At 44.6% G+C, this 57,671-nt stretch carries 58 protein-coding genes and 1 pseudogene (1 of these 59 running past the window's edge); 16 read left to right on the top strand and 43 right to left on the bottom strand.

Features of this window, described 5'->3' with window-relative positions; all coding sequences use genetic code 11:
• The 3 genes in view from G519_RS0104805 to G519_RS0104795 are tightly spaced (at most 51 nt apart) and all read right to left on the bottom strand, a layout consistent with a single transcriptional unit that may run on beyond the window.
• Window positions 1-1,380: the 5' portion of an NAD-dependent malic enzyme gene (locus G519_RS0104805; protein WP_029193720.1), read on the bottom strand. 42 nt of this gene lie to the left of the window's left edge; the window shows 1,380 of its 1,422 coding nt (coding positions 1-1,380); its start codon is at window positions 1,378-1,380; its stop codon lies beyond the left edge, outside the window.
• 51 nt (window positions 1,381-1,431) lie between these two features.
• Window positions 1,432-2,856: an aspartate ammonia-lyase gene (aspA, locus tag G519_RS0104800; protein WP_029193719.1), complete on the bottom strand. Its 1,425-nt coding sequence runs from the start codon at window positions 2,854-2,856 to the stop codon at window positions 1,432-1,434.
• A gap of 24 nt (window positions 2,857-2,880) precedes the next feature.
• Window positions 2,881-4,146 carry a cation:dicarboxylate symporter family transporter gene (locus G519_RS0104795; RefSeq protein ID WP_029193718.1) on the bottom strand — a complete coding sequence of 422 codons (1,266 nt, stop codon included), beginning with the start codon at window positions 4,144-4,146 and terminating at the stop codon, window positions 2,881-2,883.
• Between the two features lie 265 nt (window positions 4,147-4,411).
• Between G519_RS0104795 and G519_RS0104790 the strand changes: the two genes are divergently transcribed.
• Window positions 4,412-5,683, top strand: coding sequence for a sensor histidine kinase (locus G519_RS0104790; protein ID WP_029193717.1), 1,272 nt, complete (start codon window positions 4,412-4,414; stop codon window positions 5,681-5,683).
• Window positions 5,684-5,687: 4 nt separating this feature from the next.
• Window positions 5,688-6,617, top strand: coding sequence for a response regulator (locus G519_RS0104785; protein WP_029193716.1), 930 nt, complete (start codon window positions 5,688-5,690; stop codon window positions 6,615-6,617).
• 394 nt (window positions 6,618-7,011) lie between these two features.
• Here the strand turns inward: G519_RS0104785 and G519_RS0104780 are convergent, their stop codons facing one another.
• The 3 genes from G519_RS0104780 to G519_RS0104770 form a co-directional block, all read right to left on the bottom strand.
• Window positions 7,012-7,962, bottom strand: coding sequence for an aldo/keto reductase (locus G519_RS0104780; RefSeq protein WP_036632054.1), 951 nt, complete (start codon window positions 7,960-7,962; stop codon window positions 7,012-7,014).
• Between the two features lie 38 nt (window positions 7,963-8,000).
• Entirely contained in the window at window positions 8,001-8,318 is a 318-nt protein-coding gene (locus G519_RS0104775; RefSeq protein ID WP_029193714.1) for an NIPSNAP family protein, read from the bottom strand.
• A gap of 288 nt (window positions 8,319-8,606) precedes the next feature.
• Entirely contained in the window at window positions 8,607-9,824 is a 1,218-nt protein-coding gene (locus G519_RS0104770; protein WP_084160023.1) for an MFS transporter, read from the bottom strand.
• Between G519_RS0104770 and G519_RS51560 the strand changes: the two genes are divergently transcribed.
• Window positions 9,765-9,971, top strand: a complete 207-nt coding sequence (locus tag G519_RS51560; RefSeq protein WP_127528314.1) for a hypothetical protein — start codon at window positions 9,765-9,767, stop codon at window positions 9,969-9,971. The two genes, G519_RS0104770 and G519_RS51560, sit on opposite strands and share 60 nt — an antisense overlap.
• An 11-nt stretch (window positions 9,972-9,982) precedes the next feature.
• On the opposite strand, the gene G519_RS0104755 is transcribed toward G519_RS51560, so the two are convergent.
• The 8 genes from G519_RS0104755 to rpmF all read right to left on the bottom strand — a co-directional run bounded on the left by G519_RS0104755 (window position 9,983) and on the right by rpmF (window position 18,054).
• Complete coding sequence (locus G519_RS0104755) at window positions 9,983-10,492, bottom strand: DUF1572 family protein (RefSeq protein WP_029193712.1); 510 nt, start codon at window positions 10,490-10,492, stop codon at window positions 9,983-9,985.
• A 401-nt stretch (window positions 10,493-10,893) separates the two neighbouring features.
• Window positions 10,894-11,802: an SDR family oxidoreductase gene (locus tag G519_RS0104750; protein WP_029193711.1), complete on the bottom strand. Its 909-nt coding sequence runs from the start codon at window positions 11,800-11,802 to the stop codon at window positions 10,894-10,896.
• 1,543 nt (window positions 11,803-13,345) lie between these two features.
• Window positions 13,346-14,563, bottom strand: coding sequence for a M24 family metallopeptidase (locus G519_RS0104740; RefSeq protein ID WP_029193710.1), 1,218 nt, complete (start codon window positions 14,561-14,563; stop codon window positions 13,346-13,348).
• A gap of 42 nt (window positions 14,564-14,605) precedes the next feature.
• Entirely contained in the window at window positions 14,606-15,358 is a 753-nt protein-coding gene (locus tag G519_RS0104735) for an amino acid ABC transporter ATP-binding protein (RefSeq protein ID WP_029193709.1), read from the bottom strand.
• Between the two features lie 14 nt (window positions 15,359-15,372).
• Entirely contained in the window at window positions 15,373-16,017 is a 645-nt protein-coding gene (locus G519_RS0104730) for an amino acid ABC transporter permease (protein WP_029193708.1), read from the bottom strand.
• A 93-nt stretch (window positions 16,018-16,110) separates the two neighbouring features.
• Window positions 16,111-16,980, bottom strand: a complete 870-nt coding sequence (locus G519_RS0104725; RefSeq protein ID WP_029193707.1) for a transporter substrate-binding domain-containing protein — start codon at window positions 16,978-16,980, stop codon at window positions 16,111-16,113.
• 31 nt (window positions 16,981-17,011) lie between these two features.
• Window positions 17,012-17,593, bottom strand: coding sequence for a TetR/AcrR family transcriptional regulator (locus tag G519_RS0104720; RefSeq protein WP_084160033.1), 582 nt, complete (start codon window positions 17,591-17,593; stop codon window positions 17,012-17,014).
• A 284-nt stretch (window positions 17,594-17,877) separates the two neighbouring features.
• A complete protein-coding gene (gene rpmF / locus G519_RS0104715) occupies window positions 17,878-18,054 on the bottom strand; it encodes a 50S ribosomal protein L32 (protein ID WP_029193705.1) in 177 nt (58 codons plus the stop codon).
• A gap of 585 nt (window positions 18,055-18,639) precedes the next feature.
• On the opposite strand from rpmF, the gene G519_RS41715 reads away from it, so the two are divergent.
• Complete coding sequence (locus tag G519_RS41715; RefSeq protein ID WP_036632053.1) at window positions 18,640-18,867, top strand: hypothetical protein; 228 nt, start codon at window positions 18,640-18,642, stop codon at window positions 18,865-18,867.
• A gap of 481 nt (window positions 18,868-19,348) precedes the next feature.
• Entirely contained in the window at window positions 19,349-19,510 is a 162-nt protein-coding gene (locus G519_RS49925) for a hypothetical protein (RefSeq protein WP_154669536.1), read from the top strand.
• A 492-nt stretch (window positions 19,511-20,002) separates the two neighbouring features.
• On the opposite strand, the gene G519_RS53460 is transcribed toward G519_RS49925, so the two are convergent.
• The 4 genes from G519_RS53460 to G519_RS0104690 form a co-directional block, all read right to left on the bottom strand.
• A complete protein-coding gene (locus G519_RS53460) occupies window positions 20,003-20,077 on the bottom strand; it encodes a YjcZ family sporulation protein (RefSeq protein ID WP_409371987.1) in 75 nt (24 codons plus the stop codon).
• A gap of 8 nt (window positions 20,078-20,085) precedes the next feature.
• On the bottom strand, window positions 20,086-20,346 hold the full coding sequence (locus tag G519_RS0104700) for a hypothetical protein (protein WP_154669535.1): 261 nt from the start codon (window positions 20,344-20,346) through the stop codon (window positions 20,086-20,088).
• Window positions 20,347-20,488: 142 nt separating this feature from the next.
• The gene (locus tag G519_RS0104695) at window positions 20,489-21,586 is read right to left on the bottom strand and encodes a mandelate racemase/muconate lactonizing enzyme family protein (RefSeq protein ID WP_029193703.1); all 1,098 of its coding nucleotides are present in this window, start codon (window positions 21,584-21,586) and stop codon (window positions 20,489-20,491) included.
• A gap of 35 nt (window positions 21,587-21,621) precedes the next feature.
• Entirely contained in the window at window positions 21,622-22,389 is a 768-nt protein-coding gene (locus tag G519_RS0104690; protein WP_244280010.1) for an SDR family NAD(P)-dependent oxidoreductase, read from the bottom strand.
• A gap of 229 nt (window positions 22,390-22,618) precedes the next feature.
• Here G519_RS0104690 and G519_RS0104685 point away from each other — a divergent pair, with 229 nt between their 5' ends.
• The gene (locus tag G519_RS0104685; protein WP_029193701.1) at window positions 22,619-23,500 is read left to right on the top strand and encodes an AraC family transcriptional regulator; all 882 of its coding nucleotides are present in this window, start codon (window positions 22,619-22,621) and stop codon (window positions 23,498-23,500) included.
• 24 nt (window positions 23,501-23,524) lie between these two features.
• A complete protein-coding gene (locus tag G519_RS0104680) occupies window positions 23,525-24,298 on the top strand; it encodes a helix-turn-helix domain-containing protein (RefSeq protein WP_244280009.1) in 774 nt (257 codons plus the stop codon).
• A gap of 89 nt (window positions 24,299-24,387) precedes the next feature.
• Here G519_RS0104680 and G519_RS0104675 read toward each other — a convergent pair whose 3' ends face one another.
• The 3 genes from G519_RS0104675 to G519_RS0104665 are packed head-to-tail and all read right to left on the bottom strand — an operon-like array spanning window position 24,388 to window position 27,183.
• Window positions 24,388-25,473: an ABC transporter substrate-binding protein gene (locus G519_RS0104675; RefSeq protein ID WP_029193699.1), complete on the bottom strand. Its 1,086-nt coding sequence runs from the start codon at window positions 25,471-25,473 to the stop codon at window positions 24,388-24,390.
• A 32-nt stretch (window positions 25,474-25,505) separates the two neighbouring features.
• Window positions 25,506-26,360: an ABC transporter permease gene (locus G519_RS0104670; protein ID WP_029193698.1), complete on the bottom strand. Its 855-nt coding sequence runs from the start codon at window positions 26,358-26,360 to the stop codon at window positions 25,506-25,508.
• Window positions 26,335-27,183, bottom strand: a complete 849-nt coding sequence (locus G519_RS0104665) for an ABC transporter ATP-binding protein (protein WP_084160022.1) — start codon at window positions 27,181-27,183, stop codon at window positions 26,335-26,337. The genes G519_RS0104670 and G519_RS0104665 overlap by 26 nt, the downstream gene beginning before the upstream one ends.
• Window positions 27,184-27,341: 158 nt before the next feature.
• Between G519_RS0104665 and G519_RS0104660 the strand changes: the two genes are divergently transcribed.
• Both G519_RS0104660 and G519_RS0104655 read left to right on the top strand, forming a co-directional pair.
• Window positions 27,342-28,952, top strand: coding sequence for an ATP-binding protein (locus G519_RS0104660; protein ID WP_051253064.1), 1,611 nt, complete (start codon window positions 27,342-27,344; stop codon window positions 28,950-28,952).
• On the top strand, window positions 28,945-29,628 hold the full coding sequence (locus tag G519_RS0104655; RefSeq protein ID WP_029193695.1) for a response regulator: 684 nt from the start codon (window positions 28,945-28,947) through the stop codon (window positions 29,626-29,628). Before G519_RS0104660 ends, G519_RS0104655 begins: the two co-directional genes overlap by 8 nt.
• Before the next feature lie 28 nt (window positions 29,629-29,656).
• On the opposite strand, the gene G519_RS0104650 is transcribed toward G519_RS0104655, so the two are convergent.
• The 3 genes from G519_RS0104650 to G519_RS0104640 all read right to left on the bottom strand — a co-directional run bounded on the left by G519_RS0104650 (window position 29,657) and on the right by G519_RS0104640 (window position 32,470).
• Window positions 29,657-30,514, bottom strand: a complete 858-nt coding sequence (locus tag G519_RS0104650) for a D-Ala-D-Ala carboxypeptidase VanY (protein WP_029193694.1) — start codon at window positions 30,512-30,514, stop codon at window positions 29,657-29,659.
• Window positions 30,515-30,784: 270 nt separating this feature from the next.
• A complete protein-coding gene (locus G519_RS0104645) occupies window positions 30,785-31,651 on the bottom strand; it encodes an NAD-dependent epimerase/dehydratase family protein (RefSeq protein ID WP_029193693.1) in 867 nt (288 codons plus the stop codon).
• 57 nt (window positions 31,652-31,708) lie between these two features.
• Entirely contained in the window at window positions 31,709-32,470 is a 762-nt protein-coding gene (locus tag G519_RS0104640; RefSeq protein ID WP_029193692.1) for an SDR family NAD(P)-dependent oxidoreductase, read from the bottom strand.
• 464 nt (window positions 32,471-32,934) lie between these two features.
• On the opposite strand from G519_RS0104640, the gene G519_RS0104635 reads away from it, so the two are divergent.
• The 4 genes from G519_RS0104635 to G519_RS0104620 are packed head-to-tail and all read left to right on the top strand — an operon-like array spanning window position 32,935 to window position 34,777.
• Window positions 32,935-33,207 carry an ArsR/SmtB family transcription factor gene (locus G519_RS0104635; RefSeq protein WP_051253081.1) on the top strand — a complete coding sequence of 91 codons (273 nt, stop codon included), beginning with the start codon at window positions 32,935-32,937 and terminating at the stop codon, window positions 33,205-33,207.
• 13 nt (window positions 33,208-33,220) lie between these two features.
• Entirely contained in the window at window positions 33,221-33,862 is a 642-nt protein-coding gene (locus tag G519_RS0104630) for an aquaporin (protein WP_036632049.1), read from the top strand.
• A 14-nt stretch (window positions 33,863-33,876) separates the two neighbouring features.
• Window positions 33,877-34,299 carry an arsenate reductase (thioredoxin) gene (arsC, locus tag G519_RS0104625; protein ID WP_029193689.1) on the top strand — a complete coding sequence of 141 codons (423 nt, stop codon included), beginning with the start codon at window positions 33,877-33,879 and terminating at the stop codon, window positions 34,297-34,299.
• A gap of 1 nt (window position 34,300) precedes the next feature.
• The gene (locus tag G519_RS0104620; RefSeq protein ID WP_029193688.1) at window positions 34,301-34,777 is read left to right on the top strand and encodes an ArsI/CadI family heavy metal resistance metalloenzyme; all 477 of its coding nucleotides are present in this window, start codon (window positions 34,301-34,303) and stop codon (window positions 34,775-34,777) included.
• Between the two features lie 232 nt (window positions 34,778-35,009).
• Here G519_RS0104620 and G519_RS41705 read toward each other — a convergent pair whose 3' ends face one another.
• The 10 genes from G519_RS41705 to G519_RS0104570 form a co-directional block, all read right to left on the bottom strand.
• The gene (locus tag G519_RS41705) at window positions 35,010-37,007 is read right to left on the bottom strand and encodes a YjhG/YagF family D-xylonate dehydratase (RefSeq protein ID WP_036632047.1); all 1,998 of its coding nucleotides are present in this window, start codon (window positions 37,005-37,007) and stop codon (window positions 35,010-35,012) included.
• Between the two features lie 25 nt (window positions 37,008-37,032).
• Window positions 37,033-37,818 carry an SDR family NAD(P)-dependent oxidoreductase gene (locus G519_RS0104610; protein ID WP_029193687.1) on the bottom strand — a complete coding sequence of 262 codons (786 nt, stop codon included), beginning with the start codon at window positions 37,816-37,818 and terminating at the stop codon, window positions 37,033-37,035.
• Window positions 37,819-37,844: 26 nt separating this feature from the next.
• Complete coding sequence (locus G519_RS0104605) at window positions 37,845-38,816, bottom strand: sugar phosphate isomerase/epimerase family protein (RefSeq protein ID WP_029193686.1); 972 nt, start codon at window positions 38,814-38,816, stop codon at window positions 37,845-37,847.
• A 24-nt stretch (window positions 38,817-38,840) separates the two neighbouring features.
• A complete protein-coding gene (locus tag G519_RS0104600; protein WP_036632045.1) occupies window positions 38,841-39,602 on the bottom strand; it encodes an SDR family NAD(P)-dependent oxidoreductase in 762 nt (253 codons plus the stop codon).
• A gap of 306 nt (window positions 39,603-39,908) precedes the next feature.
• The gene (locus tag G519_RS0104595; protein ID WP_029193684.1) at window positions 39,909-41,546 is read right to left on the bottom strand and encodes a response regulator; all 1,638 of its coding nucleotides are present in this window, start codon (window positions 41,544-41,546) and stop codon (window positions 39,909-39,911) included.
• 6 nt (window positions 41,547-41,552) lie between these two features.
• The gene (locus tag G519_RS47230) at window positions 41,553-43,346 is read right to left on the bottom strand and encodes a sensor histidine kinase (RefSeq protein ID WP_051253063.1); all 1,794 of its coding nucleotides are present in this window, start codon (window positions 43,344-43,346) and stop codon (window positions 41,553-41,555) included.
• Between the two features lie 45 nt (window positions 43,347-43,391).
• The gene (locus G519_RS0104585; RefSeq protein WP_029193683.1) at window positions 43,392-44,678 is read right to left on the bottom strand and encodes an ABC transporter substrate-binding protein; all 1,287 of its coding nucleotides are present in this window, start codon (window positions 44,676-44,678) and stop codon (window positions 43,392-43,394) included.
• A 135-nt stretch (window positions 44,679-44,813) separates the two neighbouring features.
• Window positions 44,814-45,656 (bottom strand): carbohydrate ABC transporter permease, encoded by an 843-nt coding sequence (locus G519_RS0104580; protein WP_029193682.1) that lies wholly within the window; start codon window positions 45,654-45,656, stop codon window positions 44,814-44,816.
• Window positions 45,657-45,674: 18 nt separating this feature from the next.
• Window positions 45,675-46,556 (bottom strand): carbohydrate ABC transporter permease, encoded by an 882-nt coding sequence (locus G519_RS0104575; RefSeq protein WP_051253062.1) that lies wholly within the window; start codon window positions 46,554-46,556, stop codon window positions 45,675-45,677.
• Between the two features lie 53 nt (window positions 46,557-46,609).
• The gene (locus tag G519_RS0104570) at window positions 46,610-47,974 is read right to left on the bottom strand and encodes an ABC transporter substrate-binding protein (protein ID WP_029193680.1); all 1,365 of its coding nucleotides are present in this window, start codon (window positions 47,972-47,974) and stop codon (window positions 46,610-46,612) included.
• A gap of 170 nt (window positions 47,975-48,144) precedes the next feature.
• Here G519_RS0104570 and G519_RS0104565 point away from each other — a divergent pair, with 170 nt between their 5' ends.
• Window positions 48,145-48,654 (top strand): tetratricopeptide repeat protein, encoded by a 510-nt coding sequence (locus tag G519_RS0104565; RefSeq protein WP_029193679.1) that lies wholly within the window; start codon window positions 48,145-48,147, stop codon window positions 48,652-48,654.
• An 81-nt stretch (window positions 48,655-48,735) separates the two neighbouring features.
• Here G519_RS0104565 and G519_RS47225 read toward each other — a convergent pair whose 3' ends face one another.
• The 6 genes from G519_RS47225 to G519_RS0104535 all read right to left on the bottom strand — a co-directional run bounded on the left by G519_RS47225 (window position 48,736) and on the right by G519_RS0104535 (window position 54,713).
• A complete protein-coding gene (locus tag G519_RS47225; RefSeq protein ID WP_244280018.1) occupies window positions 48,736-49,086 on the bottom strand; it encodes a hypothetical protein in 351 nt (116 codons plus the stop codon).
• Window positions 49,087-49,137: 51 nt separating this feature from the next.
• Window positions 49,138-49,689: a GNAT family N-acetyltransferase gene (locus G519_RS0104555; RefSeq protein ID WP_029193678.1), complete on the bottom strand. Its 552-nt coding sequence runs from the start codon at window positions 49,687-49,689 to the stop codon at window positions 49,138-49,140.
• Between the two features lie 87 nt (window positions 49,690-49,776).
• Complete coding sequence (locus G519_RS0104550) at window positions 49,777-50,358, bottom strand: hypothetical protein (RefSeq protein WP_029193677.1); 582 nt, start codon at window positions 50,356-50,358, stop codon at window positions 49,777-49,779.
• A gap of 74 nt (window positions 50,359-50,432) precedes the next feature.
• Window positions 50,433-51,077 (bottom strand): hypothetical protein, encoded by a 645-nt coding sequence (locus tag G519_RS0104545; RefSeq protein WP_029193676.1) that lies wholly within the window; start codon window positions 51,075-51,077, stop codon window positions 50,433-50,435.
• Between the two features lie 122 nt (window positions 51,078-51,199).
• Window positions 51,200-51,370 (bottom strand): VanZ family protein, encoded by a 171-nt coding sequence (locus G519_RS53455; protein WP_409371986.1) that lies wholly within the window; start codon window positions 51,368-51,370, stop codon window positions 51,200-51,202.
• A gap of 25 nt (window positions 51,371-51,395) precedes the next feature.
• Entirely contained in the window at window positions 51,396-54,713 is a 3,318-nt protein-coding gene (locus G519_RS0104535) for an S-layer homology domain-containing protein (RefSeq protein WP_029193675.1), read from the bottom strand.
• Window positions 54,714-54,776: 63 nt separating this feature from the next.
• On the opposite strand from G519_RS0104535, the gene G519_RS0104530 reads away from it, so the two are divergent.
• On the top strand, window positions 54,777-55,274 hold the full coding sequence (locus G519_RS0104530) for a DinB family protein (protein ID WP_029193674.1): 498 nt from the start codon (window positions 54,777-54,779) through the stop codon (window positions 55,272-55,274).
• Window positions 55,275-55,386: 112 nt separating this feature from the next.
• Window positions 55,387-55,815, top strand: coding sequence for an SRPBCC family protein (locus G519_RS0104525; protein ID WP_029193673.1), 429 nt, complete (start codon window positions 55,387-55,389; stop codon window positions 55,813-55,815).
• A 134-nt stretch (window positions 55,816-55,949) separates the two neighbouring features.
• On the opposite strand, the pseudogene G519_RS0104520 reads toward G519_RS0104525, so the two are convergent.
• From G519_RS0104520 to G519_RS41690, 3 genes and pseudogenes are all read right to left on the bottom strand, one after another.
• Window positions 55,950-56,522 (bottom strand): annotated as a pseudogene (locus G519_RS0104520) (NAD-dependent epimerase/dehydratase family protein); the annotation flags it as partial.
• 57 nt (window positions 56,523-56,579) lie between these two features.
• The gene (locus tag G519_RS0104515; protein ID WP_084160019.1) at window positions 56,580-57,119 is read right to left on the bottom strand and encodes a nucleotidyltransferase domain-containing protein; all 540 of its coding nucleotides are present in this window, start codon (window positions 57,117-57,119) and stop codon (window positions 56,580-56,582) included.
• A 360-nt stretch (window positions 57,120-57,479) separates the two neighbouring features.
• The coding region (locus tag G519_RS41690; protein ID WP_036632043.1) for an ATP-binding protein at window positions 57,480-57,671 on the bottom strand (192 nt) is incomplete at its 5' end.

The raw sequence follows: 57,671 nt of genomic DNA, 5'->3' as shown, positions 1-57,671 counted from the left end.
GTAAGCCGCTTCAATAACTGCCTCTCTTACCTTTTCAACCACTTTCTGGTTAAATACACTAGGAATAATATAGGTTTCGTTCAATTCTTCATCCGTTACGACTGATGCAATCGCTTGTGCAGCCGCAAGCTTCATAGCTTCATTGATTTCGCTTGCCCTACAATCCAGTGCACCACGGAAAATGCCGGGGAAGCAAAGCACGTTGTTGATTTGATTTGGTTTATCAGACCTTCCAGTAGCCATGACCCTAACGTAAGGCTTGGCCTGCTCCGGATCGATCTCTGGAATCGGGTTGGCCATCGCAAAGACGATCGGATCTTTCGCCATGGACTGGACATCCTCCACCTTTAAAATATTCGGAGCCGAAACGCCGATAAAAACATCCGCATTCTTGATAACTTCGGACAAGCTGCCGACTTCCAAGTTCGGATTCGTCATCTTAGCAAACTCCGTCCAATGAGGGTTGTCGTAATGAGCATCCCGATGAATGGCGCCATAGCGGTCCACCCCGATCAAATTATGCACACCGGCGGCGAGCAGCATTTTAGAGCAAGCGATGCCCGCTGCGCCGATACCGTTCACAACAACCTTAATATCCGACATTTGCTTGCCGGTTATTTTGAGCGCATTCAACAAGCCGGCCAGAAGGACGACAGCCGTTCCGTGTTGGTCATCGTGAAACACCGGTATATCTAATTCCTTCTTCAAACGCTCCTCAATTTCGAAGCAGCGCGGTGATGAAATGTCCTCCAAATTAATGCCTCCGAATGCGGGAGCCATTGCTTTTACGATGCTTACAATTTCATCAGGGTCTTTCGTATCCAAGCAAATAGGAAATGCGTCCACACCTGCGAATTCTTTGAACAGCATGGCCTTGCCTTCCATCACCGGCATGGCCGCCATCGGTCCGATGTCGCCAAGCCCAAGGACAGCCGTTCCGTCCGACACCACCGCGATCATATTCCTTTTGATCGTTAATGAATAAGCCTTACTCGGCTGTTCCGCAATAGCTGTGCAGACTTTGGCGACACCTGGGGTGTATACCCGTGACAAATCGTCACGGTTTTTTACCGGAATTTTGGAGGCAATCTCGATTTTCCCTCCCAAGTGCACGAGGAAAGTACGGTCCGACACGTGAATCACCTTGACACCGCTTAGCTTCTGAAGCGATTCATCGATCTGTTGGCTATGAGCTTGATCTAATACATTGACGGTTATATCGCGGACAGTGTGGGTACGGCCAGAGGAGATAACATCAATTCCCACAATATCGCCGTTTGTCCCTTCAATGACTCCGGCGATATCGCCGAACGAGGTTAGTTCTTTATCGATTTGAAGCCGAAATATCATATAAGTACTGGCACTGCTTGACACTGACATTTTTTTGCACACACTCCCTATAATTTTGTGAAACGGATTCCGCAGTTCCTCTTAGTTCTTGTTCAATAACTCCGCTCCTGCGATACCCGGATTCGTCATTTCATAAGGATCGAGGATAATCTCGAGCTCCTCTTCCGTTAAGACATTATATAGAAGGCACAGCTCCCGAACCGGACGACCCGTCAGAATCGCTTCACGTGCGATCCTAGCTACGACTTCATAGCCCAGATGCGGGTTGAGCGCGGTAATGACCCCAACACTTTTCTCCACATACTCCTTGCAGCGCTCTACATTCGCTTCGATTTCTTCCAAACAATGCACACGGAAAACCTTGAAAACTTGATTCATCATGCTGAGCGATTGAAGTAAATTGAACACGAGCACAGGCTCCATCACGTTAAGCTCGAGCTGCCCCGCTTCAGAGGCAAGGCAAATCGTATGGTCATTTCCGATAACCTGGAAAGCTACCTGATTGACGACCTCAGCCATAACCGGATTTACCTTGCCCGGCATGATCGACGAGCCGGGTTGCCGTGCAGGCAGGTTCAGCTCTCCAAGCCCAGCACGCGGTCCGGATGCGAGCAATCGTAAGTCGTTGGCAATCTTCGACATGTTGATCATGCAAACTTTCAATGCAGCAGACACCTCGGTATAGGCATCTGTATTCTGAGTTGCGTCCACCAGGTGATCCGCATTGGTAAGCGGCAGCCCGCTAAGCTCAGCGAGCAATTCAACGACCCGCTTAATATAGCGGGGATCGGCATTCAAACCGGTTCCAACAGCAGTTGCCCCCATGTTGACTTCGTACAAATGGTCGCGGGTCTGCTTGATTCGCTTGATATCGCGTTCCAGTACCCGGCTGTAAGCCTCAAATTCCTGCCCGAGGCGGATCGGCACGCCATCCTGAAGATGAGTCCGCCCCATTTTGATAACCCCGTCGAATTGCACGGCTTTTTTGCGAAACGCGGCGAGCATCTCATCCATCGTCACGAGCAGCTTTTCAATTAATGAAAGTGTTGCAATATGAATCGCCGTCGGAAAAGCATCGTTGGTAGACTGGGCCATATTCACATGCGAGTTCGGACTTACTTTAAAATAATCGCCCTTGATTCCCCCGAGAATCTCGATTGCCCGGTTGGCGATGACCTCATTGGTATTCATATTGATGGACGTACCTGCTCCGCCTTGTATCGGATCGACGATAAATTGATCATGCCATTTACCATCCATTATTTCTTGTGCTGCTTGCACAACGGCATGCCCAATCTGCGGATTCAACTGCCTGATCTCCATGTTCGCTGCTGCAGCCGCGTGTTTCACAGTCGCCATCGCACGTATCAATTCTTCGTGAATGCGGTAGCCAGTAATCGGGAAATTTTCTACTGCGCGCATGGTTTGAATGCCGTAATAGGCGTCAGAAGGCACTTCCTTTGAACCTAGAAAATCTTTTTCCATCCTTTGTTGAGCTGTTGTCATGGTTATTTCCCCCTCGAAATTTTCTTACGCAGCCTTCTTGACCGACTCTAAATATTGCTTTCCTTTGCTTTTATCGTACTGACCTTCCCATTTGGCCATGACCACTGCAGCCATAGAATTACCAATTACGTTAACTACTGTACGTGCCATATCCAGAATACGGTCAATACCTGCGATAAAAGCAAGACCTTCGAGCGGAATCCCTACAGATCCAAGGGTAGCAAGCAGGACGACGAACGAAGCGCCTGGTACACCAGCAATTCCCTTTGAAGTGAGCATTAAGACAAGCATCAACATGATTTGAGAGCTAATCGACATATGGATCCCATACATTTGTGCGATAAATAATGCAGCTATCGCTTGATATAACGTGGAGCCATCCAAATTAAACGAATATCCTATTGGAACGACGAAGGATGTAATCGCCTTCGGTACGCCGAACTTCTCCATTTTTTCCATCATTTTTGGAAGTGCTGTTTCGGAGCTTGCTGTAGAGTAAGCTAGAATGAGTTCATCTTTTAAAATGCGGATAATTGCCCATAGGCTGGTACCGCAAAGCTTAGCAATCAAACCAAGCACGATAACTACAAATAGGAACATGCCGACATATACAGCAATCACTAATTTCCCCAAAGGAAGCAAAGAGCCGACACCGAATTTGGATACGGTTACACCAATCAAGCCGAAGACACCGATCGGCGCAAATTTCATAATTTGGTTCGTCACCCAAAACATCGATTCGGCAACGCCCTGGAAAAAAGATAAAACCGGCTTTCCTTTATCGCCAATCGCGGCAACGCCAAGGCCAAACAATACGGAGAAGAAAATGATGGCCAGCATGTCACCGGCTGCTAATGATTGGAAGATGTTATTCGGAACGATATTGACGAATGTATCGGCGAAGCTGTGACTGGTCACAGTTTTCGTCGCTTCGACATATTTCGTTATATCCGATTTAGCTAGTCCAGCCATATCGACTCCAGCTCCGGGATGAAAGACATTCGCAATGATCAAGCCGAAAATAATAGCAATCGTCGTTACGATTTCAAAATAAAGAAGCGTTTTACCTCCAAGTCTTCCAAGCTTTTTAATATCTCCAACTCCCGCTACTCCGACAATCAGCGAGGAAACGACAATGGGAACGACGATCATTTTAATCAGACGAATGAAAATGTCTCCTGCCGGTTTTAAATAACTTTCGATGGTTGGATTACCATAAAAAATAGCCCCGACAATAATCCCTAATAGTAGTCCAAATAAGATTTGAAAAGCCAAACCAAATTTTTTCATCATAATTCCCCTTTTCATAAAAATGTAAAGCGCTTTCTTTAGTGTGAAACTTAAAACGCCTTGAATGTGTTTATTGTACGGGGAATCTACAGCAATCTAGATGAATCTACATGTTGATCAAAAATTCTTTGGTCCATCCTCGTCGAATGGTTCATCTCGTTTTTTGGAATAATGAAGAATATGGCATATCTATGTCCATGGAGGAATCATACAAATGATGTCGAAAAACTGTTAAGCTGTTTAGAAAGGAGGCTGGAAAACCGCATTGAAAGAAAAATGGCTCCTTTTAATACTGATGGTCATTTCGGTTCCTATCGCGGGTGAATTGAATTTTTACCCGTTTCATACTGATTTTCGGGTAAGCTTGGGCACCCCTGCCTTTTTTCTTTTCCTACTCTGGATCCGTTCCCCTTCACCGCTTATTTCTGGGTTACTTGTCGGCAGCTCTGTAGCGATCTTTCGCATGGGACTTGAGATGGTACTCGAACCGCAATGGAACTGGGGAGCTGCTTTTCAGCATCACTATCCGGTATTCTTCTACTATTTGACCTATGCGATTGCCTTCGCGGCATTTCGAATGAACCGTCGTCATGACCGACCGCTACTGGTCGGAGCGCTAGGTGTGGCGTGTGAAATCGCTGCGACGTTGGCAGAGCTTTTGCTGCGTTATTCGGCATTAGAGCAAACGACCACTTTCGCAACCTGGAATCAGATTGTTCTCATTGCTTTTTTTCGAAGTTTTTTCGTGCTTGGTTTTTTCAATTTGGTCAAGTTGAGACAGTCGAAAGCGGCTGAAGAGCAGAAGCGTAAAGAAAACGAGAAGATGCTCCTGCTTATTTCTGGGCTTTACGAGGAAACCATTCAATTGAAGAAAACGCTGCACAACGCGGAAAATATCGCCCGTGACAGCTACGAGCTGTATCAATCGTTAAATGATGCTCAGCATGTTTTTCAGGAAGAATTGGCACAAAAAGCTCTCCGAATCGCCGGGCAGGTTCATGAGATCAAAAAGGACAATCAACGGATATATGCCGGTATATCCGGCTTAATATCGCACGATAGCGAATTTATGCCGATGGAAGAATTGGCCGATATCGTCCTGCGCTCCAATCAGAAGTATGCCCAATCACTTAGCAAGAAAATCGATTTCACGCTGCAAACCGAGGGTATCTTTCCTTTGTGTCATGTGTACACAACATTGTCTTTGCTCAATAACTTGGTTGCCAATGCTGTTGAAGCACTTGAGGAATTGGGCATTATTCGAATAGGGATTATACGTAAAATGGACGTTATCGTTTTCAGTGTTATTGATAATGGTCCGGGCATTAAGCCAAAATATCGGGAGAAAATCTTTATGCCCGGCTTTACGACCAAATTCGACCAAGCTGGCAATCCCTCGACGGGTATTGGTTTGGTTTATGTGAAGCAGGAAACAGAGCGACTGCTCGGAACCGTCCAAGTTCAAGCCAATAGCGAAGGCGCAGGCACTATTTTCACCATCACATTGCCGATTAGCCAAATAGGAAAGGGAGAGTAGCGCCATGCGTTTTTTTATTATCGATGACGATCCGGCTATCCGTTCCATGCTGGAACAAATTATCGAGGATGAGGATTTAGGAAGTGTGGTAGGCGAAGCTCCTGACGGGGCGGATGTTGATCTCACTTTGCTCGAACTCAAGCAAGTAGATATTGTGCTAATCGATTTACTAATGCCAGTTCGCGACGGCATAGAGACTGTTCGGAAGCTATCCGGAAGCTTCGAAGGGAAAATCATTATGATTTCTCAAATAGAGTCAAAGGAAATGATCGTCAAAGCTTATGCCTGCGGAATTGAATATTATATCACCAAGCCCATAAATCGTTTGGAAGTTATCGCTGTTATTCGCAAGGTTTCAGAATTGCTGCGCATGCACCAATCCCTTCGAAATATCCAAAAATCTCTCAGTGCTGTCGGCTTTAGCGGCGCATTAACGGAGAAAGAGCAGCCTTCCCATGAAAAAAATATCATCACTTGTGGAAATTATATGTTATCGGACCTTGGACTTATTGGAGAAGCCGGCAGCAAAGACTTACTAGAGATGCTCGATTATTTGTACCGTTATGAGGCGGATCATCCACAGGAACAGGGCTTTCCGCAGCTTCATGACATATACCATCATATCGCTTTTAAAAAATTAGGCCCCTCCGCTTCCGCTCTTGACTTAAAAAAAGAGATCAAAGCGGCTGAACAACGGGTGCGGCGAGCCATAAACCAAGCGCTAACCCACTTGGCATCCCTAGGATTAATTGATTATTCGAATCCCAAGTTCGAGCAGTACTCTACAAAGTTTTTTGACCTGAGCGATATTCGTAAAAAAATGAAAGAACTGGAGAATGAGGATTCTTCAGCTTTCGGCTTGATCCGGCAAAACACAAAGAAGTTTATTCAGGTGCTTTATTTAGAATCAAGAAAGTTAATGCAAAGTATGTAACACACTAGACGTAAATGTTTCAAACATTCGCTTGATTATCCGCATCTTGTTGCACGTTATACAACATTATGCAAGCTAATCCACGTTTTCCACGGAATTGTTGTACACCGTACAACTCTTCCCCAATTCAATTCACTAATTCGCATTATCAACGCACTTGAATCCCAGGCACGCGTTGTACGAATGGCCGGCGGCAGTCAACGTGAACGTACCTGCGAGCAGATTGCTTGAATAAATCATAGGATGAACTGTTGTATAATCAACAGCATTGAATATTATTGCCTTCAAAGGAGAATATTATATATACTTTAGAGACAAGTTAGTAAAAGCCTAAAGAAACCGGAACCCCTTATTTCCTTGGAGTTCCGGTCTTTTTATAGAAAAAAGTATCTAGCTATTCAACAGCTATTTTTCGTATTTCCGCAAGTGTAGCCTCATCCAACTTCAGACCGATGGCCGGCAGCACGCTTAAGATATGACTCGGCTTGCGAACGCCTACAAGCGCGCTGGTCAACGCAGGATGAGCGAGGTCATACGCGATGGCAAGTTGAGGCATGGTAATGCCGTATCGGCTCGCGATAACCTTCAGCTTCTCGACGCGGTCCACATTTTTCCTCAAACCCTCTCCGGTATGTGCAGCGTTGCGGGAGCGCCAATCGTCATCTGAAAATTTGGTATCATACGTATAATTTCCTGACAGGAGACCTGAGGTTAACGGGCTATAGGCGACGACACCGATTCCTTGTTCCAGACAGAATGGCAAGATCTCTTTCTCAACAGCAGGCCTCAGAATGGAATACGGCGGCTGAAGAGAATCAACATGTCTTACAGAAAGCGACGCTTCCAATAACGAAACATTGTAATTGCTTACGCCTACATAACGTACTTTGCCATCTTGCACGAGCTTATCCATGGCGCGCATAGTCTCTTCCGCAGGAGCATTCGCATCCGTATCCGGCCAGTGCATTTGATACAAATCAATATAATCGGTACCAAGACGACGCAGCGATTCTTCCGCTTCGCGAAGGATGGAATCGTAGGTTCCGTTCTTGGAAATGTGTTTGTTTTCGTCCCAAACCAGACCGCACTTGGTCGCCAACACTACTTTATCGCGATCACCCTTCAACACTTTCCCGATAACTTCCTCTGAATGGCCCAGACCATAGACGGCCGCAGTATCAAAAAAATTGATCCCGTTGTACAAAGCAACGCGCACGCTTTCGGCTGACAGCTCATCGTCTTGGTTGCCCCATGCGCTGGCCCAGCCTCCTCCTCCGATCGCCCAAGAGCCGAAACCAATAACTGAAATTTCAGGGCCATTCTTGCCAAGTTTACGATATTCCATGCGTATAACTCCTCCTGCTTCCACACCAATTTTTCTATCTATAGATTAAAATATTCCGCGCGTTTCATAAATATTTGCTCGATTCGTTCAACAATTTTTCCATCCAGCTCGGATCTTTGTTTCACTTCGTTCCATTCCTTGTCCTGCGAGAAAATTTCCCACTGTCTTGTCCGTTCTTCCATGCTTTCATATTTCATCGTGTAATACAGCTTGGGTTCTGCCTCCAAGTCCTCCCAGAAATCACACACCTGCATGCCGAGTCTGGCAAAAATACCAAGTGTATGAGCGGAAAAACGCTCTCGAATCGCATCGATTCTTCCAGGAAGTATCGTATAAATTCTCAATTCATAAATCATTCGTCATTCACCTCCGACATCTACCATTTTCAATTATAGTTAATCATCCCTAACATGAGAAGAAGTGAATAATTTTAAACTTAGTTACTTTAAGTTAACTGTAGGGCAAATAAGGACAATCCAACTGATACTCTAAGTTGAAATATCCTTATTTGAACTAGCTTTCTATCATCGGTTGCAAAGAGTACGAAAAGTTATATTGGGATTCATAATAAAATAAGCCGATAGCTCACATAAGAGTGAATTATTTCCCGAAAAATAATCTACCATAAATATACAATTCATGCGTCAAGACTGTCCTTGCAGTCTCCGATCCAGCATGCCCTGCACAAACCATGTATAAACGACGTACCCCGCCAGTATGGCAATTCCCGTAAGAATGAAGGGCAGCGAATAATGATTTCCAGCCAAAATATAGCCTGCCCAGTAAGAGGCGAACGTGTTGCCGATGCTGCGCGATACCGTCCGCATGACCGCGAACAAGTTGCGGTCTTCTTCAGCGACAGCCGACATGCATTCGCTGTCCATCAAGTTGTTTAACATCGTGAGGCCTGTCCCGCGAATGAGCAGCAGTATCGCAAATACGGAAGCTGGCATGGCGAGCGCCATCAACGCCACGACAAACATGTTATACAGAAATAGGAATACAAACGTCTTGCGGCTGCCCCATCGCTCTACAACGTACGGCATAACGATCGAGCCGATAAAGAAGAAAAATCCAGACAGCGCGAGCAAACCGGAGATATTACCGTCATCCATCTGAAATCGGAATTTGAGAATGACATTCAGGAACGGGCTAAGCATCCCGAACGTAAAGCCGGAGTTGAAAATAAGCAGCGAAAGCAGCAGCAGAAAATACATCACATGCCCTCTCTTCGGCCGTTCCGAAGATTTCGCTGGTTGAACCCCGCTGACCTCTGTTTGCGGAGCGTTACTCCCCCTTGCATGAGTAGACGGAAGCAGCAATCCACGTAATATGCCTGAGAGCGCTAAGCATCCGCCGGCAACGAAGAATGCAAACTGGTACAACGTAGTTTGCCCGGGCAGCCAGTCCGGCAGATAGCCGCCGAGCCATGTGCCGAAGCCAGTGAATAATGTAAATACGGCGAAAAGCAACGAATACGCACTCGTCTCTTCTTTCTTGCTGCGACAATATTGGAAGATTAACTGAATCTCAGAGTTCACGATCGCTGTAATGCCGAGCGACCAGATGAGCTGCGCAGCGGTAATCGTGCCAATGCTGGTTCCAAAACCGAAGAGCACGAGCGACATGAACGCTAGGAGCATGCCGGTTACGAGCATCGTTTTGCGTCCAACGCTCTTCACGATGAAACCTGCCAGCAAGCTGGCCAGGCCAATAGTAAGCGCCCCCAGCGACGTTATTCTACCGATGTCACTTTTGGAGAAGCCGAGTCCAAGAGATGTAAATTCAGGATGAGGCCGAAGATGCCTACTCCAATGCCAAACAAGCTTTCGGTCGCGATGAACCGCTTCACGCCGGGAGATAAATCACGAACTAAATTTACGGTATACGTCCACATGGATGCACCTTTCCTCTTGCTGTATATGTGCTTTATCTTACATGGCGGCGGCATCCGGTTCAATCTATTTCTCTTGAACGAGCCAGAAAGTAAAATTATTCCATATATTTAAACGTACTGATTTTAGTCGTATTGCCATACTAGTTGCCCTTTCCTCAATTTTGCTGCATAAATTATTTGTCCTGTATGATAATGTACCTCTCTCACCATCGCTATCATTAGGTTTAGAGCAGTTGTCTCATTATTTACTTGGCTATATGTAAGTGGTGGCAAATTGAGAAATGGTTGAGACAACAACAAGTCAGGATTTAATTTGAGGTGTTCAAGATATTGAATGAGTATGTTAAACGCTTCCTTAATCATATTCAAAGCTTGTTCTTTTGACAGTTCAAGTCCTCTTTCAAATTCTTTATCTCTATCTCTTGTGTCAGGAATATTGTAAAAGATGGTTTCGATCCGTGAATGAACTGCACCTCTAATATGAGCAACCAGATTCGCAATACTATTACTTTCTGGGGTTGGCGACCAAGTAATATCTTCATCTGACAGTTGTTCAATCGCTTGAAGAGTCCATTTCTTTTCAGACCTAAACTTAACTAACATGCTCTCAATTACTTCAAAGGCGATATCCATTAGAACACCTCTATTTTACTAGAATAATGTACATTTACTTAACTCTTGTTCCTATTAGCTGAGTAGTCTTTCCAAATAATAACATAATATATTGATTTCGGCAGCTAGGGAAAACTGCTCCTTTTGTAATAAATTGTGAAATGGTCTGCGCTGTCCATCTTCCCTTAGCGCCACCTATCCGAAAAAGCGGTCAACATGCATTAGAACACTCACTCCTTCAGTTCCCACGGCTATCAGGACAGTAAATAGATAATAAAAAAGAAACAAAGAAGGATACCCCCCTTTTCTAAGTACGTAATGAACCCTTGTCCACATGAAGAAGCAAAAGGAGCTGCAGCTGCAGCCCCTTCATCTTTTATATGCACTTATTCAACAAACCTAGTGTTTTGTTTTGCTTAAAATCAGGAGTAACGGATCAAACCTCCATTTACATGCATCACTTGACCTGTGACATACATGGATTCATTTGCTGCAAGGTATACGAACGCTGGTGCCACCTCGAAAGGTTGTGCTGCACGTCCGAACGGACTGTCAGTGCCTAGAGTAGCTACATGTTCCTTGGAGTAGGTACTAACATTGAGCGGCGTCCATGACGGACCAGGAGCGACCGCATTGACCCGAATACATTTGTCAGCCAAAGACAGAGCCATACTGCGAGTAAAACTGACTATTGCACCTTTAGTTGCAGAGTAATCTATGACGTCCTTGTCACCTTCGTAGGCGACCCTTGAAGTTGTATTGATGATGGCGCTGCCTTTTTCCAAATAAGGTAGAGCCGCTTTAGTCAAATAAAACAAGGGGAATATATTGGTTCGAAAAGTGTTTTCAAGTTGTTCATGGGAAATGTCCATGATACTGCTTGTAAAAGGTTGAACCGCAGCATTATTGATTAAGATGTCCAGTCTATTATAATGACTAAGCGTTTCAGCTATTATATCTGGCGAACTGGCTGGATCGCGAAGATCTCGTGCCAGAAGCAGACAGCGAGTGCCGAATTGCTCAACATACTTTTTGGTTTCTTCCGCATCAATATGTTCATTTAAATATACAATAGCCAGGTCGGCTCCTTCTTTAGCATAAGCGGCTGCAATTGCACGTCCAAAGCCGCTATCACCTCCAGTAATGATCGCAACCTTCCCTTTCAGCTTGCCGCTACCGACATACCCAGGGTAATCAAAAATGGGACGCGGCACCATGAGGTACTCCAGACCAGGGACTTGATCTTGATGCTGTGGCGGAAATGCTATAGGCTCCTGTACAAACTTGGTTTGATAACCAAGGAAGGGGTACACAGGATAGGAGGATTGCATAGTTTACCACCTCCGAAAATATGCATTTGTTTGTGCGAATAAGCCACATCTAAATCTATTCATGAGGTTTTTGAAATATGTTTATTTACAATCCATTTCTGGCCTTGTTCATGTCATCTATGTATAACATTCAGAAAACTATTAGTTAACGCAAATCCTATGTTCAGTTAATACGTTTATATTAATGCTATCGAAAGACACAACAACAATTCTTTTAAAAGAGGTGTGATCATTATGATAAGGATTTTAATAATAGCCGCAATGGGATTAAGTCTAGCTTCTTTAGTAGGATGCTCATTCCAAATTAACGGGAGGAATTCCTGTTAGATTTCGCTCCGTATCGAAACAAAAAAGAGGCTGCTCGCTAGGTTTTAACCTTTTGAGTCAGCCTACTTTTTTCAATTATCATTTTCGTCAAAGCTAAAATAATATTGCTAGTTATATACTGCACTGTTACCCTTGACGGCTTCAATTTCTTATTTGTTACTGATCGACCTCACAATATCCAAATTTATACATCGGTAAAAAAGAATGGTCATACTTAAAGTAAATAAATAAATTGGGAATGAGTAAAACAATGAATATCCATTCTTGTATGTGATCATTTTAAATACAACAGAAATCAGTTCAACTCCTATAGCTATTACAGCCCAAACGACTACATAAATTACGACTTTTTTTCGCTTTAATCCCAAACACTTCATAAAAATAAATAAAGAAATAGGAAAATGGAGCATAAAGAAAGTATGAAACAAAGTCAAACACGTCGTAGTGCGGTGAATCGTTTACATCATAAAAGTCAAACACCCCTCCTCCAAGCGTAAAATCCCAAAACTTCGCCACAGAGAATCCCCACAAAAAGAGCAGAAAGGTAACTTCTGCTTTTAGTTTACTTGGCAGAAAGTACGAGAAAGTATATGTACAAATTATACCAATGGTAATAAACCACTCATTCCTATCAAAATGTTCGTATGGTGACAGATTCATTGAGAACCCCATACTTGTTCTCGTCCAAAAGTATGGCGATTCCAAGCAAGCGACAAGTGTGCAATAACCAATAAAATAAGGTAACAAATAGCCGAGTAGCTTAAATACCAATTGACATATGTAATGATTTTATAATGAACGAGTAACGATTCAAGCAAAAGGAGCAATATTACATGTCCCGAACATACAAATGCTTTACTAAAAGGTGATCGGCAAGAAAGGAGCAAACTAAGAAAAAATAATACTTCAAAGGGAACTATAAGACTACGATATAATAAAAATGTCAAATATTCAGGTATCTTTTGAAATATTACGATCAACTTCATCTCTTCCGCCATGATCCACGTAGCATCAATGATGGAACGGTTGGATGGAGCAACAACACTATAGAGATAAGAATAGTTTCTAAAAAATAATCATTCCATGTTGAATATAAAAAAAGAGCAGACAGCCATACCGTCTGCTCTTTTTTGAGTTTTTAACTAACCATACAAGTCATTTATCTTTTTAAAACCATCCAAATCAAGAAAAACAAAGCTCCTCCGGTTCTTATAGGTTAAAGCGAAATAAGATCCGTAGTTAGCCGATTAAGCCGCTCACAGCCATTATCTGTGACAAGGACCATATCCTCAATCATGATCGAGCCTAAACCATGGCCATAGTATGGCGTCTCCAAACAAATCACCATGCCTGGACGAAACACTGTTTCCTCGGATGGACTAATGAAAGGCGCTTCTTCTGCGGCGAGGCTTAGACCTGCGCTGTGGCCAAGATGGCCGCGGTTGTAATTGGTAAGTCCTGAGGAGCGAATCTGATTCATGCCCTCCTCAAAGGCCGTCTTCATCGTCATCCCTGGCTCAATGATCTGCAGAAGACGGTCGTGTCCTACCCTTAGTGCGTCGTAAATTCGCTTCACCATATCCGAAGGAGGACCCAGCACGAAGGTGCGGGCGATGTCGGAGCCATATCCGGCCACTTCTACACCCACGTCAAATTTAATCAAATCCCCCAGCTCACTTGGACGTGTGTCAAATACATGTGCAGGAGCAAAATTGGCTCCTACGGAAACCATATGAAACCGTGCGGTCGAACCACCCGGATATCTCATCAAGGCCTTGCGGAAGGTTTCAACGATCTCCGTGGCGGAGATGCCTACCTCAATTTCACGTATCGTGGAAATGATGCCCTCCTCCGCATAATAGCAAGCCTTGCGCAGCTGTTCGATCTCCCACGGGGTTTTTATCGCACGCAGCTTGGTAAATATCGAGCTCGCTTCCACCAACTCGGATATTCCGGGGCAGGCTTTCCTTAACGCCAAGACTGACGGGTAGCGCATCGAGCTTAGCTCGACAGCGACTTTCCCATTGGAAGCTCCATACTCTGCGAGCACCTGACCCAGCACGCCGAACATTTCCTCCGCTTGGGGGGAGACCGGCCGCTTTCCTTGGAATTTGGAACCGATCAGACCCATCGGGTCATCAACATCCACCCAGGTGGGATATGTTCGTACTTCATACTCTGGAAGATGGTTCGCGACACCGGCTGCTTCAAAATCATTCATGATCAAGACCGTCTTACGCGCAGGATCCCGAAACAGGATAACGAGGGCAACTTCACTCATGCGCAGAGTATACATGAATGCACTTTGGTAACCGGAAAGGTAATAAAAGTTTTCACAGCTGGAGGAAACTAGAGCTTCGATTTGTTCGTTCTCCATGATCAATCTGGCTCGCTCTGAAATGGTTTCTAAATGATCTTGATCAATGTGGACCATGGGTCTCAACTCCTTCGGATTAGGCAGTCCTATCTCCGTATGCTAAACAGGCTCCTGAGCCATCTGCCGCAAAAATTTGCGCGCCCGCTCGGTTTGCGGCTGGACAAAAAATTGCTCCGGGGCACCTTCCTCCTGAATGACGCCTTCACTCATAAAGATAACCCGATTTGCGACCTCTTGCGCAAATTTCATTTCATGCGTGACCACAATCATCGTCATTCCCTCGTTAGCCAGCTGCCTCATCACCGACAAAACTTCGCCGGTTAATTCCGGATCAAGTGCCGAGGTCGGCTCGTCAAACAACATAATTTGCGGCTGCATCGCCAGTGCACGGGCAATCGCAACACGCTGCTGCTGACCGCCGGAGAGCCGCGAAGGATATTCATGCTTCTTCTCAGCCAAGCCCACTTTATCGAGTAATGACTCAGCCAGCTCGATCGCCTGCTCCTTAGGCATGTTTTTCACGGTCACTGGAGCCGTGATCACATTTTCCAAGACGGTCAAGTGCGGGAATAGATTAAAAGATTGAAAAACCATACCAGTTAAATTACGAAGTTCCCGGATGGCTTTTTTCCTCGTCGGTGCATTCATCGAGTCATCCCATAGGATGTTATCCACTCGAATCGACCCCGCATTTGGCTCTTCAAGACCGTTCAGACATCGCAGCAATGTGCTTTTTCCTGAACCACTAGGACCTAAGAGGACCACAATTTCTTGTTGATTAATGCGGAGGTTAATATCCTGCAGCACAGTCAAAGCATCGAATCGTTTACTAAGATGGTTAACTTCTATCAAGCCCACTCACACCCTTAATAAGCCTTTGATAATTTCTTCTCGATTCGGTTAAGAATATGAGAGAAGGACATGCTCATTATCCAGTACATGAGAGCAATGGAAATGTAAAAAGGCATAGCAACATAATATTGCGCAATCAGCAGTTGGGCCGAACGCAGCAGCTCCGTTACTGTCACAATGGAAACGAGCGAAGTCTCTTTCAGCATGCCTATGAATGTATTGCCCATAGGGGGAATCGCCACTCTGGCTGCCTGCGGAAGAATAATCTTGCGCATCGTTTGCCAAGGGGACATGTTTAGAGATAAAGCGGCTTCCGTTTGACCCTTAGGCACAGATAGGATCGCGCCCCGAAATGTCTCGGATAAATAGGCTCCGATATTGATGCTAAGCGAAATATAGGCCGCTGTGAGCGGCCCAAATGTAATACCGTAATCAGGTAAACCATAATAAATAATGAAGATTTGTACAATAATCGGGGTTCCGCGGATGATGGACACATACCCTCTGGCCAAATTGCTGATCAGCCGATTTCCTTTTAACCGGGCGATGGCAACGAGCAAAGCGATAAAAAATCCAAAGAACATCGAGACGATTGTGATAAGCAGGGTATAATATGCGCCTTTGAAAAGAAAGCCTAAGTTATCTAAAACGAGTTCCATTCGTGCGGCCTCCTAAATTCACCCCACAAAGTGACGTGTTGCTTCGAAGCTTAGTCCGATTACTTTGCGGGGTCCCCGATATATTCCAATTGCTTAAAAGTTCGGATCGACACCAAACCATTTTTGGTGAATTTCTTTCAGCGTTCCGTCGGTTTTCATTTCGCTTAAAGCTTTATTGATGGCTTCCACCAGCTCCGGATTGTTTTTGCGGGTAGCTATTCCTGCGAAATCTTCCTTGATCGGCGCACCGACCGCTTTAATATTAAACTTGTTTTTATCCACAAGTGGCTTCAGGGCAAAGATATTGTTGATGGTCGCGTCAATTCTTCCAACATTCAGGTCCATCAAGGATGAAATGACATCGTTGTACGTGGCGATTTCAAAATTCCCGACCTTCGGCATAGCCACATCACGCAAATATTTCTCATCATTCGTACCAAGACCGACACCGATTTTCTTGCCTTTGAAATCCTCAAGCGCCTTGATCGTGCTGTTATCGTTCTTGACTATGACATTAACCGAGTTCTTAATATAAGGATTGGAGAAATCCATTGTTTTCTTGCGGTCATCGGTAATGGTCACCTGGCTAATCAATACGTCGTATTTATCTTTTTGCAAACCTTCAATCAAGCCCGAAAATTCACCGGTAATGAATTCCGCTTGTACACCAAGCTTCTTAGCAACATTCTTAGCGATGTCGGCATCGTAGCCGTCTACTTCTTTCTTGTCATTCAAAAAGTTGTAGGGCGCGTAGGTTCCCATCAAACCGACTTTGATTTTGCCGTTTTTCTTGATTTGCTCCAGCAGGTTTGCTGAAGCCGGAGACACTGCAGGTGTGTTTTTAGAATCGGTTGCGGGACTTGCCGCTGGCTGTTGGGTTGTTTTTCCGCACCCGACTAACGCTAGACCGACGATAGTAAGTAATGATGCTGCTTTGAATAATGGTTTAACCTTGAATTTCATTATGATACACCCCTATTTGATATTTTATTTGCTACCCTAACAATCCCCGGAATTCGAACCGTGCCGTTTCCTCAGCTATTTCTGATGGCCTGTATGCCGATTTGTAATCAACATCGTGCATAGGTCCGAACAACCACTTGGTAAGGACGCCCGTAATTAAAGAGACGAGTATGTTTACACGAAGTGAAACATCCGTGAAATGCGGAAGCATGTCCAGCTCGATGGCTCGGTTTACATTGTTCTTGAAGGCTTCCTCGAATGCGATCCACGTTCCCGAAACAGCTTCCCGGATCAAGGGATCTGCGCCCTGGCCTTTGATAAGTAAAATAGCCATCAAATTCCGGTTATGATCAGCGAACTCGAACAAATCCGTCAACAATCTTGCAGACGAGCTGACCATATCATCTACAGATCCTGCATGCTTGCGATAGCCTTGTTCAATCACTTGTGTTAGCTTCTCTTTACCGTTCTCGATCAAGCGGACCGCAAGCTGCTCTTTACCTTCAAAATACCAGTAAAACGTTCCCTGCGACACGCCGGCTGCTTTGACAACGTCAGAAATCTTCGTATTGTGATACCCTTTGCGTGCAAATAGCTCTAGTGCTGAATTCATCAGAACCTGCTCACGCTGCTGTTCTTCATTCATTAACGATACCAGTTTCATGAGCTCCTTCCCATTAACTGACGAGTCAGTTAAGTCAATTCCGATGGGTTTACTATAGTATAACGAACACCTATAGTCAAGTCATAAATGTATTCTCTATCTAGCAAGCTCAAAAAGACTACAATCACCATTTCCTCCTTAGGTGAATGTAGTCTTCTTTATATTATTTACAAATACAAAAATGACACTCTAATTTTTAGAAATTAGAAGTGTCATTTAAGATGCAATTCATATTATTGAGCTTTTACAATCTCTCTACCCTTATATGAACCGCAGTTTTTGCAAACATGATGTGCCATTTTTAATTCTGCACATTGTTCACACTTCACCATTCCTGGCACAGCCAGTTTAAAGTGAGTACGGCGCTTATCGCGACGTGTTTTGGACGTTCTCCTTTGAGGAACAGCCATATTCAAAACACCTCCTGTTACTTTCATAAATCAACAAGAGATATCATAGCTTTCTTGATATACTTTGTCAATGTTAAATAGAATTTTATGTAAGCGAGTTTCAAAGGACATCCGTTGGATTGTAAAAAACATGAGAAAAAACGGCCCGTATTCGCATCTATTTCGTGATAGGGCCGTTTTTGTTTTTCTAGATTTTTTGTGTTGGATGAAGGAAATTTAAATGACAAAAGCTGTTGTGATGATTACCAAAAGAATAAAAAGAACCAAAACAATTGCTACTGTGTGGCTAAAACCATAACCTACTCCGCTCATATAATTCATTCCCTTCCGATTGATTTTTAACTACGTTATAAATATACGCACGGTACATATTGCTTGCTTGGACGTATGTCATTGGGTGGCAACTGCCGAGGAAAATCGCATAAGTCTCGACATTTTTCCATCCTCTTTGAACCGCAAGGAGATGCGCGGCTTCTTCTTCCGCTTGTGCCCATTTATTAGCCCATTTATATTAGGCAAGCATCCTCATTGCTCATTCATACATACGTTGTTATTGTTAACTGAGATTTAGGAGGAGATTATTAAATGGCATACGTAAATCCTTATCAACAACACCAAATGTATACACACCATCATGGGGGCCATCACCCTATGCATCATCATCCAATGTACCACCATGGATATCAGGAAGGGTATCATCACGGGTATATGCACGGATACTACCATGCACACGGCCAACATTATGGACACATGCCTGGGCATCGTGAACCCTTGAACGCAACGAACGCATTTATTCCAACGGAGTTAGATTAACATCACTTGGTAAGAACAAAGAGAAAAACGGCCCGTGATCGCTGTTCGCGATTGGGCCGTTTTTGTTTTACTAGATTTTTTGTGTTGGATGAAGGAAATTTAAATGACAAAAGCTGTTGTGATAATTACCAAAAGAATAAAAAGAACCAAAACAATTGCTACTGTGTGGCTAAGACCATAACCTACTCCGCTCATATAATTCATTCCCTTCCATTGATTTTTAACTACGTTATAAATATACGCACGGTACATAGTGCTTGCTTGGACGTATGTCATTGGGAGGTAAATGTCGAGGGAAAGCACATAAGTCTCACGATATTTTTCCGTCCTCTTTGATCTGTAAGGCGGTGCACGGCTTCTTCCTCGGCTTATGCCCATTTATCCGGCCATTTAGATTAGGCAAGCATCCTCATTGCTCATTCACACATACGTTGTTATTGTTAACTGAGATCATACACACCATCATGGGGGCCATCACCCTATGCATCATCATCCAATGTACCACCATGGCTATCAGGATGGGTATCATCAAGGGTATATGCATGGATATTACCATGCTCATGGCCACCATTATGGACACATGCCTGGGCATCGTGAACCCGTGAACGCAACGAATGCATTTATTCCAACGGAGTTAGATTAACATCATTTGATAAGTACAATAAAAAAGTGGTCAAATCCACTGGATTATAGGTCGGCACGAAAGCGAAACTCTGTGGAGTGATTTCGAACAGTTAGGCTGCAAATCTGAGGATCGCGGGGAACGAGGTGCCGTTATTTCGGTGATTATGTCGATGCGGAACCCGCACGCGGAACGGGCCCTATTTTGCCGTTTTACCGGTTTTTACACCTCGAAAGCGGGAAATAGCTGCTCCTCGTTCCGCGAAAACGTGAATTACGCGGTTTTGAGCAAAAATAAAGCTTCTACGTTCCGCTAAAATCTGGTGATGCCGGTACGTGTTGAGTTTGGGAAACAGCTATAAGAGAATATGTTCACAGGTGGATGAACAATTATTGCCTTCCACAGATCGGCATCTATCATAATTTCCTATACAACGAGAAAAACGGCCCGTGATCGCTGTTCGCGATTGAGCCGTTTTTGTTTACTAGATTTTTTGTGTTGGATAAAGAGAATTTAAATGACAAAAGCTGTTGTGACGATTACCAAAAGAATAAAAAGAACCAATACAATTGCTACGGTGCTACCCATTCCATAACCTACACCACAACCTGCTCCATAACCAACTGCTCCCATGTGTACTCATTCCCTTCAAGTGATTTTTCACTTACGGTATAAATATATGCTCGGTACAGAATGCTTGATTGGACGTATGCCATTGTGAGGCAAGCACTGATGGATTGATTAATTGTCGGAAAGTTGCGGACAACACTTGTCCACGCGTTAAGAAAAAATGGGTTCTGAAATGGGTTTCGACCTAGTGCGAAACCATCAATTTGACCGTATATTGATATTGCCATCTGCGGCATAACTCATTCTTTACCTCGTTTTAAACACCTCATCTTTATGGCGAGGTGTTTATTTTATTTGCTAAGAAGAGCTTGCCGCATTGAGATGAACGCGCAGCTGAGTGCCAACGGCATTTAAAGCACGCGGGAAATCTTATCTAATGCGGTATTCAGCAATATATGTAGGCAGAATCGTCGTCGAAGCACCTGGCATTTGAGGTAATACATAATGCCCATCCTTCACCGTTGCCGGCTCTTCAAAAATATGACGGATCCATGGAATGTACTCAAGCATGATTGCATTTTGTGTAGATGCGACAAGGTGTTGGTGAATCTGTCCCATATCACCTACGTGCGGACAAATCGGAACATCGTAGGAAGCGGCTAAACCTGCCACTTGCAGCCATTCCGTAATACCGCCAACACGGGTTACGTCAACTTGGCAATATTCGACGGCGCCTTGATGAATATAGTCTCTGAAGGCGTACTTGTTATACACATGCTCGCCTAAAGCAATCGGAACGTTTAATTCGTCCGCGAGCTTCTTGTGACCCATAATGTCATCCGGATTCAGCGGCTCCTCCAACCAGAACAAATCGAATTCTTCAAGCTTTTTGCCCCAAGTCATAGCGGTATTAATATTCCATTGTTGATTGACGTCAATCATGAAGATCACATCGTCTCCGATCGCCTTCCTTACCGCCTTGCAACGATCATAATCCTCACGCGGGTCCGGTTTGCCGACTTTGATTTTAACACCTGTAAAGCCTGATTCAACTATCTCCGTTACATCCTTCAGCAAACGGTCTTTTGTCCAGTTGAGCCAGCCACCATTCGTATTATAAGCCTTAATCGGTTGCGATTTAGCTCCTCCAAGGTACTGCCACAGCGGTTTATTCGAGGCTTTTGCCATAATGTCCCAAATCGCAATATCTACAGCTGCAAGCGCCATATGCGTTACGCCGGATCTGCCAATCCAATGCATTTTGCCAAAACGCATATCATTCCACAGCTCTCTTACCATAAACGGATCTTTGCCAACTAGCAGCGGCGCATAATATTTATCGATGGTATCGACGATCATATCGTCACCATGCGCACATGTTCCTGTGTAACCGTATCCAACAAAGCCCTCGTCAGTAAAGATGCGAACTCCAGCTAATCCCCAGTGTGTAGCAATATTGATAGCATCTGTAATTGGTGGTGTAATCGGCACGTGCAGAACAAAACTTTCCACTTTGGTAATTTTCATTTGATCCATCTCCCTATTTTTATAAGTAAAATCTATTAGTAGCCAAGTGAAGCCCCGCCATCGACGGGAAGAGCAACACCTGTAACGAAACCGGATTGAGCGCTTGCAAGAAACAACGCAGCCTGTGCAATTTCTTCCGACGTTGCCGGCCGGCCAATTGGATGCATATCATTCAAAATCTGAACCGTAGCAGCCGGATCATCCTGTTCTTGAATCCAATGCTGCAGAAGTGGTGTAGAGACGCCGGCTGGACATATACAATTCACTCTGATGCCATCAGACGCATAATCCAATGCTAGTGCCTTCGTCATGGCGACGATTCCGCCTTTCGTTGCAGCATAGACCGGATTCATCTTTTGTCCAATCAGATCGTTGAGAGAGGCCATGTTGACGATCGTACCGCGCGACTTCTTCAAATAGGGGAGAGAATGCTTGACCGTTAGGTACACACTTTTCAAATTAATATTGAGGAGACGATCCCACTCCGCTTCCTCCACTTCCTCTATGAACTTTGGCAAAATAACGGCTGCATTATTGACGAGTATATCCAGCTGTCCAAATCGTTGTACGGTTTCTTGGATAAGCGATTGGACATCCGCAGCTCTAGAAACGTCCGATTTCACCGATACTACGTGTTGCCCAGAAGACATCAATTCATCCGCCAAACGAACAGCCTCTTGCTCATTCCAATCTGCAATCACCACTTTTGCGCCATTAGCGGCAAACAAACGTACAATTGCTTCGCCAATTCCCGAGCTACCTCCGGTCACAATGGCCGACTTCCCAGCTAAATTCATCATCATTGCCTCCACTTTTTATAGAAAAAAACTTCTGATTCGAATGCGCGTATTGATCAAATGTTGAGCAAAACTTGTTCTGCTATTTACATATCATTTATCATACACGATTTATCATATTATATAAATAGCATATTTTTTTTACTTATGATTCGCATGGAATTGTTGTTTTCTTGTTATGTTTAAAAAGGCCGTGTTACACTATGCTTAACAGTTCTTCAGGAGGAATAACGATATGAAATTCTTTGAAGATGTAGAATTACATGAAATTCCGTATCGCTTCAGCTATCGCAGGATAACGAGTGAGAATTATAAAGGATTCTACCATTGCCATCAGGGTATGGAGTTTTTATATGTGTACCAAGGCACTGGACAGATTGTTGTTAATAGCAAAGTCTACCCGATTCAATCTGGAACCTTCCTTTACTTGCAGCCTTATCAACTGCATCACATTCAAGTTGAAGTGCATCCTGATGCCCCTTTTGAACGAACGATAATCTCCTTGGAGCCATCTATATTTGAACACCATTTCGCTTCATTCCCTCATTTGAATGTTTATTTTCAGCATTTATGGAAAAATGAACTCGAGGAGCAGGTACTTTACCAAATTGATGACAATAGCTTTATCAGCCAGTTATTTCAGCATCACAATGCTGGGTTTTCCAAGTACCAGCTCGATGCCAAACAGCAAAATTTCGCTTTACTCCTGCTGCAGACTTTTCAATTTCTCTATGCCAAAGGATTCGGAAATCCGATGGATCATGGATTAAATCCGCAAAGACAGCTTCGTTATTCAGAGAAAATCATGAATTGGATAGAAGTCCATTATTCAGAAGAAATCTCACTCGATACACTAGCCGATCATTTGCATATATCCAAATACTATGTTTCCCGTATCTTCAAACAAGAAACCGGCGCTACACTGATGGATTATATTCTCGCGCGACGAATCAGACAAGCCTGTCTGTTATTAACAACTAGCAACAAAGGGATTGAGCAGATCAGCATTGAGGTCGGGATGAACAATTTCCCTTATTTCTGCCAGACTTTCAAAAAGCTTGTAGGCATGACACCGATGAAATATAGAAAAAAAACTACAACAGTAAACGCACGCTAAGTTTAACGCGAGGAGACAATGATCTTGGACTTCGATGAATATTCCTTATTTGCTGGGCACTTTCTGGAAAATGATACCTATATAACGAAGCGTCCTCGGGGCAAAACCGATTGGCTGCTTACTTTCACCCTAGATGGAGAAGGTTATTTTAACATGCAAGGCGATGTCCGAAAATGTCATGCCGGTGACTTCAACTTGCTGCGTCCTGGAACTCCGCAGCACTATGGGACAAGCAAGGGTACTACCTGGCAATTTGTCTGGGTTCATTTCCCCGATAGCTTCATCGAAACGAATCTGCTTCCCAATCAACAACTTTTGCACTTATCTATTGAAAGCGACTCCCTGCGCGATCGCATTTATCGAGCCTTCACTCGCATCCTGGAGGATTCACGCGAACGAGGTGAGTACTGGTTTGAGCTCTGCAGTTCCTCCGTCCGAGAACTTTTATTGATCATTGCTCAGAAATCCAGCAGAAAAATCGATGCTCGCATCGAGGAGGTGCAATATTTACTCTCCAAGCAAATGCGCCAGCCTATTCGGATTGACGAGCTAGCGGTTGCAGTTGGCCTCTCCCCATCACGTCTGTCCCATCTTTTTAAGGAAAGCACAGGCCTTTCCATTATCGATACCTTGAATCAAATGAGGATTCAACAGGCCGTTCTCCTCCTGCAGCATACGGATCGCAGCGCTTCTGAGGTCTGCTATGACGTAGGCTTCCAAAACTACAACCATTTCACGAATCAATTCCGTAAATGGTACGGCGTTAACCCAAGCGTGTTCAAGAAAGAGAATCGGTAAATCGCGCGCGATAATTTCATTCTCTTCTTCCTATCATACTGAATAAGCCCCCCGCACTTAAGCAGGGGGCTTATGGCTTATGGGTTGCTTTATTTTGCCTGCAGAGCTTTATCAACAAATTGAGTCGTGTACGTTTGATCTAATTTGATACCTGCATCTTTTAATTTAGGATTAATCGCACTCAATACTTCCAGTACTTTTTGTGGAGCGTCGGCAGGCATTTTGCCGTCCGCTGAGAACATGGGCAAAGTGCTTTTCAGCGCTGTCAGATACATATCTTTATCACCTGCATAATATTCCTTCGGCAGCTTATCTGTAATCTCCTCAGGCGTATGAGTGTTGATCCATTTCAACGTCTTAACAAAGGCATTCGCCAAATGCTGCACAACTTCCGGATGGTCTTTAACATAAGAGCTCATCATATATAGGGACGTTGATGGATAGTTTCCACCCAAAGCTTGCTTCGTTCCTTCCACTGTGTTCATATCGACAAGGACGGACGCAATATTTTTGGAAACCAATAAGGATACGGTAGGTTCAGTTGTGACAGCCAAATCAATTTTCCCTTGCTGCATCGCTGCAATCAACGTTTGCCCAGCTCCAACTGGTATCGGTGTGTAATCCTTACTTGTATTGCCGCCCTTCGTGACCAAATAGTTGGCTAGGAAATTGGTCGAAGAGCCAAGACCGGTTACTCCGATCGTGTGGCCTTTCAAGTCAGGCAATCCCTTGATCTGATCTTTTAATTTATTGGATACCATAAGCCTTTCTCCCGGGATCGCGGCCATTTGCACGACAGATTCAAGCGCCTTGCCTTTGGACTGCATATCGATCGTATGGTCGTAGAATCCGCCTACGCCCTGGATTTCACCTGCGATCAATGATTCTTCTGCAGATTGCCCCGCTGCTTCATTAATCAATTCCACAGTTAGACCTTCATCCTTGAAATATCCGAGATTCTCTGTCAATTTATAGGGCAAATAGATAACTTTCTCTAAACCACCTACCATTATGGTTACTTTAGGCAATGGTGCCTTAGAAGCCTGAGCTGTCTCTGCCGGTTTGACATCCTTGCTCGGTGCAGCAGCTTGTTGTGATGAACCGCAGCCTGTGGTGAGCATAGCTAGCAAAGCAATACTGAACATACCTACTATTATTTTTTGTTTTTTTCCCATGTTTCTTACCCCTTTTCGAAATAGTTTTATTATTACTGGCGAACGTAACGCCATGCAATAAACCTTTTTTCCAATTTGCTAACAGCCCAGTTTGCGCCTAATGCCGTAATCGAAAGGAGAACCATTCCCGCAAATACGCCTGCAGTGTCAAAAGCTCCCTGTGCCTGAGAGATCAAAAAGCCTAATCCCTTGGTAGCTCCGATAAACTCACCGACGACAGCACCTACAAGCGCAAAGCCGAAACTCGAATGTAAGCTGGAAAGAATCCAAGTTAATGCCGATGGAATGATTACATGCCTGGCAAGCTGTCGCTTATTAGCGCCCAGCAGTCGCGCATTATTCACCAGATTTTTATCAACTTCTCGAACCCCTTGGAAAGCATTGAAGAATACGACGAAAAAGGTGAGTGTAACTCCTAATGCGACTTTCGAGGGCATGCCTAGACCAAGCCATAAAATAAAAATGGGTGCTAAAACAACGCGCGGAAGCGCATTCAACATTTGGATATAAGGACCGAGAACAGCAGAAAGCAGTTCATTCCTTCCCAACACATATCCGCCTAGAACGCCCAAACTTACACCGATAATGAAAGAAAGAATCGTCTCCTCAAATGTCACGATGAAATGAATATACAAGGGACCTTGACTTGTGCCTTCCGTAAACCATTCGACGATATGCATGAAAACGGCTGAAGGACTAGAGAAAAAGAATTTATCAATGATTTGCTGATCGGCAAGAAATTCCCATAAACCGAAAATAACGATAGCTACAAGAATTTGTAAGGCGAGGTTGCGTGTTCTGATCTTTAATGCTTTTTTGCGAAGTTCACGTTTCCTCGAGCTAATTTCTTCCTTGGTATTTTTACTTATTACTGATTGTGTGTGCATAGCTGATCATCACCTCATCTCTTAAATCATTCCAAATTTGTTCATGCAATCTCATGAAAGCTGGATCAAAACGAACTTCGGCAACGTTCCGAGGTCGCGGTAGATCAATCTTATAGTCACCTTTCACAGTAGCAGCTGGTCCAGCACTAAGCACTACAACTCGGTCGCTAAGGGCAATTGCTTCTTCCAAGTCATGCGTGATGAAAAAGACCGATGCGGACGTTTCCTCCCATATTTTGAGAAGCTCGTTCTCCATGAGATGCCGCGTATGAACATCAAGCGCAGAGAAGGATTCGTCCATTAGCAGTATCTGAGGTTGAACGATCAAGGTTTGGGCCAAAGCAACCCGCTTCCTCATCCCACCTGAAAGCTGATGGGGGTAATGCCCTTCAAATCCTTTAAGCCCTACAATTTCAATCCATCTTTTTGCTTCTTCATAGGCATCCTGTTTATTCGTTCCCCTTAGTCGTAAACCTAGAGACACATTGTCGATGACCGTTTTCCAAGGAAAGGCGTTTTCTGTTTGAAATACACAGGCTGCAATTTTATTAATACCTTCCAGTGTTTCATTTTGAATCTTTATACGACCTTTGGTCGGTGATTCAAAGCCGGCTATGAGACTTAATGTTGTTGATTTTCCGCATCCAGTGGGTCCGACAATCGAAACAAATTCTCCTTTTCTTACGGTTAGATTGATATCTTGAAGGACCGTGTGGACTTCACCGGACGGTTTCAGAAATTCTTTTGTAACCCCTTGCAATTCAATCATTGGCATTTCGTTCACTTTCGCTTCATATCGAACAGCTTCAATTTCCTTGTTCATTCTGGATGCCCTCCTGACTTGCATATTATTTGATAACGTTTACAATACTGAGTATATCGAACAGAAATGAAAGCGTATACATTTCTCCGAAAAGTTCAATAACTACAATAAAAACAGTTTTCACAATAAAACCAACGGCTAGAATTGAGGTAAGAACGATGAAAAAGAAAGCAAAAATGACGATCAGATCCAAGATCAACATACTTGTATTAATGAATATTTTGTTTGTTCTTTTATTAGTTTTATCCGCGCTTTCTTATATAACAATAAACAGGAAGTTTCAGGAAACAGGAAATCAGGCCCTATTTCTAGCGCGAACCATTGCAGGATTGCCCGAGGTCATCCAAGCATTTCATGAGTCAAATCCGTCGTCCATTATTCAGCCCTTTGCTGAGGATATGCGAAATAAAACTAAGGCTGAATTTATCGTTATCGCCAACAAGGATTTAATCCGATATAGCCATCCAAATCCCGGGAAAATAGGAGCCCCCTTGGACGGAGAAGACGCTGCGATCGACCAAAAAGTGCTGCACGGCGAAGAAATTCAATCGACATCAGGAGGTAGTCTTGGTCTTACCATTCGTGCAAAAACGCCGATATTTGATGAAAATCATCATCAGATTGGACTCGTATCCGTAGGTTTTCTGGTACAGAATACGTGGAAAGAAATCTATAGCATATTATTGAAAATCGCCATCACCGGCGTTGTCGCTCTGCTATTTGGCCTCATCGGCGCCTACTTGCTTTCCGGGCATATCAAAAAGCAAATTTTTAATATGGAACCTCATGAAATCGCTTTTATAACGCAAGAACAAGCTGCTATTTTGAATTCAATTCGAGAAGGAATCATCGCCATTAATAGCGAAGGCCAAATTACAACATGCAACCTTGAAGCCAAGAAAATATTAGATATGGAAAAGACAAACTTGAATGGCCGAGATATAAGTTCAGTTCTGCCCTCATCTCGTCTATCGGAAATACTTGAAGGCGGAACTGTGCATAGAGATGAGCCTATGCTGATCGGCAATACACTCGTCATCACGAATCGAGTTCCTGTACTTGCCAAAGGAAAAATTATTGGCGCTGTGGCTACTTTTCGTGATAAGCTGCATCTCGATCAGATTGATCAACGTCTAGCTGATATTGGGCAATACGTTGATTCTTTGCGAAGCCAAAGGCACGAGTTTATGAACCAACTCCATCTGATTTCAGGCTTGATCAAAATGAAAGAATATGACATGGTCAATGACATCATTGAGAAAATTAATGTAGAGCAGCAAAATTTATTAAACTTTTTCTTATCCAGGATTCAAGATCCTGCTGTTATCGGAGTGCTGATCGGCAAGATGCACCGCGCTAAGGAATTAGGTATTCAGCTGAGAGTTGACTCCAATTCAGTGCTTCCGGACCCTTGTCCCTATCGAGATATTGTCATTACACTTCTCGGAAATGCGATAGAAAACTCATTAGAAGCTATAGCTGTAAACCATACAAACACGACTTCAAATGAAATTATTGTGTACTTCGCAGATGACATAGAGCATCTAACCATTACTGTACAAGATACGGGACCTGGAATTGATCCTAAGCTAGGGGAGGATATCTTTAAGGATGGCATTTCAACCAAAGGAAGCGGACGAGGATTCGGCCTTGCCTTACTTACTCGTTTAGTCTCTAAAGCCGGAGGCGAATTATCAGTCGTTAGCAGCCCTTCCGGTACAATATTGAAAACCACATTACCTAAACTAGGGGGAGCATCTAATGAATAAATCCAATCGTGTTCTCGTCGTTGATGACGATTTTATGATCGCCAACATGCACGGTAAATTCATTTCATCACAACATGGGTATGAGTTAGTGGGTACTGCATATAACTATGAACAAGCTCTTTCCTTGATTCAAGAATTGAATCCGGATTTACTTCTTCTTGACGTGTATTTACCCGATCATTCAGGAATTGATCTGGTGCGAACGATCCGCAGCCGCAACCTGCCTTGCGACATCATTCTCATTACAGCTGCCAAGGAACGTGAAATCGTCGAAGAAGGCTTTCGTTTAGGCGTATTCGACTATTTGTTTAAACCGTTTGATCTGGATCACCTCCAGAATGCGTTGATCAAATATGCACAGTTTAAAACGCGACTCTCTTCTTCTGATCAATGGAACCAAGAGTCGCTGAATAATCTGAAAAAACTTCGGGCTCCTGATCCAACTGTGAATCCTTTTCACAAAGGAATTGACATGCGGACCCTGGAACGTATTCGTCAATATTTACTAGGATGCAAAGAGTTGCAAAACGTAGATCAAATAGCTCAACAGACTGGCGTTAGCCGTTCCACCGTTCGCAATTATATGACCTACCTGGTCGAAGAATATATCGTTGAGGAGCATCTCCAATATGGTACGATTGGCCGTCCTCAAAGACTGTACAGATTAAAAGGATGAGATGGATTTTAGAATGAGCGAGCCCTGATCACGAAATCACAGTCACAATGACACCATCTATGTTGTTGCCTGATAACTGATAGCGACCATTCGCGGGCACAGGGACAGTTGTGTTTTTGGAGACAGGATAGTAAGAGATTTCGTAGGTTTGATGATCTACAGTAGTCGAAATGGTCTTCTTTTCTTTTAAGTAATCCAAATATTCTTCAAGGACAAAATTCTTTTCCTGCATGATTGCGCTGTGCGGTAGACCAACATAGCGAAAATGCCAAGGCTCAGACTGGATACCTGTGATTGCAGTTTTGTTACCTGGATAACGCAAAATAAACCCGAAACGCCATGCGTTTTTTTTCAGCCACTTTCCTTCAGGTGCTTGACTCATTTCCGCTTGTGTAGATCCAATATCAAGCGATAAACCTAAATTATGCTCGCTGTAGCCTGCTGGCAACGCATATTTAGCACCCATTTGTTGATAGAGCTTATTTTGTTCTTTATTATCCCTATAACCGCTGCTGATCAAAAATCGGCTAACCCCATCATTTTCTGCGGCTCTAATCATTTTCGAAAATTTTTGCACCAAGTCCGGCGACAACTGAATCGTTTTATCCAGCACAATGAATCCATTCAGCAATTCCTTATGCTCCAACAGATTAACCGCATCGGTCTCTTCGCCACCCGGGGGGACTGGATGTTCCTTATTTACCAACAACAAATCGCCTTTATAAATCTGATCTTTTGCTACTTTAAGCTCTTTCATTTGAGAAGTCACCTTTTGAGCTTGATTGGCTTCTTCCAGTGGTTTCTCGTTAACGACTTTCAATTTATGCTGAGTAACTCCATAGCCAAGCATTATGATGATAACGATCACTAAAACCCACTTCTTCATCCTTAGTTTCCTCCTAACCATTCATTCACTTTAGGATAAGGAAGACTCTTAAAAAAGAAATAGGGTTAAAAATAAAATTTTTCTTAAACTTGTACGTCCAATCAAGGATAAACGACTCCGTCGTCCTTTAGGGACGAGCGCGTTTGTCAAGGTAGATGCGAAGCAAAAGTATAAAACTTATACTTTCTTATCTACTTAAAAGAAATAGGCTGCGCACACAGTCTAGTTTCGACTTTGGCGGCAGCCTATTCCTTTTTGCACCGGAGAATTTTATTGTTCCATGAAGTAATGCTGCTGTTTCCAGCCTAGAACTTCTTTAATCTTCTCATTTGATAGAAAGCTAGCTCGTCCAGGCAAATGTTGGACGTATTCAGCAAGCTCAGGCATAAATCTATGGATCAGCTCTTCACTAGAAAGATCGGATGAAGTGTCGTCTGCTGCCAAAATAAGTGATTGTGCGCCAAGCCCATCTTTCTCCACAGCCAATCTACAGGCTACTGCCATATCCCTGACATCAATATAGCTCCAAAGAATGCGAAGACGCTCTTCCGGATTAGCGAAGGTCAGTCTAACTCGCGGATAATCCTTCGGTTCCAAAATATTTCCCAGACGGAAGGAAATTACTTGCATACCCGTCCTCCGATGGAACGCTTCCCCTGTCATTTCATTAACCATCTTGGATAATCCGTAGCTGTCTTCCGACAACTGAGGATGGCTTTCATCAACAGGAAGGAAATTCGGCGCGAAAAATTGGTTTGCAAACACGATACCATAGGATGATTCGCTAGATGCGAGCACTACTTTACGGATTCCTAGATTTGCTGCAGCCTCCAAGATGTTATACGTATTCATGACATTATTCCGAAATGTGACGTCATTCGGATAAATAAACGCTTCCGGTATCGCAGCGAAATGAATCACCGCTTCCACGGGTTGTCTATCCCTGACACTGTATTGCGATAAGGCATTGTGAACCTGACCCAAATCATTCAAATCGACAATCTGTGTCTTGCACAAGGGTTGTTCCGGCAGCTTCCAATCCAAATTCAATACCTCATACCCTTGCTCAACCAACTCTTTCACAATCCACTTACCGGCTTTTCCACTTCCGCCTGTCACGATTATTCTCTTTTTCATCGCTATCTCGCTCCCATTCATCTCTATGTTATTCCACAGCACGAAATATCCTTAGTTTCATATCGTAGGCATCACGTTGCCGCCATTTACGGGAATAAATGCTCCTGTAATAAAACTCGCCAAATCAGATGCCAGAAATGCTACCACATTGGCGATTTCCTGATCGGTGCCGCGACGTTTCATCGGTACATTGCTCTCATACGACTCTTGGCGTTCCGTAAGATTTTCCCGATCCTTATCGCTGATCGTCCAACCTGGCGCCACTTGGTTAACAGTCACCTGATGTTCGCCGACTTCTTTTGCCAGTACCCGATACACCCCGTCCATCCCTCGTTTGCCGCTTACGTAGGCGGATTGAGAAGGGAAGTTTTGCATGGAGCATTCCGTATTAATACCGATAATCCTGCCCTTTTTGCGTTTCACCATGTCCGGTATGAATGCCTTTGCGAGCAGCACACTTTGTAAAACGCACGATTCAAACTGGCTGATGTAGTCTTCTATTGGCTGATCGAGTACCGATGTCCAATTGTACTGAACAACGGCATTTGCAACGACTATATCTACAGCCCCCGTAAGTCCCAGCGCGCGTTCCTTCATCGCGGCAACCTCTTCCGCTTTGGTCACATCAGCTTGAACAATAACAGCACGGCGCCCTATACCCTCGATCTCAGCCTGTAACTCGGCCGCCTTCGACTCATTCTGAATGTAGTGAATGACAATATCCGCTCCACATAGGGCTAGCGTTCGAGCCATGACACGGCCAAGCTGTCCCGAAGCACCAGTAATAAGCGCTGTTTGGCCTCTCAAATCAATGTTCATATAAACTCTCCCTCTCATCGTCATGAAGTGCTGGAGCCAATAATTGAAATTTCAGCTGCGAATGGGTATTTGCCTTTGATCATCTAACATTTTCAATTATAGATAAACATTTCTGACATGAGAAGGAGTGAAAACATTTAAACTAAGTTACTTTAAGTTAACTATAGGTTGAAATAGGGAGATACAGTAGACCCTCACAGGTGGATGAACAATTATGGTTTTTCTATGCATTTACAATTTCTTAACTTATAAATATAAGTGAATAATTATATAATCATTGATAGATAGTAATGGAGTTGAGAAAATATTGAACAAACAAGTTCATATTTACTTCTTAGTATTCAACATCGCTGCCGCAGTCAAATAGCGGAAGCATAGGTTTTAATTGTGCTTTTGTAGAGGAGTGTGAAATTTTGGTTGAAATTGATAGGCTATCAGATGTGTGTAAGCTGCTGGGTGATAAAATGAGGCTTACGATTCTATCTCTTCTTAAGGAACGTGATCTTTGCGTTAATGAGATCGTAGAGATCCTGCAAACCAGCCAACCTAATGTGAGCCAGCATATGCGAAAACTTAAAGACGGTGGCTTGGTCAAAGAAGCTAAAAAAGGTCAATGGGTGTTTTATTCCTTGAGTATTGATGACAAGCCATATCTACTTGAGTTATTTCAACACTTGCCTTCCCAAAAAGAACATGTAGACGCAATTTCGTGTGAACAATTAGATTGTTGCGATTAGGAGCCATTTTTTCATGTTAAAGAAGAAACTTATTGCTGAATTTATCGGTACTTATTTTTTAGTTTTTGCAGGTCCAGGAGCGATGGTTATTGACGATATCACCAAAAGCATCTCCCAAGTTGGTGTCGCAATTACCTTTGGGCTTGTTGTTATGGCTCTGATTTATACGTTTGGACATATTTCAGGCGCCCATTTTAATCCTGCTGTCACGATTGGCTTTTTGGTTAGAGGAGATATCTCTTTGCGAGACAGTATCTATTATATTGTCACACAATTTGCAGGGGCACTTTTTGCGAGTTTTACTACGTTGCTTCTTTTTGGCAATGTCGCCAATTTGGGGGCAACTCTTCCCAGCTTTTCAGAAGGGCAATCCTTCACTTTGGAATTCATTTTAACCTTTGTTTTGATGATGGTTATTTTGGGTTCTGCTGTACATGGCAAAGCGGTTAAAGAGTTTGCTGGTGTTGCTATCGGAGGTACCGTTGGTCTAATGGCTATGTTTGCTGGTCCGATTTGCGGAGCTTCCATGAACCCAGCACGTTCCCTAGGACCCGCTATCGTATCAGGCGCAACACAACATTTATGGTTATACCTAGTTGCAACAGTTCTTGGAGCTGTCTTTGCTTCACTAGTTTATAAAACAATTCAGGAATAAGGAGATGTTCGAATATGGACAAAAAAATAGTATATTTTCTATGCACAGGTAACTCTTGCCGAAGCCAAATCGCAGACGGATTTTTAAAGGCACTAGGTAATGACAAATATGAAGTTAAAAGTGCAGGACTAGAAGCACACGGTTTGAATCCACGTGCTGTTACAACAATGAAAGAAGCAGGAATTGATATCTCGAACCATACATCTGACGTGATTGACTCTGAGATTTTAGGCCGCGCTGATTACATTATTACGTTGTGCGGTCATGCTGACGAACACTGCCCAGTTGTACGTAACGATAAGGCTGAAAGATGGCATTGGGGCTTTGATGACCCTGCAAAAGCAACTGGAACAGAAGAAGAAATTACAGCTAAATTCCGTGAAGTTCGTGATTCCATTAAGAGCCGAATTGAACAATTCTTGAAGGAAGGCAAGTAATATGATCAAAAGAATGCACGTTGCGGTTAACTGTACAGACCTTCAAAAGTCGCTCGATTTTTACTGTGCTTTCTTTGGTGCGGAACCTTCTAAAGTAAAAGACAACTACGCTAAATTCGAGTTAGACGATCCATCCCTTCACTTCTCTTTAAATGTACGCCCTTTTGAGAAAAAAGGCGTCCTCAATCATTTGGGATTTCAAGTTGATAACACCGAAGAGGTTCTGGCTATGGGTGAGCGTTTAAGACAAAGTGGGCTTCTTCTCATCGATGAAATGAATACGACTTGTTGTTATGCGGTTCAAGATAAAGTATGGGTTTATGACCCCGATGGAAACGCATGGGAAATATTCTACACAAAAGAAGACTCGGAATTTGAATCTGCAGGAGATTTGCAGGATATGTCTTTATGTTGTGCTCCACCGTCCGTGCCATCCGCACCTGTAACGATTGAATTCACCTCTTTTAAGAAAAAATAAGGAGTTGGAGATCATGCAGAGGGACCACAGGACCAACTATTCCAACAAGCCATTAATCACGTTGTAGAGGCTTATAGAGGCGGTAAAAAGGTTGGGTTCCATTGCGGTGGTGGAAAAGGTCGCACTGGCGCAGTTGCAGAAATTATTTAACAAATGATTTAAAATGATTCGGCCCCATGGCAAATATTTTTGCCATGAGGCCTATTTTATTAAAGAGAAAATCCTAAACGCATCAGCTGTCCCGATGTTCCCGCTTGAGTATATCCAAATACGTATGTCCAGCGTTCAGCACTTCAATAATGCGATCGACATCATAGACACTTCCTCGCCATGTCCCCCCGCTTGCAGCCTGCAGCGCCGCCCACAGCCGAGTATCATCCGGCAGCTTGGGATCCGGCATGAGCTCAGGATGGGAAGGTCGCGAGCCGAGTATAGCAGCTCCCTCTTCAGGACTAAATTGATCTTCGCCTTGCCCGATAAAATTAACGGTTCCTTCCAAGCGTGAAAGATCGATGGTAACTTCAAGCAAATCCCCGTTGCGCAGCTTCCCGAACGGTCCGCCAGCGAGTGCTTCAGGGCCAATATGGCCGATACACGCCCCCGTCGATACGCCGGAAAAACGGGCATCCGTGAGCAAAGTCACATATTTACCGAAGGGAAGATGCTTTAATGCGGAGGTAAGCTGGTACGTCTCTTCCATACCCGTACCGGATGGGCCTCTGCCCATTAGCACCATAATGTCGCCTTCAACGATGTGGCCGTCTTTAATCGCTTTTACGGCTGATTTCTCCGTCGTAAATACTTTTGCACGTCCGGTATGACGGTAAACGCCGTCTTCCCCAACAACTTCAGGGTCAATAGCGGTCGATTTAATGACGGAGCCTTCTGGCGCAATATTTCCTATTGGAAATGTCACTGTGGACGTGAGTCCACGGCTCTTGGCTTTGGCAGGACTCATAATAATATCATCGGCATCTATGCCGTCCGTGTCCTTCAAATGCTGGCGAATCTGGTGACGGCGCTCCGAAGATTCCCACCAATCCAAGAGGACACCGAGGTTTTCGCCTGCCACCGTTTTCACGGATTCATCAAGCAGCCCCAGCTTCCGCAAATGGAGCATCACCTCCGGCACTCCCCCGGCCATAAATACGCGAACCGTCGGATGATATTCCGGACCGTTCGGCAGTACGCTTACGAGGCGAGGCACGCTTTTGTTAATCCGGTTCCAGTCGGCCACGTCCGGGACGCGGCATTTCGCCGCATGCGCAACGGCCGGGATGTGAAGCAGCAAGTTGGTTGAGCCGCCGAACGCAGCGTGAACGACCATCGCATTTTGAATCGCGGCATCGGTCAAAATATGGCTCATGTGGATGCCTTTCGCTTGCATCCAATAGATGGCTCTCGCCGATTGTCTGGCGATATTGCGCCACAGCGCCTGTCCGGACGGAGCGAGCGCGGAATGCGGCAATGACATGCCCAGCGCCTCCGCAACGACCTGCGCGGTCGCCGCCGTTCCAAGGAACTGGCAGCCGCCGCCAGGGGTTGCACAAGTGCGGCAGCCCATATCCGCCGCTTCCTGCAGCGAAATTTGCCCTTGCGAATAGCGGGCGCCAATCGTTTGGATCTTAGCCGCATCTTCACCGTTCGTCGGAGGCAATGTCACGCCGCCGGGGACGATAATGCCCGGTAAATCATGAATGCCGGCGAGTGCGATCATCGTTGCAGGAAGTCCCTTGTCGCAAGTCGCGATGCCGATCACGCCGCTGCGCGTCGGCAAGGATCGCACGAGCCTACGATACACGATAGCCGCATCGTTGCGATACGGCAGCGAATCGAACATCCCCGTCGTGCCTTGCGAACGGCCGTCACAAGGATCGCTTACATAGCCAGCGAACGGAACTCCGCCCAGCTCACTGATCTCGAGCGCCGCCTCTTTCGTGAGGAGACCGACTTCCCAGTGGCCGGTATGATACCCGAGGGCAATTGGCGTACCGTCCTCTGCACGCAAACCGCCTTGTGTGCTGAGAATGAGCACTTGTTTCCCGTTTAAACGATCCGGCTTCCACCCCATGCCCACGTTCTGGCTCAAGCCGAACAAATCGCCGCTCGGCCAGTTAAGCAGCATATCGCTCGTCAGAGGGAGCGAGCCCTGAGGACCCGCCGCATGGGTTTGCAATCGGTAGCTTTCGTGATCTTCCTGCCCCATAATATATGTCAAAGCATCGCTCATCGCTTACTTCCCCTCGCTCGTCCTGTTATTTCCAGCAAACAATCGTCTCGCCCGTTAACGCATCGGATTGCGGTCCGCACAAGAACATGACGATACCCGACATATCCTCAGGCTGCGCTACTTTCTGCAAGCGTGAACGGTCATCTTGCTCTGTTACTGTACGCGTCGCCAGGAAACGAGCCGTGTAGGTCGGCGCAGGGGAAATACAGTTGACGTTCACATCAAAAGGCCTCAACTGCTCAGCTAAACTACGCGTATATTGCGAGATGCCCATTTTGGCCGCGGCATAAATGATCCCCTCGCGAACGGGAAGATGCCCGGCAATCGAGCCAACGTTCACGATTTTACCGGCACGGCGCTCACGCATATGGAGGCCGGCATATTTACATGCGTACATCGTGGATAGCAAATTGCGATCTACGACGCTACGGATGTCCTCCACCGAAATATCCAAAGCATCGTTTGGATCCGGACGCGGTGTATGTAAACCGATGTCCCCGCCGGCGTTGTTCACCAAAATATCAATCGAACCGAGCGTTGCAATCGATTGCTCGATGAGCGCTTTGACTTGCTCCGCATCGGACAACTCCGCTGCAAGGAAATATGCCTTAACGCCATACTTTGAAGCGATTTCTTGCGCTACTGCACTGCCGGATGGGGCTTCATTAAAGCGGGCCGCCGCTTCTTCATTCACATCATGAATAATGAGATTAGCGCCCGCACGTGCCAAATCAACGGCATACTGCTTCCCAAGACCTCTGCTGGAACCGGTTACAAGAGCATTTTTACCTGTCAGATCGAACATCGTCATCCTGATCACCTCATGGGATTCATTAGTTAAGCATATCGCTTGATTAGGTTCGATAAGTAAGCCATGCCGATATTCAACTCTTCCAACTCGTAAGCTGCGATGACATCAGCCGACGCGCCTTTCTCGAATGGGGTTTGCCAATCCCCTTTGTTTCTCGCATGATCCTCGACAAATCGCAGCAAACGAGTGAGCTGACGTGCCGAACGTTCCGGGTATTCTGTCCAAAAATCTTCCTGAAGCACACGGACATGCCTCGCTTCCAACGCACCGTGTTCGACCGACATCGTAATCTGCGGATTGACTTCGTTAAAGATTCGCAGCAATTCGGGAAAGTTAATCACACCTTGTCCAAGCGGCTTCCGTACTAACCGGTAGCCTTCTTCGGACGAATAAATGGCGTATTCTTTGAGATGGACATTTTTCACATAAGGGGCTACCCGCTGAAAGAATTCGACAGGCACTTCGGCCGTGGCCAGCGGATTTCCGGTATCGAGCGTGATTCCAAATTTCTCAGAGCCGATGCTTTCGCATAACCAGAGCAATTCTTCAGATGCCAAGTCCTGGTGGTTCTCTACTGCTAAATTAGCGCCATCAGGGTTAGCGGATTCCATCACTTCTTGGCAGGAACGAAGGATAGATTGCAAGAAAGGCTGCCATGAGCCAGCCATATGCCTGCGGTCCCCGCCGAACTTCGCCCCGCCTACAACCGTCCTCACGGTGAGGGCGCCTACCCGGTCCGCCAACTGCAGCGCTTCTTTTAGTTGAACAGGATCAAACCCTCCGGCGGCAACGTTAATGAACAGCCCCTTGTCTCGCGCATAGTCAGCCGCTTCGTCGGCATCGCTGCTTTTTAGAATATCGAACGGGATTTCACTGCCTTCGAGTCCATAAGACTCGGCCATCTGCAGAAGTTCCTTCGCCGTAATCCGTTTCCGGTTAGCTGCTGGGTGAATACCCATCGCATAGACAGTTCCGTAAGCCGTAAGTCCGAATCTCATATGCATATGCCTCCTATATATCCCTTATTCAGATGTCCAACCGCCATCAATCACGATCGCCGACCCCGTCATGAAGCTGGACAGATCGGAGGCGAGATACACCATAAGCCCTGTAAGCTCCTCAGGCTTCCCCCAACGCTTGATCGGCAGATGATCCAGGAAAAATTGATTCGCTACCGGATTGTTGATGACAGCTTGGTTAATGTCAGTAGCGAAAGGCCCTGGGCAAACGGCGTTAGCGGTGATGTTATGCTCAGCCCACTCCAGCGCCATGACCTTCGTCAGTTGGATCAATCCGCCTTTACTTGAGCAATAAGCGGACCGCTCAGGAAGTGCCACCGTACCTAGCATGGAGGCGATATTAATAATTCTCCCGAATTTTTGTTTGATCATTTGCGGAACGACCGCTTTGGCGCACAAAAAAGGCGCTTTCAAATTCGTCGTCTGAACAAGATCCCAGCTTTGTTCGTCATAGTCAAGAATCGGTTTGCGCACATTGACTCCGGCATTATTAATCAAGATATCCAAGCGCCCATATGTATCCACAACTTTTTCAACCACAGCCTGAATCTGACTAAAATCCGTCACATCGGCAGTGAGCCCTAATGTATCTTTGCCTGTTTCTCTGCGGATTTCCTCCGCTGCCGCGTGCGCTTTGCGCTCCTCCCGGCTTGTTACCACTACACTTGCTCCCGCATTCGCTAACGCACGTGAAAACTCCAGCCCAAGTCCCTGGCAACCGCCAGTAATGAGTGCAACCTTCCCATCCAGCTTGAAATCACTCATAGGTATGTACATCCCCTCACACACGTATTTCTTATCGTTTTAATTATATTCACGTGTTGAAGGAGACTGAATGGAATATTTTTGGGCACATCCGTAAATATTTTGTGAATCCCTATTTGCGGTAGAATGATGTTGCAGAAAATACAACATTGGTAAGCACTATAGCCCATCTATCCTCGTGTACAACATCATTCGATAGAGAGTGTGGATTCAATTAAAGTAAAAGGACCCGAGAGAGGTCACTTTTTTCAAAGTGTCCATCTTTCGGGTCACAGTTCTCTTCTGGAAGTTTAAGGGCCTCTTCAGTTATGTCTGGATCACTTTGCTTGGAACGATATGGAATTTCTTTTTGAAGCACTTGCTAAAATAGTACGGATCCGAATAGCCGACACTTTGCGAGACGTCAACAATTTTAAGAGAAACTAACCCTTCAGGCGGCACTTCTCTCAGCATCTCCATCGCTCGGTCCAGCCTCAAATCGGATAAATATTCCGTAAACGATTTTCCCGTTTCTTTCTTGAATATATGGCTTAGATAGCTTGGATTGGCACAGATATTGCGAGCTGTTTCCTGTAAGGTCAGGGACTCCTCGGCAAAGTGCTTTTCAATATATTCAATTGCTTTACTAACGATTTCGGAACCTCTGAACCGTGCCGAATAGTTATCCAGTTCTGGAAAGACAATTTGATTAAAAAAGAGCTGAAGCCACATCTGCAACCCCGAAATGGTTTCAAGGCTATGCATTTGCCTAAACAACGGATGACGGTCCGTCATCCATCCATTCGGCAGCGTCCCCCCACGTTCCAGAATGACAGCGCTGCCGAGTGAGACACACTCCATCATTACGAATAATGCAATTTCTTTGCTCGCCTGAATGCTGGCGAGTCTCGAACAGAGCTCGTTGATTTTCGCGGCAAGCGCTTCCCGATTCTTACTGCGAATTGCCGTTATCCATTCCGTTCGATCTATAGGCAGTGAAAAGACAGCATCTTGCGGACCTTCTTGATCATGTGTGTAAGAGATAACCCGGTTACCGCCTTTTGCAAATTTAACCTTTAAAACATACTCCGCTTCCGAATACGAGAGGTGTACTTGGCTTAAACTTTCATACGTTTGCCCTAAAGCGATCGTAACGCCAAGATGCATTCTTTGGTCGAAAAAGCTGCGGGCTTGCTCGCAAAGTTCAATTAGCGTATTGTCTTGATCATCGTTATGCCCAACTAGCATTGTAATCTTATTGTCCTCGCCATCGATCACCGCACAATAAGCCCCCGAAGATTCGAATGTATCCTGTAAAATGTTTTTGACCGCAAACCGCCAAAGCTGTCGCTCTTGTTCTTTACTATAACGGACGCCTAGTTCGTCGATTTCGACAACAGAGGCGACATAACCGTGCGCGTTCAGCGGAATGTCATAATACTCGGCTTGCCGATACAGTGTTTCCGGACTGTCTGATGGCTCATAAAGGAGAAGCTGACGCACAAAACGGTCTCTTAACAAAGGTTTCGTTCGTTCTACTTGTTCCTTTAGATCCTTAACATCAAGAGAAGATTGCATTTCTTGTAATAGCTCTTCACGAATTTCCGTTAAAGCCTGGCTAAGCTCATCTTCATCGACGGGCTTTAGCAGATAGTAAGACGCCCCCAACGTTATGGCAGCCTGAGCAAATTCAAATATATCGTAGCTTGTTATAAATATAACTTTCGTATCCATATATGAAGATCTTAATGCTTCTACAAAATCTAATCCCGTCATTCCCGGCATATTAATATCCGCGACGATCAAATCATACTGCTCTTGTCGCGCAAGTTCTAAGGCTTGAGAGCCATTCTCTGCTTCTTGCTCGATGGTGTAGCCAAGAGCTTCCCAGTCAATCAAATTGATCAGAAGTTTACGGAAATAATATTCATCATCAACGAGTAGTACACGTAATTTACGGTTCATAGACAGCTACATCCTCTCCTCAAGCTCAGTTTTTTCGAAGACAAGAGGGATCCGCAGCTGCACTTCTACGCCTTCTCCAGGTTTCGAGAAAATCGTGATACCGAATGGCTCTCCGTAGCGAAGTCTAATGCGTTCCTGTATGTTGCTGATGCCAAAGCTGGATAAATCATGATGATCCGGTTCATGCTGCCAAATTCGTTCGAGCTTCTCTTTGCTCATTCCGTTACCGTTATCCTTCACCGTGAAACAGAGGACCTCCACGCCATTCGTCTCTTCAACCCCACCAGTGATCTCACAGAGTGCACCTTCCTGCTTGTCTCTAAGTCCGTGGTAGACCGCATTCTCTACAAGCGGCTGCAGCAGCATATTCGGGATCCAACATCCCTCGATCCGGCTATCGAATTCAATCCGATATTGCATACGGTGATACCGGATGGTTTGGATATAGAGATAACTTTCGAGATGCTTCCTCTCCTGAGACACCGGAATGAGCTCTTGACCGCGATTCAGCGACATCCGATAAAAATCACCGAGCGATTTGACGACCTTGCCGATATCATGGGCTTGTTTCATCAAAGCCATAGAACGAATCATTTCTAACGTGTTATATAGAAAATGGGGTTTAATTTGCGAATAAGAAAGTCGAAGCTCCAACTTTCGCTTTTGCTTCTCCTCATAGTTAATGGTATGCATCAGGTCTTGAATTCGGCTTACCATTTCATTGAATTTATAAGCTAAACGACCGACTTCATCGTTAGAAGCGACGATCGTCCGCGTATGTAGTTTACCATCTCCAACGGCCGTCATAGCTCTGCTTAGCTGCATAATCGGATTGGTAATCCACTTGGAAAAAATAATGGAAAGAATGAGCGCCAAAAGTAACCCTGTCAGACCAAAGCCTAAAATAAATAAAGTAATTTTCCACTGGTCTTTCATTAATTCCTTGGTAGGTACCGCATAGACGGCTCTCCACCCGTTCTTATCCATCACTTTAGATGAAACGAGTATGTTCATCTTTCCATTGTTGAAAATTGTAGATCCATTCCCATCAACAATCATCCGGCCAAACAAGTCCTGAGTCGATCGATAAACGATTTCAGGATCATTAGCCGAAAGGATCCTACCTTCGGCATTGACGATCATGATATTGCTTCGTAGGTCGTCGCTGCTATAAAGGTTGGATAATTTTCTCTCATCAATATTGATATAGATGTAACCCATTAGCAGCCCATTGTTGATATTAATAATTCGCCTTCCTATGGATAGTAAATTCTTATGCTGATCGTTGACAAGAAACGAGCTCTCAAATGTTTCTATCCATACGGCCGTACCTTTTGCAGTTATCAGTTGTTCTTTTGGATAGACATTTACCGATGAGTGGGTTACATTCGACATATTGTCCGAGTAGTAAATTTTGCTTCCATCCGTCGATTGAATGACAATCGAGTCAATATAAGGGTTGGATTCGACCAGCGCATTCAAACTGGCATACATCGATTGGATGTCATCCAACTTCTGCAGCTCGCTGTTCTCCTCAATCGTATCCATCAATACGTACTGGTACGTTTTATTGATTATCGAGAGCTTCGAGAAATTTTCAATATCATTAAACAAGGTGTTGATGGTATTGGTAATGTGTCCAATCTTTTGTTCAGAGCTGCGAAGAGCCCGTTCTTCTGCTTGATGCAGAGTCATTTGATACAGTGTTATAGTCAAAAATACGATACTGGGCAAAATAATGATCACATTGATGATCTGAATTTTTTTGCGAATCGGCATGTCTTGAAACACTTGGAACACCTTAATACCTATCCCCTCCAGCAAGCAATGCCGTGAACCAGCCGTTTACGGCTTCCTCATAATTTGCTCCATACTTTCCGTATACTGTGAGGAAGACAGTGTTCCCGTATACAATTTCTGGTTCAAATCCCGATACTCTTCTCCCTTAGAAGTTGTGATTGCACTATACCAATACGTTTGGATGAACTTGAAGCTTTTGAAATCCTTAACATACTCCGCATAAGCATCGTTTATTTTTCCTTCTGTTTTCATATCCGAGGCTGCATAGGAAGCTTGACCAAGCTTGACGAGTTCATTATTGATTTTTAGCGAATATCGGATTGCGAACTCCTTAGCCTTCTGCAGCTGCTGGGATTGCACGTTGACGAACAGCCCGTAAGGCGTGCTGCTTCGCTCCCCGGTGTTCGTAGAGAAGGGATCCGCTGCCGCTCCCGTCTGGGGAAACTTGATATAGCCCAAATCGTCGCCTAAGCTTGAAATGGCTTTCGTGAAAATCCAAGAGCCGTTGATGAGCATGAGCGCCTTACCCGTGTAAAACAGTTCACGAGCTTCGAGATCGCTATGATTTAAAAAACCTTGTTGAAACGCATTGGCCTGTACCAACTTAATGACTTTGTCGGCAGCATCCACAAATGGCTTATCGGTGAATTTGATTTCATTGTTAAGCGCTCGATTAAAAGCATTTGGATCCTCGCGCAGCACCAGCGTGTTATAGATGATATCTCCCGGCCAGCGGTCTTTGCCGCCTAAGGCAATAGGAATAACACCTTTTCGATTGGCCGTCTGGATCACAACAAGAAGTTCATCCCATGTTTTGGGTGGCTGAATGCCCAAATTGGCCATTAGCTTCTTATTATAGACCATGACTTGCGATTGCTCGGGACGGTAAGGAACGGAGTAAATGCTCCCATCCGCTTCTTGAATCAAACTTCCTTTGTCAAATTTGGATTCAAGTCCAGTTGAGGTCAACACATCATTTAACGGTGCTGACACGTTAGCATTCAATATGAAGTCCCGCTCGGATTTGCCTAAGTATTGCGCGAATATGTCCGGCAGCTCATTTGCAGAAACGGCCACTTTGATTTTGGTTTTATATCGTTCCGGATTAATAAATTCATAATTCAGCTTGATATTCATCTCTTTGGCGACCTCTTCGGCAGCCGGCTTCAAATAGATATCCGTATTAAACATCCATAGGGTCAATGCCCCGCCATTCCCCGCTTCGTTTGCAGCTGCTTGGGCCTGTTTATAGGAAGCGCCGTTACCACAACCAGATATAAGTACAAGACCAATCGTCAACAAAGGTAATACACTTTGCTTCTTATGATTCATGTAAACTTCCCCCAGAGATGCTGTTTTGTGGTACTGGATCGTTTTAGCTCTATTATAGCTTAAATCCAATAGAATCATAGTTAAAAAGGTCAGCCAGAATGCTCCGGATGACCTATTGCGTATGAACCATTTGGCTTAATATTTCGCGCCGCCATCGGCAAGTCCGCCGATCACAAAAGTCTGGGCGCCGAGATACAAAATTAAAGCAGGAATCGAAGCGATAACCGAAGAGCTCATCAGTAGCCCCCAAATGAAGGAATCAGAGAATTTAAAGCCTGCAATACCAACCATTGCGGTTAGTTGGCTTGGACTCGTCGTGACAACAAGTGCATACAGAAACTCGTTCCATGACATGGTGAAGGCGAAGGTTGCCACCACGGCAATACCCGGAGCAGCAATGGGGAAAATAATTTTCCACAGTGTTTGCAGTCGCGTGCATCCGTCAATCAGCGCAGCTTCTTCCAAAGAACCCGGGATCGCCTTGAAGTAGCTAAGCAGCATGTAGCAGCAATAAGGCACAATAAACGTCGGATATATAATCAGTAATCCATACTTGTTATCGGCAAAACCAAGCTTGCTGACAAGCACATACATCGGGATAAACAGCACCGCTGCCGGCATCAGATAGCAGATGATGATGCTTTTCGTAATGAATTTTCTGCCACGAAACTTTAGCCGGGTCAGGCTGTAGGAAGCGAAAATACTTATGAATAAGGAGATCAGAGTGGCAAGCAGGGAAACGATTAAACTGTTTTTCAGGTTGGTCATAAACTCCGTTTGGCTAAACAAGTCTTTATAATGCTTTGTGGTTACCTCGGTCGGGATCAAGGAAGGTTTGGCATCGTACATCAGTGCGTCGGGCGTAAACGATGTTTTGACCATCCAATAGACCGGAAATAATGTCCAGATTAAGCCGACAACGACGATTGCATAAATCAACACTTTTTTGCGAACAGCACGTACGGTGGATGCTCTCATCCTAGCTGCCACCTCCTCTCAATCTTCCTTGGCCAGCTTGCGGGTCATAAAAAACATCAGCACCAGCAAGATCGGAATGATGGATCCGGCCACACTGAGCGATTTGCCCATATTATTTTGGAGAAACGCAGTTTCGTACGTATAAACGGAAATTACCGCCGAATTATACAGAGGTCCTCCTCCGGTAATTAAGAAAATATTTTCAAAATCATTAAATGTCCAGATCGAGGATAGCATGGTCGTAATGACAAGAACCGAACTGATGGAAGGAATCGTGACCGAAAAAAATTGTCGGATAGGACCTGCCCCGTCAATTTTTGCAGCCTCATACATCTGCCTGTCAATCGTCTGTAAACCTCCAAGGATGCTGAACAAAAAGAAGGGGATCCCCCGCCAAATATTGACGATGATAACAGAGACTAATGCGATCTTAGGCCCGCTTAACCAAGCGACCGGAATATCAATCAAACCTGAGTCAAGCAGCAATTGGTTGATGATGCCGTAAGAATCGTTATACATCCACTTCCACGTAAGCGCCGACACCAGACCGGAAATCGCCCATGGTACAAGGAACAACACCCGTACAATGGATCTTCCGAAAAATGCCTGATTAAGCGTCAAGGCAAAAATCATCCCGATCACCAATTTGAAGAACACATCCGTCATAAAATAAATGAATGTATTTTTGAGAACCTTCCAGTACACCGGGTCTGTAAAAATTTCGCGATAGTTGCCAAAGCCGATAAAATGTGCTTCGGCTCCTACGGTTTTATCGGTTAAGCTGAGGTATAGCGCATTGATAAAAGGAATGCCGATCACCACGAAAATAACGATGATAACCGGCATGACCGACGTATACCCCAAAACCATTTCACTTCTTCGATTAGATGATTGCAGCATGGTTTCACCTGCCTATGGGAAAGTACGTCAGTTAGATGTTTTGTGTTTGTATCTTATTTTTTCTCGTAAACTCTCTTGTAGTTCTTTTCAATCTCATCCAGTGCTTTTTTCGGATCTACATTATTAACGACAATGCTTTGAACTGCTTTGGGTAGGATATATTCGCTGATGACTTGAGAAGCGCGTGCGTCTGGAGGTCCTGGATCACCCAGCGGAACAATATTTTTCGAAGCGTCGAACCAGCCTTTATTTTCCGGCTTTTGCCAAAACTCCGTATTCTCAAATCCGTTCAACACCGGCACAGCCAATCCATTTAACTTCTCGATCAGCTTTCCATAAAAATCTTTGTTGAAGAAGTAGTCGATGTATTTTTTGGCGTTTTCAATATTTTTGCCTTTGTTGAACATGACGAACACGGTACCGCCGCCTGAACCAAATTGTCTTTTGGGACCAGCTGGCCAAGGCATGATCTGCGTGTTGTTCAGCAATTCCGGTTTCTCTTTTCTCATAGCCGCATATACGCTGCTGGAGTTAAAAATGATCCCAACTTGACCATTCAAATAAGCTGTATTGTTCCATGAGTCATCGCCTGTTACGGCTCCAGGAGGTGTCAACTTTTCCGTGAAAAAGCTGGTGTCATATTTGATGGCTTCCAAAGCTTCCGGCGTATTGACCGTAACTTTACCGTCCTTGTCGACCAAGTCCGTTCCGAACGTTCGAATTAAGTTTTCGATACGGCCATTCGAGTCTCCGCCGCCTCCAAGCTGAAAGCCAAGTCCATAAAAATTATTTTTCGGATCGTTGATTGCTTTTGCCACTTTCTTTACATCGTCCCACGTTTTCGGAAGCTCCAGATTCTTTTCTGCTACCTTATCTTTTCGCACATACATAACGTTAGGATTATGATAAACCGGAACCTCATACCAACCTTCTAACGCATAGGCATATTTCTTGGAGTCTTCCCGGAAATCATATTTCTTTAAGATATCCGAAATCTCCACCAATTGATTGTTGCCTACGAATTGTTTCGCGACAAAATCGTCAGCTAGCAGCAAATCAGGCGGGTTCCCCGCTTCCACAGCCGCAAGCAGCTTTGTTTTTAAATCTGCCGGCGGGATTGCGACATACTCTACATCGACATTGAACTCCTTGGAGAATTGGGCCACTCTTTCTTTTTGCGAATCATTGTATTCCTTCACGTATTCCGACTTGTCCCAAAAGATCAATTTCGTCTTTTTGGCATTGCTTTGCTCCCCTGATTTGGATGCATCTGCGCTTTGTGTGGTTGGAGCCGTCGTGCTGCCGCTCGCTGGAGTTGCATTCGAACTGGCATTGTTACTTGGACTGCTGCAGCCCGCAGCTGCAAATACGAGTGAGAAAACAACCGGCACTGATATCGCTTTTTTTAGTTTGGACATGTCGCTCCTCCTTATTTGAATCCGTTTACATTGTTGATTATAGCCCGACGGAGGATGCAGGATGAATGGATTATTTTTGGGCGCACCCGTAAATATTTTGTTCGTGTGTAGTCGCCATGTTAATATAATCTCAGCTAAAAAAAGACTGTCAAACTTGGGATGGTGAAAATATGACAAGAGACGAATTGAGCAAATTAATTGAACGGCGAGAAGAAGGACGAGCCAAGCAGGATCAAGCGATCTTAAGTGAGGTTCGCGAGAACTTATTAGATTTGCTTTCCGATTATCCGAATGATGCGGAGATCAATTATCAAACTGGAATAGCGCATGACAATTCCGGCCTTGGACGTGAGGCTATTCCCTATTATGAGCGAGCTCTTAAGTTAGGCTTATCTGGTCCTGATCTAGAAAGATGCTTAATGGGTTTAGGGAGTACATATCGCTACTGGGGGCATTACGAAAGAGCCGTTGAGACGTTACGCAGAGGCGTGAGGGACTTTCCAGAGAACCGGGCAATTCAAGTGTTCCTCGCCATGGCTCTGTACAATAGCCAAAACTACAAGGAAAGTGTTGAACTGCTGATCACCAATTTAATGGAAACTACCTCAGACGAAAAACTTCATTATTTTAAACGCGGAATATTAGCTTATAATGAGGACCTTGATGAAACGGCCGAATAAATAAACATTATTGTATAGGGTGAAAGAGTACGGACTAATGAAATAAAAAAAAAGCAGTTTCTTTACAGAGACTGCTTCTCGTTACGCTCGATATTTCTGTACTTGCTTTTTCAATAGCATCATCTGCCCAATATGGTAGGCGTTATGGATACACAAATTCGAAATCACACCCCACCACTGCGCATTGAAGTAAGACGGTATTCTTTTTTCCAGTTTAGAATCGTCACAGTTCATAATAACTTCTTGCCAGCGTACAAACCCATTGCTTAATCTCCGAATAGTCTCATTCCAACTTGCCTTCTGCTTTCCAGACTGCCTCTTTACAGGTACATCATTTAAAATCGTTATAGATGGTTTAATCCAACTTTCATCATCATGACAAGCGGCTAATTGATCGAGTAATACTTCCTTGACAATAATCAGTATTTCCACCTCCAAAGTTATAACGTGCTGAAACGGAATTAAGTTGTTACCGAGTGTTGTTTATTTGCTTAGATTTTGGAACTCATCCTTTGTTTGTCCATAAACGTATTCGTCATAATGCTTACCCTTTGTAAAAATCATTTCTCTGAGGATCCCCTCTTGGACAAATCCAAGATGCTCCTGCAAAGCACGTGACCCCACATTGAAGGCATACACATAAGCGTTCACCTTACGGTAGCGTAATTCCTCAAAGTAATAACGGAGCAATATCCTTGTTGCCTCAGAGGCATATCCTTTTCGCCAATGTTTACGGAAGATAGCTACACCATATTTAAAGGTACCGTTACGTGTATCACAGCTGTTTGCAGTTATACTGCCAACAAGAGTTCCATCGAGAGCTTCAACTGCAAGGAATACATTATCGCCATCGAAGGTCTTAGATGAAGTGTATTCCGCCCACGACTTTGTTCCCTCTTCAGATCGAGGAAAATGTATGAAATCACACAATCTTGCACCTTCGGAATCGTGGTCATTCTCATGAAATTCTTTCCAATCTGATGATAGTACAGGACGTAATCTGACTTTTGAACCAGACCAAATATTACTGTGCATCTCTCTATTCCCCTTCATATATTTATTACCAATTTACCATTTTTGAAAGGAGAACATTCGATTTTAATTAAACTATCCGGTAGCCGCTTATTGCCGCTCGAATGCTTTGATCCCAGGCGGCAGCGGCACTTTCGCCGGATTCGGCTCCTCTCGCTTGTCCGGAACAATACGGTCACCCACTAGAATCGCCATATAAATGTATTGTGGGTTGAGCAGAGCGGGAGCATCCATGGTCTTGCTGAAAAACATCGTTTGGCCGTTTATCAACAGCGGAAGGCTCCCCCCATGCACAGCACTGCCAACGTATTGCTTGTACGAGCCGAGGCTGCCTCCTTCTTTCACATCAAGCCCTTTAAGCATGTCCAGCGTAAGCGTCGTGTTCTGACCGTGACGCATATTCACCTTGCCCGTTTCGCCAACTGGCATATCGCCGGCTACGTCGACCGTGGCGAAGCTGCCTACCGCCCCCTCCAGCATCTTAACAATCAGCTCCCAGTCCTCTTCATCCTCCGGAGGATAGACGGTAAGGAATTTGTCGATGGGATCCTGTGTGTTGGAGGAGTCAAACTTATGTGAAATGTTCCAACTCCTCAGCATTGGACTGACCGCCTGCGCAATCGCCAATCGCTGGGTAGCATCGCTTGAGCCGACATGTGCCTTCCAACTCACGTGTGCCATTTCTCCCATGGCCCATGACAAATAATTGCGGTCGAGCTTGTAACCCTGCCCTCGCAAATAAGTGTTCAGCTGACGGCTGCTTTCACTTCCTTCTTCTCCTCGTTGTTATGTACAGAAGCATGTCCCACTCCGACATGGGATGCCTCTGCCCCTCGGAGTCCCTCTTGCCCAACGGTAGTAGGTGCGTTCGCCGTTTGAATGGCTACACGCCGATTCCGAATGTCAGCCAGAATTTGCTCCACCTTGGCCAGCTTAGCCGGGTCTTTCGCCTTCAGCTTCTCCTTATTTGCCCGCTGGTTGTAGCTAGCCCGCCATTTTCCAATAATAACTTCAATCTTTTGCATCTGCTCTTCCTGAGCTCTATAATCCGTGTCGCCTAGCTTCTCGTAAGCGTATAGCGCGTCATCCAGATTGGCCCACGATGTCTTGCCAATCAGCTTTGTCCCGGCCTTCAGGCCTTCATCTTTTAGCTGCTGCCTCGTTGGGAGCCCTGGCGCTCTTTGTACAACTGTTGACGGCGGAACAGCGGAAAGCCCCACGCCACTCTTCAACAGCTCCCCCACCATCCGATTACCCACTGTCCGCTGCAGCTGCAGCCAATCGCCATAGGTTGTTTCCCGCTGCGCCGCCCCGCCGGCCTTTCGTTCGCTGCTCGCGGTTTCCTTATTTCCCGCGCCCCGTTCAGAAGCCTGATGCCGCATCTCAGCCATGCCAAAGCCCCTCCTTCAAAATCGTACTTGCTTTGCTAATATAATTCGGTATGCCTAAATATTTTCCTTTATTTGTAACAATCTTATTATATTTGTCGCTTATATTTTCACTTTTGTTGATACTATTTATTAAGGACACTAAAATAGAAAGCCCTCTTCCAATTAACTTTCCTCCATATCAAGGGTATAAAAAAGCCTAATGGAATAAACAAAAGAATATTTCCTCCGATATTTTTGATAAAAACTCCTATTTCCTGAAGAAGTAAAAGGAGCTGCCATTGCAGCTCCTTCATCGTTTGTATAGAGTTAGAGTCCGTCCTAGTTAATTAGGTTTAAATTCTTTAACATGCGATACAAAAATGATGCACTTTGAGCGCGGTCTGCATTCATGGCAGGAGCCAGCTTGTCATCCGTCACACCGCTTGTAATACTTGTTTTTATCGCTACAGCCATCGCTTCTTTCGCCCAGCCTTGAATGCTGTCATGATCAGCATACCGAGAGAGAATTTTGTCGATATCCGCCGGGGATACAGTCTCCTTCCACATTCCACTCGCATGCATGGCATTGTAGATCATTTGAAGCATTTCCATTCTACTTATCTCTACATTCGGTTTAAAGGTTCCATCTGAATAACCATCGATCAAATGTGCTTTCACCGCAGACCCAACGGATTGCGCGAACCAATCGCCGGATTTCACGTCTTTAAAAATGGGTTGACTATCACTTGTATCAGGGGTGACGCCAAGCGCTCTCGTAAGCATCGTGATAAACTCGGCACGAGTCACCGTTTTAGTTGGCTTAAAACTGCCATCTTCATATCCGTTTAGCACAAATTTGGAAGCCAGTGTATCAATCGCATCTTTCGCATAACTGTTCTCAACGTCGCGGAATGTTTTACTATTTTGAACAACAGCATATACGGCATTATTTCTCCCATAGATCTGCGCCTGTAGAATTCCTTTCGAATCTTTCGTAAAGATGGCTGGCACAGGATAATATTTTCCGGTTGCCGGATCAATCATCACGCCAACGAGATGACTAAACGTTGTTTCGCTAAATGAACTTGGCACATTTAACAAGTGTTTCGTATAAGAATCAAATTGATTCATGGCATGATCCGATCCACTTTTTTCGATTAAGTTCATCTTATAATCGATTGGTGTCGTAACAGACGATACCCCTAATTGATGCAAGAGTTCATCGTTTACCAGGCTCTTCTTCGACATCCGCAACTTTACATGTGCACCATTCAAAGGCACCCCGAATTGTTCAAGAGATTTTTGAACTGTGCTGGCTGGGAAATGAAAAGCTGCAAACATTGACTGGATGGTCAGTACTATTTTCGAGTTTTTATACAGTAATTTTTGAAATAGTTCCGCGTCAAAATCGAGCTCGAAATCATCCCATCCGTCCGATGGTATTTGCAAGACCACCTGATCTTTATCACTAGATGACGGCAAATGATCCAACGCATCCAGAATCGTTTTCGTATCCACGCTAACTTGCGAAACCTTGTGCCCATTGGAATCGGTAACCGTTGTCGGGTTTACGGAAAGGCTGCCGTCACTATTCTGTTGCACCGATGGTAATTGTGTGTTGCTTCCTGGGTCACCTCCCGGGTTGCCTCCTGGGTTACCTCCCGGGTTGCCTCCTGGGTTGCCTCCTGGGTTACCTCCCGGGTTGCCTCCTGGATCGGGCGAATAAGGAGTAATCGTAACATCTGAAGTATAAGGAACAAATTGGGAACCGGAATTCAAATATCCTAGCAATTCCCCCATCACATTTTGTACACCAATCATGTATTGGTTGGCTTTTGACGGGGAGTTATAGTTATCCAGGAGAGGGAAATCAGACAAGTTATATGAGTATGCAGAAGCTCCAGTTGCCGGTATCTCCGCAATTCTAATTTCATTACGTTCATTATTGCCGTCAATCGTCTGAAAGTCAGGCATGATAACATAGCTTGATATGCCTGTCTCATTTGATGCTGCATCCCACTTGATAGTCCCGCTCAAATTATTTTTGGTTGGATCTGTGCTTTGCATAGATGCATGCAGCGGCAGCATAGAATCATTCCACAGACTAGCAAAATCTGGGGTGATATGCTCGGATGTTCCATCAAAGGTGTATAAACGAATTCCTATTGCACCGGTTGGGATATTGGTTTCTGGTACAACAGGAGAATAATTCGTATTGCTAGGATCAAATGGTGTATCGAGAATCATGTCGCCCAGCCTATTCCCTTTTCCATCTTCGAAATAAAAGCGATAATCCTTTGGCTGTAATGGTCCAGATGAGGGATACCAGGACACATAACCGGAAATCTTCCCTGTCGGCGTATTAGGACCTTGCCGGTAATTAAATCTAGTCGGTTGCATATTTGAAATAGTCTGAAGCGTATGTGAAACTTGGCTGCCGAATACAAAAACCGGATCCTGAACGATAGTTTCATCTATCTCACCGTTCATGCTATTTGTAATGCCTACACGATAAAGACCGGGATACAGATGATTGAATACGGCAACCCCATCTGTTGAGGTATTTGCTGTCATTGTATGACGAAAATCATTGTCATCTACAATCGTAACTGTAACCCCGGAAACAGGAGCACTGTAAACAGAACCGTAGACGGAGTTCGACACTGATTGATTTGCCGCTGTTGACACATTCCATTCTTTGACTGGTACTCTTAACGTCACGGAACCCGGGTTTACCGTATACCCTCTGCCATTATTATCGTAGGTTACGGTTTCCGATACGGAACGATTCCCCGTAAATTCGGTATGGATTTTTACAATGTACGTTCCTGGCGGCAAGTGACCATCCAGTGTATGAGTTACTCTAGTAACACCACCAAACGGCGAGTCGTATCTACGGGTTGAACCGCTTAGGCTTGCAGTGCTTCCACCCAAAGGAAATACATCAAAATAGATCTTGTCCAAATTCGATAAAGCCGGAATATCATACGTAAACTTTAATTGATCATTATTAACCACTTGAATCGAAACATTTTTCAATGATCTTGGCGCTATATCGTACGATGACGCAAAAGGAATCATGCGCATTGGTCTATTTGTGGAAGAGAAATTGTAACCGACATCCAACAGTCCATACATGTGCGTGCTATAGTCATAGTTTGATCCACTTGCAACGACAGTACCATCCTCATTGATGAAAAAGGAATTGTCATAACCTGCAAAAACAGCTTTTACGTTGGATACGGTTGTGATTTTCGTGAACTGGGTTGCTTGCCCATATATTTGAGGATCGCCTAGTTGACCACTAAAGTTAGCGCCTATTCCCCAAACAGAGCCATCGTTCATTAACGCGAGCACATGGATCATACCGACACTTAACGATTTCAAACTTTTGTCTTTTAAAGATGTCACTTGTACGGGGGTATAGGAATCTTTGGTGTCTCCTGTACCCAGTTGTCCACGGATATTTTGCCCCCATGCAAAGATACCGCTGCTTGTTACGGCATACGCGAATCCGGCCTTCGGGTTAGATACGATTGCTGTTGCTCCAGAAATGCCACTGACAGCAGTTGCCACGGAAGACGACGTATTAGTCTGAAGATTCGTCACACCCCATTGATAAACTGTACCATCGTCTTTTAAAGCATATGACGCCAAATAGCCCTTATCCACTCGACTGGAATTTATAGTATGATAATCCATAAAGGAGGAGATGAATTTATGATCAAACAACTGATCGTCGGCGACGCAACGCATGAACTGGCCACTACGCGCCGCATTCTAGAACGCTTGCCCGAGGAGCATATGTCGTGGAAGCCGCATGAGAAATCGATGACGCTCGGCGGGCTGGCCACGCACCTGATCAACCTGCTGAACTGGCAAATCGCGATTTTTCAGTACCCGGAGTTCGATCTTTCGACCGTGCCGCTGCGGCGGGAGCCTTTGGAAAAACGCGCTGACATTCTGGAGGAATTCGACGCGAACGTCTGCAAGTTTGAAAAGCTGCTCGCCGAATGCGACGAGAAAACGCTCGGCGAGGAATGGACGCTGCGCCACGGCGACCATATCATCCTCCGCAAGCCGCGGGCGATCGCGCTCCGCACCTTTGGATTAAGCCACATGGTCCACCACCGGGCGCAGCTCGGGGTATACTTGCGGCTTCTCGATATTCCGGTGCCGGGCATCTACGGTCCCTCGGCCGACGAGGAAGCCCAATGAACTAAGTTTCTAGATCCGATACGCGCCAATCAGTCGGAACTATCGTTTCCCGCTAGTTCAATGGTATAAATTACCATAAATCCAAATCTAATATAGTGAGGCGGTAATTATTATGGAAACAGCTAATCAAATAACGGTAGAAACCACAGTTAATGCACCAGTTGAAAAAGTTTGGAAATATTGGACAGAACCACAGCATATCACGAAATGGTCTTTTGCTTCAGATGACTGGCATGCACCAATTGCTGAAAATGATTTAAGTGTTGGCGGCAAATTTCTTACCAGAATGGAAGCAAAGGATGGAAGCTTTGGATTTGATTTTGGTGGAGTTTATGATGAAATTAGAATGAACGAATTTATTTCTTACACTCTTGGAGATGGAAGAAAAGTTGCGATCACTTTTATTAGTCAAGAAAACGATACTAAGGTAATTGAAACTTTTGACGCGGAAACCGCCAATCCCATTGAGATGCAAAAAGCAGGCTGGCAGTCGTTTCTAGACAATTTTAAAAAATATAGTGAAATTACTAAAGAAGTTTAGGATAAAATAAATCGGACAAGCAGTCGTAAACTAAATTAAACCTTCCTTTCGGAAGGTTTTTTTATTCGAGCAAACGTTTTGAGATCGTCAGTAACAAAAAAAATGCTTTAACAGACCGTTAACTAGTGGTTAGTTTACTCTGTGGGACTGCGCGTTGATCTGCGGGGTTCGTAGCCGAATTCCGCGATGAAATCATCCATGGCATACAGGGGTTTATATTCATTGCCTGAAAGTTTGTAATAATCCAGACTATAATGGTCTCCCAATATAGAAGAGAGAATTTCCAGCGCGGGTATCGTACTGCTGATATCCGGTCCTACTAGGTTAAAGTTTCTTACGCCTGATTTGATTGGCGCATCCACGACCCTGATTATTCCCTCAACGACATCGCTTTCATACACATGCCCTAAGACGATAAACGGAACAGACATCCTTTTATCCTTCTCAACCAATGGCGGTACCCAATCTTCATTCGCTACCGCGCCAAAGCGTAAATTGATAAAATCCGTGTCAGGATGTACGCGATGAAAATAACGGGTCAATTCCTCCACCAAAGCTTTGCTTAACCCATATGCATCTGCTGCCAGACAAGGATGATCAGCTTGGATCGGTAGGCTAAGCGGAATAAAATCATCGTCCAAGCCGCCTACTGCTGCAATCGAGCTGGCCGTCACGAATTTTTTACACCCGCGTTCGAGCAAGTACCGGTAAAGTCTATCGTTCTCCGTTCCTCGGTTTAGTCGCCACTCAGGCTAAAGTGCTAGTTAATCCACGAGCTTCTCTAACCATACTGAATCAGGTTTCATTATACGTAATCCATCTGCTAGCCAAAGCTTCTGCTGATCATTCATGTTGATGACATAATTATTGAAATCTTCAATATCTTTTTCTCTTGGGTTCAAACTTTTAAACAACAACTGCCAAACCGGATTTACAAAGGGTCTCCCCTCACAATCTTTTAGAGCAAATTCATTTATGGGCATGGTAATATTTTTATTTTTTCGAAAGAGAACTTTATCCTCCACACGTTCAGTAAGCAGAATTTCTACAAAATCTTTATCCCTGAAGAGATGTAAACAATACCTAGGTAGTGATAAGTCGCCAATTTGTTCATAGCCAACAAGACGGTTTTCACCTGGAACCGCTACTTTAATTTCCCAGTCCTCAAAATATCGTAGTGCTTCATTAGCATCCTCACGGTAAATACAAATATCAAGATCGTCATGCTCCCTCGTCACTTTACCTAAAGCGATGTCGATTACCCAACCCCCTGATATAAACCAAGGCATCTGGAAATTCTTCATTTCTGATATGATAAAATCTAAATCAGGATGAATAAATACTCCCCCTAAAAACCACTAAATTTAAGGAAACTACTTCGACATTATTCTGGATTTTCCTTCCAGAAGCGCTTGTCTTTTTGAAATGCCACCACGCATAACTGGCCATTAGCTGAATAGGCTGCCAATGTTATCGGCAGCCTTTTCAGCACATTATAAAAGTCCCTGCTCGAGAATAAATGAATCTTCACTTTTATTGTGAATATTTCGGTGCGGCAGAGCCGCTGGGTTAATGAGTGAGAGCCACGTTGTTAATGAAATAGAGCCGCCCTCTCAGAGGTGAGAGCCACCGCGAATAGATGGCTCTCGTTAGCAATGCTGGACTTAAATCAACTGTGCTTTTCGCTTTCTCATCGAATCTTCGCCGTCGATGAGCATGTGATAGGAATTATGAACGATACGGTCTAAGATGGCGTCCGCCATGGTGTGTTCTCCAATTTTATCGTGCCATCCTTCGGGAGCAAATTGAGAGATGAAAATCGTTGAGGCATTCTGATGCCGAGCCTCAATGATTTC

Source organism: Paenibacillus alginolyticus DSM 5050 = NBRC 15375, assembly GCF_000422905.1.
Classification (GTDB): Bacteria; Bacillota; Bacilli; order Paenibacillales; family NBRC-103111; genus Paenibacillus_E; species Paenibacillus_E alginolyticus.
The sequence above is the reverse complement of the archived record's forward strand: the minus strand, read 5'-3'. Positions and strand labels throughout refer to the sequence as shown.

What these genes read in the sequence shown, in the direction of transcription:
- G519_RS0104565 (WP_029193679.1), top strand. Translation starts at nt 48,145, where the DNA reads ATGACAAGAGACGAATTGAGCAAATTAATTGAACGGCGAGAAGAAGGA.
- G519_RS0104630 (WP_036632049.1), top strand. Translation starts at nt 33,221, where the DNA reads ATGTTAAAGAAGAAACTTATTGCTGAATTTATCGGTACTTATTTTTTA.
- G519_RS0104780 (WP_036632054.1), bottom strand. Translation starts at nt 7,962, where the DNA reads ATGGAATATCGTAAACTTGGCAAGAATGGCCCTGAAATTTCAGTTATT.
- G519_RS0104600 (WP_036632045.1), bottom strand. Translation starts at nt 39,602, where the DNA reads ATGAGTGATTTCAAGCTGGATGGGAAGGTTGCACTCATTACTGGCGGT.
- G519_RS0104595 (WP_029193684.1), bottom strand. Translation starts at nt 41,546, where the DNA reads ATGAACCGTAAATTACGTGTACTACTCGTTGATGATGAATATTATTTC.
- G519_RS0104785 (WP_029193716.1), top strand. Translation starts at nt 5,688, where the DNA reads ATGCGTTTTTTTATTATCGATGACGATCCGGCTATCCGTTCCATGCTG.
- G519_RS0104720 (WP_084160033.1), bottom strand. Translation starts at nt 17,593, where the DNA reads ATGAATTCAGCACTAGAGCTATTTGCACGCAAAGGGTATCACAATACG.
- G519_RS0104585 (WP_029193683.1), bottom strand. Translation starts at nt 44,678, where the DNA reads ATGAATCATAAGAAGCAAAGTGTATTACCTTTGTTGACGATTGGTCTT.
- G519_RS0104610 (WP_029193687.1), bottom strand. Translation starts at nt 37,818, where the DNA reads ATGACGATGTTCGATCTGACAGGTAAAAATGCTCTTGTAACCGGTTCC.
- G519_RS0104635 (WP_051253081.1), top strand. Translation starts at nt 32,935, where the DNA reads ATGAGGCTTACGATTCTATCTCTTCTTAAGGAACGTGATCTTTGCGTT.
- G519_RS0104700 (WP_154669535.1), bottom strand. Translation starts at nt 20,346, where the DNA reads ATGGCAATATCAATATACGGTCAAATTGATGGTTTCGCACTAGGTCGA.
- G519_RS0104690 (WP_244280010.1), bottom strand. Translation starts at nt 22,389, where the DNA reads ATGATGATGAATTTAGCTGGGAAGTCGGCCATTGTGACCGGAGGTAGC.
- G519_RS0104545 (WP_029193676.1), bottom strand. Translation starts at nt 51,077, where the DNA reads ATGGCTGAGATGCGGCATCAGGCTTCTGAACGGGGCGCGGGAAATAAG.
- G519_RS53455 (WP_409371986.1), bottom strand. Translation starts at nt 51,370, where the DNA reads ATGAAGGAGCTGCAATGGCAGCTCCTTTTACTTCTTCAGGAAATAGGA.
- arsC (WP_029193689.1), top strand. Translation starts at nt 33,877, where the DNA reads ATGGACAAAAAAATAGTATATTTTCTATGCACAGGTAACTCTTGCCGA.
- G519_RS0104575 (WP_051253062.1), bottom strand. Translation starts at nt 46,556, where the DNA reads ATGCTGCAATCATCTAATCGAAGAAGTGAAATGGTTTTGGGGTATACG.
- G519_RS41705 (WP_036632047.1), bottom strand. Translation starts at nt 37,007, where the DNA reads ATGAGCGATGCTTTGACATATATTATGGGGCAGGAAGATCACGAAAGC.
- G519_RS0104580 (WP_029193682.1), bottom strand. Translation starts at nt 45,656, where the DNA reads ATGAGAGCATCCACCGTACGTGCTGTTCGCAAAAAAGTGTTGATTTAT.
- G519_RS49925 (WP_154669536.1), top strand. Translation starts at nt 19,349, where the DNA reads ATGCATCATCATCCAATGTACCACCATGGCTATCAGGATGGGTATCAT.
- G519_RS0104775 (WP_029193714.1), bottom strand. Translation starts at nt 8,318, where the DNA reads ATGATTTATGAATTGAGAATTTATACGATACTTCCTGGAAGAATCGAT.
- G519_RS0104515 (WP_084160019.1), bottom strand. Translation starts at nt 57,119, where the DNA reads ATGAAGAATTTCCAGATGCCTTGGTTTATATCAGGGGGTTGGGTAATC.
- G519_RS0104645 (WP_029193693.1), bottom strand. Translation starts at nt 31,651, where the DNA reads ATGAAAAAGAGAATAATCGTGACAGGCGGAAGTGGAAAAGCCGGTAAG.
- G519_RS0104730 (WP_029193708.1), bottom strand. Translation starts at nt 16,017, where the DNA reads ATGGAACTCGTTTTAGATAACTTAGGCTTTCTTTTCAAAGGCGCATAT.
- G519_RS0104570 (WP_029193680.1), bottom strand. Translation starts at nt 47,974, where the DNA reads ATGTCCAAACTAAAAAAAGCGATATCAGTGCCGGTTGTTTTCTCACTC.
- G519_RS0104525 (WP_029193673.1), top strand. Translation starts at nt 55,387, where the DNA reads ATGGAAACAGCTAATCAAATAACGGTAGAAACCACAGTTAATGCACCA.
- aspA (WP_029193719.1), bottom strand. Translation starts at nt 2,856, where the DNA reads ATGACAACAGCTCAACAAAGGATGGAAAAAGATTTTCTAGGTTCAAAG.
- G519_RS51560 (WP_127528314.1), top strand. Translation starts at nt 9,765, where the DNA reads ATGCCTACTCCAATGCCAAACAAGCTTTCGGTCGCGATGAACCGCTTC.
- G519_RS0104795 (WP_029193718.1), bottom strand. Translation starts at nt 4,146, where the DNA reads ATGAAAAAATTTGGTTTGGCTTTTCAAATCTTATTTGGACTACTATTA.
- G519_RS0104755 (WP_029193712.1), bottom strand. Translation starts at nt 10,492, where the DNA reads ATGGATATCGCCTTTGAAGTAATTGAGAGCATGTTAGTTAAGTTTAGG.
- G519_RS0104675 (WP_029193699.1), bottom strand. Translation starts at nt 25,473, where the DNA reads ATGGGAAAAAAACAAAAAATAATAGTAGGTATGTTCAGTATTGCTTTG.
- rpmF (WP_029193705.1), bottom strand. Translation starts at nt 18,054, where the DNA reads ATGGCTGTTCCTCAAAGGAGAACGTCCAAAACACGTCGCGATAAGCGC.
- G519_RS0104555 (WP_029193678.1), bottom strand. Translation starts at nt 49,689, where the DNA reads ATGCACAGTAATATTTGGTCTGGTTCAAAAGTCAGATTACGTCCTGTA.
- G519_RS0104685 (WP_029193701.1), top strand. Translation starts at nt 22,619, where the DNA reads ATGAAATTCTTTGAAGATGTAGAATTACATGAAATTCCGTATCGCTTC.
- G519_RS0104725 (WP_029193707.1), bottom strand. Translation starts at nt 16,980, where the DNA reads ATGAAATTCAAGGTTAAACCATTATTCAAAGCAGCATCATTACTTACT.
- G519_RS0104670 (WP_029193698.1), bottom strand. Translation starts at nt 26,360, where the DNA reads ATGCACACACAATCAGTAATAAGTAAAAATACCAAGGAAGAAATTAGC.
- G519_RS0104605 (WP_029193686.1), bottom strand. Translation starts at nt 38,816, where the DNA reads ATGAGATTCGGACTTACGGCTTACGGAACTGTCTATGCGATGGGTATT.
- G519_RS41715 (WP_036632053.1), top strand. Translation starts at nt 18,640, where the DNA reads ATGGCATACGTAAATCCTTATCAACAACACCAAATGTATACACACCAT.
- G519_RS0104620 (WP_029193688.1), top strand. Translation starts at nt 34,301, where the DNA reads ATGATCAAAAGAATGCACGTTGCGGTTAACTGTACAGACCTTCAAAAG.
- G519_RS0104655 (WP_029193695.1), top strand. Translation starts at nt 28,945, where the DNA reads ATGAATAAATCCAATCGTGTTCTCGTCGTTGATGACGATTTTATGATC.
- G519_RS0104650 (WP_029193694.1), bottom strand. Translation starts at nt 30,514, where the DNA reads ATGAAGAAGTGGGTTTTAGTGATCGTTATCATCATAATGCTTGGCTAT.
- G519_RS0104750 (WP_029193711.1), bottom strand. Translation starts at nt 11,802, where the DNA reads ATGCAATCCTCCTATCCTGTGTACCCCTTCCTTGGTTATCAAACCAAG.
- G519_RS0104740 (WP_029193710.1), bottom strand. Translation starts at nt 14,563, where the DNA reads ATGGTCCACATTGATCAAGATCATTTAGAAACCATTTCAGAGCGAGCC.
- G519_RS0104640 (WP_029193692.1), bottom strand. Translation starts at nt 32,470, where the DNA reads ATGAACATTGATTTGAGAGGCCAAACAGCGCTTATTACTGGTGCTTCG.
- G519_RS0104530 (WP_029193674.1), top strand. Translation starts at nt 54,777, where the DNA reads ATGATCAAACAACTGATCGTCGGCGACGCAACGCATGAACTGGCCACT.
- G519_RS0104695 (WP_029193703.1), bottom strand. Translation starts at nt 21,586, where the DNA reads ATGAAAATTACCAAAGTGGAAAGTTTTGTTCTGCACGTGCCGATTACA.
- G519_RS0104665 (WP_084160022.1), bottom strand. Translation starts at nt 27,183, where the DNA reads ATGAACAAGGAAATTGAAGCTGTTCGATATGAAGCGAAAGTGAACGAA.
- G519_RS0104660 (WP_051253064.1), top strand. Translation starts at nt 27,342, where the DNA reads ATGAAAAAGAAAGCAAAAATGACGATCAGATCCAAGATCAACATACTT.